This is a genomic window from Paenibacillus sp. 453mf, assembly GCF_900116105.1.
GTDB lineage: Bacteria > Bacillota > Bacilli > Paenibacillales > Paenibacillaceae > Paenibacillus > Paenibacillus provencensis.
The window spans coordinates 1-49,507 of the sequence record NZ_FPAC01000013.1; the positions used below are offsets into that span (position 1 = coordinate 1).

46 protein-coding genes, 1 tRNA gene, 3 rRNA genes, 1 other RNA gene and 1 riboswitch are annotated in these 49,507 nt (G+C 45.3%); of the genes, 11 read left to right on the forward strand and 40 right to left on the reverse strand.

The genetic code is table 11. From position 1 onward, the window contains the following. The 14 genes from BM415_RS23615 to rpoE all read right to left on the reverse strand — a co-directional run. Positions 1-210 (reverse strand): 16S ribosomal RNA (locus BM415_RS23615); the annotation flags it as partial. A gap of 425 nt (positions 211-635) precedes the next feature. Next, complete coding sequence (locus BM415_RS23620) at positions 636-902, reverse strand: pro-sigmaK processing inhibitor BofA family protein (protein ID WP_091161786.1); 267 nt, start codon at positions 900-902, stop codon at positions 636-638. Beyond that, positions 902-1,147: a DUF2508 family protein gene (locus BM415_RS23625; protein ID WP_348272337.1), complete on the reverse strand. Its 246-nt coding sequence runs from the start codon at positions 1,145-1,147 to the stop codon at positions 902-904. The genes BM415_RS23620 and BM415_RS23625 overlap by 1 nt, the downstream gene beginning before the upstream one ends. 350 nt (positions 1,148-1,497) lie before the next feature. Continuing rightward, the gene (gene recR / locus BM415_RS23630) at positions 1,498-2,097 is read right to left on the reverse strand and encodes a recombination mediator RecR (RefSeq protein ID WP_091161788.1); all 600 of its coding nucleotides are present in this window, start codon (positions 2,095-2,097) and stop codon (positions 1,498-1,500) included. 29 nt (positions 2,098-2,126) lie between these two features. Beyond that, positions 2,127-2,438, reverse strand: a complete 312-nt coding sequence (locus BM415_RS23635; protein ID WP_047914323.1) for a YbaB/EbfC family nucleoid-associated protein — start codon at positions 2,436-2,438, stop codon at positions 2,127-2,129. A 39-nt stretch (positions 2,439-2,477) separates the two neighbouring features. Next, positions 2,478-4,223, reverse strand: a complete 1,746-nt coding sequence (gene dnaX / locus BM415_RS23640) for a DNA polymerase III subunit gamma/tau (RefSeq protein ID WP_091161789.1) — start codon at positions 4,221-4,223, stop codon at positions 2,478-2,480. A 335-nt stretch (positions 4,224-4,558) separates the two neighbouring features. After that, positions 4,559-4,825, reverse strand: an RNA gene (gene ffs / locus BM415_RS23645) — signal recognition particle sRNA large type. 192 nt (positions 4,826-5,017) lie between these two features. After that, positions 5,018-5,215 (reverse strand): 50S ribosomal protein L31, encoded by a 198-nt coding sequence (rpmE, locus tag BM415_RS23650; RefSeq protein ID WP_047914325.1) that lies wholly within the window; start codon positions 5,213-5,215, stop codon positions 5,018-5,020. A gap of 139 nt (positions 5,216-5,354) precedes the next feature. Continuing rightward, positions 5,355-6,704 carry a transcription termination factor Rho gene (gene rho / locus BM415_RS23655; protein WP_091161791.1) on the reverse strand — a complete coding sequence of 450 codons (1,350 nt, stop codon included), beginning with the start codon at positions 6,702-6,704 and terminating at the stop codon, positions 5,355-5,357. A gap of 303 nt (positions 6,705-7,007) precedes the next feature. Beyond that, positions 7,008-8,261, reverse strand: coding sequence for a UDP-N-acetylglucosamine 1-carboxyvinyltransferase (locus BM415_RS23660; RefSeq protein WP_091161793.1), 1,254 nt, complete (start codon positions 8,259-8,261; stop codon positions 7,008-7,010). Positions 8,262-8,444: 183 nt separating this feature from the next. Next, positions 8,445-9,299: a class II fructose-1,6-bisphosphate aldolase gene (gene fba, locus BM415_RS23665; RefSeq protein WP_091161794.1), complete on the reverse strand. Its 855-nt coding sequence runs from the start codon at positions 9,297-9,299 to the stop codon at positions 8,445-8,447. A gap of 233 nt (positions 9,300-9,532) precedes the next feature. After that, positions 9,533-9,913 carry a response regulator gene (locus BM415_RS23670; RefSeq protein ID WP_091161796.1) on the reverse strand — a complete coding sequence of 127 codons (381 nt, stop codon included), beginning with the start codon at positions 9,911-9,913 and terminating at the stop codon, positions 9,533-9,535. Positions 9,914-10,119: 206 nt separating this feature from the next. Next, positions 10,120-11,730: a CTP synthase gene (locus BM415_RS23675; protein ID WP_091161798.1), complete on the reverse strand. Its 1,611-nt coding sequence runs from the start codon at positions 11,728-11,730 to the stop codon at positions 10,120-10,122. A 333-nt stretch (positions 11,731-12,063) separates the two neighbouring features. Further along, positions 12,064-12,609 (reverse strand): DNA-directed RNA polymerase subunit delta, encoded by a 546-nt coding sequence (gene rpoE / locus BM415_RS23680; RefSeq protein WP_091161799.1) that lies wholly within the window; start codon positions 12,607-12,609, stop codon positions 12,064-12,066. Between the two features lie 499 nt (positions 12,610-13,108). On the opposite strand from rpoE, the gene BM415_RS23685 reads away from it, so the two are divergent. Further along, positions 13,109-14,269: a S8 family peptidase gene (locus tag BM415_RS23685; protein ID WP_091161801.1), complete on the forward strand. Its 1,161-nt coding sequence runs from the start codon at positions 13,109-13,111 to the stop codon at positions 14,267-14,269. Between the two features lie 96 nt (positions 14,270-14,365). Here the strand turns inward: BM415_RS23685 and argS are convergent, their stop codons facing one another. The 10 genes from argS to BM415_RS23735 form a co-directional block, all read right to left on the reverse strand. Next, positions 14,366-16,045 carry an arginine--tRNA ligase gene (argS, locus tag BM415_RS23690; RefSeq protein WP_091161802.1) on the reverse strand — a complete coding sequence of 560 codons (1,680 nt, stop codon included), beginning with the start codon at positions 16,043-16,045 and terminating at the stop codon, positions 14,366-14,368. Between the two features lie 3 nt (positions 16,046-16,048). Then, positions 16,049-16,468, reverse strand: coding sequence for a YwiB family protein (locus BM415_RS23695; RefSeq protein ID WP_091161803.1), 420 nt, complete (start codon positions 16,466-16,468; stop codon positions 16,049-16,051). A gap of 232 nt (positions 16,469-16,700) precedes the next feature. Next, a complete protein-coding gene (speB, locus tag BM415_RS23700) occupies positions 16,701-17,570 on the reverse strand; it encodes an agmatinase (protein WP_091161805.1) in 870 nt (289 codons plus the stop codon). Between the two features lie 16 nt (positions 17,571-17,586). Beyond that, on the reverse strand, positions 17,587-18,414 hold the full coding sequence (gene speE, locus BM415_RS23705; protein WP_091161806.1) for a polyamine aminopropyltransferase: 828 nt from the start codon (positions 18,412-18,414) through the stop codon (positions 17,587-17,589). 197 nt (positions 18,415-18,611) lie between these two features. Further along, complete coding sequence (gene mnhG / locus BM415_RS23710; protein ID WP_244533712.1) at positions 18,612-19,040, reverse strand: monovalent cation/H(+) antiporter subunit G; 429 nt, start codon at positions 19,038-19,040, stop codon at positions 18,612-18,614. Then, the gene (locus BM415_RS23715) at positions 19,024-19,308 is read right to left on the reverse strand and encodes a Na(+)/H(+) antiporter subunit F1 (RefSeq protein WP_091161808.1); all 285 of its coding nucleotides are present in this window, start codon (positions 19,306-19,308) and stop codon (positions 19,024-19,026) included. Before BM415_RS23715 ends, mnhG begins: the two co-directional genes overlap by 17 nt. After that, positions 19,308-19,784, reverse strand: a complete 477-nt coding sequence (locus BM415_RS23720; protein ID WP_091161809.1) for a Na+/H+ antiporter subunit E — start codon at positions 19,782-19,784, stop codon at positions 19,308-19,310. The genes BM415_RS23715 and BM415_RS23720 overlap by 1 nt, the downstream gene beginning before the upstream one ends. Positions 19,785-19,788: 4 nt before the next feature. After that, positions 19,789-21,273: a Na+/H+ antiporter subunit D gene (locus BM415_RS23725; protein ID WP_091161811.1), complete on the reverse strand. Its 1,485-nt coding sequence runs from the start codon at positions 21,271-21,273 to the stop codon at positions 19,789-19,791. Further along, positions 21,266-21,604: a Na(+)/H(+) antiporter subunit C gene (locus BM415_RS23730; RefSeq protein ID WP_091161812.1), complete on the reverse strand. Its 339-nt coding sequence runs from the start codon at positions 21,602-21,604 to the stop codon at positions 21,266-21,268. Before BM415_RS23730 ends, BM415_RS23725 begins: the two co-directional genes overlap by 8 nt. A 2-nt stretch (positions 21,605-21,606) precedes the next feature. Beyond that, entirely contained in the window at positions 21,607-24,528 is a 2,922-nt protein-coding gene (locus BM415_RS23735; protein WP_091161814.1) for a Na+/H+ antiporter subunit A, read from the reverse strand. Positions 24,529-24,678: 150 nt separating this feature from the next. On the opposite strand from BM415_RS23735, the gene BM415_RS23740 reads away from it, so the two are divergent. After that, positions 24,679-26,736 carry a transglycosylase domain-containing protein gene (locus BM415_RS23740; RefSeq protein WP_244533714.1) on the forward strand — a complete coding sequence of 686 codons (2,058 nt, stop codon included), beginning with the start codon at positions 24,679-24,681 and terminating at the stop codon, positions 26,734-26,736. A gap of 131 nt (positions 26,737-26,867) precedes the next feature. On the opposite strand, the gene BM415_RS23745 is transcribed toward BM415_RS23740, so the two are convergent. Then, on the reverse strand, positions 26,868-27,383 hold the full coding sequence (locus tag BM415_RS23745; protein ID WP_091161818.1) for a YwhD family protein: 516 nt from the start codon (positions 27,381-27,383) through the stop codon (positions 26,868-26,870). 103 nt (positions 27,384-27,486) lie between these two features. Here BM415_RS23745 and BM415_RS23750 point away from each other — a divergent pair, with 103 nt between their 5' ends. The 5 genes from BM415_RS23750 (at position 27,487) to BM415_RS23770 (ending at position 32,433) form a co-directional block, all read left to right on the forward strand. Further along, positions 27,487-29,469 (forward strand): M1 family metallopeptidase, encoded by a 1,983-nt coding sequence (locus tag BM415_RS23750; protein WP_091161820.1) that lies wholly within the window; start codon positions 27,487-27,489, stop codon positions 29,467-29,469. A gap of 12 nt (positions 29,470-29,481) precedes the next feature. Further along, complete coding sequence (locus BM415_RS23755) at positions 29,482-30,303, forward strand: hypothetical protein (protein ID WP_091161822.1); 822 nt, start codon at positions 29,482-29,484, stop codon at positions 30,301-30,303. Between the two features lie 313 nt (positions 30,304-30,616). Beyond that, positions 30,617-30,758: riboswitch (cyclic di-AMP (ydaO/yuaA leader) on the forward strand. A gap of 6 nt (positions 30,759-30,764) precedes the next feature. After that, positions 30,765-31,232 (forward strand): C40 family peptidase, encoded by a 468-nt coding sequence (locus tag BM415_RS23760; RefSeq protein ID WP_091161823.1) that lies wholly within the window; start codon positions 30,765-30,767, stop codon positions 31,230-31,232. Positions 31,233-31,459: 227 nt separating this feature from the next. Continuing rightward, the gene (locus tag BM415_RS23765) at positions 31,460-31,957 is read left to right on the forward strand and encodes a GNAT family N-acetyltransferase (protein ID WP_091161825.1); all 498 of its coding nucleotides are present in this window, start codon (positions 31,460-31,462) and stop codon (positions 31,955-31,957) included. A 113-nt stretch (positions 31,958-32,070) separates the two neighbouring features. Then, positions 32,071-32,433, forward strand: a complete 363-nt coding sequence (locus BM415_RS23770) for a c-type cytochrome (protein WP_091161826.1) — start codon at positions 32,071-32,073, stop codon at positions 32,431-32,433. A 95-nt stretch (positions 32,434-32,528) separates the two neighbouring features. Here BM415_RS23770 and BM415_RS23775 read toward each other — a convergent pair whose 3' ends face one another. Further along, positions 32,529-32,825 carry a 4a-hydroxytetrahydrobiopterin dehydratase gene (locus tag BM415_RS23775; protein ID WP_047914350.1) on the reverse strand — a complete coding sequence of 99 codons (297 nt, stop codon included), beginning with the start codon at positions 32,823-32,825 and terminating at the stop codon, positions 32,529-32,531. A 238-nt stretch (positions 32,826-33,063) separates the two neighbouring features. Beyond that, positions 33,064-33,357 (reverse strand): hypothetical protein, encoded by a 294-nt coding sequence (locus BM415_RS23780; RefSeq protein WP_091161828.1) that lies wholly within the window; start codon positions 33,355-33,357, stop codon positions 33,064-33,066. A 146-nt stretch (positions 33,358-33,503) separates the two neighbouring features. Between BM415_RS23780 and motA the strand changes: the two genes are divergently transcribed. Both motA and motB read left to right on the forward strand, forming a co-directional pair. Further along, positions 33,504-34,304, forward strand: coding sequence for a flagellar motor stator protein MotA (gene motA / locus BM415_RS23785; RefSeq protein WP_091161829.1), 801 nt, complete (start codon positions 33,504-33,506; stop codon positions 34,302-34,304). Next, positions 34,291-35,085, forward strand: a complete 795-nt coding sequence (gene motB, locus BM415_RS23790; RefSeq protein ID WP_091161831.1) for a flagellar motor protein MotB — start codon at positions 34,291-34,293, stop codon at positions 35,083-35,085. Before motA ends, motB begins: the two co-directional genes overlap by 14 nt. Before the next feature lie 153 nt (positions 35,086-35,238). Here motB and BM415_RS23795 read toward each other — a convergent pair whose 3' ends face one another. Together BM415_RS23795 and BM415_RS23800 are read right to left on the reverse strand one after the other, a co-directional pair. Beyond that, on the reverse strand, positions 35,239-35,940 hold the full coding sequence (locus BM415_RS23795; RefSeq protein ID WP_091161833.1) for a pseudouridine synthase: 702 nt from the start codon (positions 35,938-35,940) through the stop codon (positions 35,239-35,241). Between the two features lie 35 nt (positions 35,941-35,975). Further along, positions 35,976-38,279 carry an ATP-binding protein gene (locus tag BM415_RS23800; protein ID WP_091161834.1) on the reverse strand — a complete coding sequence of 768 codons (2,304 nt, stop codon included), beginning with the start codon at positions 38,277-38,279 and terminating at the stop codon, positions 35,976-35,978. Positions 38,280-38,666: 387 nt separating this feature from the next. On the opposite strand from BM415_RS23800, the gene tadA reads away from it, so the two are divergent. Together tadA and BM415_RS23810 are read left to right on the forward strand one after the other, a co-directional pair. Beyond that, positions 38,667-39,182, forward strand: a complete 516-nt coding sequence (gene tadA, locus BM415_RS23805) for a tRNA adenosine(34) deaminase TadA (RefSeq protein ID WP_091161836.1) — start codon at positions 38,667-38,669, stop codon at positions 39,180-39,182. 3 nt (positions 39,183-39,185) lie between these two features. Next, entirely contained in the window at positions 39,186-39,749 is a 564-nt protein-coding gene (locus BM415_RS23810; RefSeq protein ID WP_091161838.1) for a GNAT family N-acetyltransferase, read from the forward strand. 125 nt (positions 39,750-39,874) lie between these two features. Here the strand turns inward: BM415_RS23810 and BM415_RS23815 are convergent, their stop codons facing one another. The 11 genes from BM415_RS23815 to BM415_RS23865 all read right to left on the reverse strand — a co-directional run. Then, positions 39,875-40,954, reverse strand: a complete 1,080-nt coding sequence (locus BM415_RS23815) for a hypothetical protein (protein ID WP_091161839.1) — start codon at positions 40,952-40,954, stop codon at positions 39,875-39,877. A gap of 309 nt (positions 40,955-41,263) precedes the next feature. After that, entirely contained in the window at positions 41,264-41,416 is a 153-nt protein-coding gene (locus tag BM415_RS23820) for a small acid-soluble spore protein P (RefSeq protein WP_091161841.1), read from the reverse strand. Between the two features lie 13 nt (positions 41,417-41,429). Further along, positions 41,430-41,771: a hypothetical protein gene (locus BM415_RS23825; protein ID WP_091161843.1), complete on the reverse strand. Its 342-nt coding sequence runs from the start codon at positions 41,769-41,771 to the stop codon at positions 41,430-41,432. Between the two features lie 129 nt (positions 41,772-41,900). Beyond that, positions 41,901-41,989, reverse strand: a tRNA-Ser gene (locus BM415_RS23830). A gap of 190 nt (positions 41,990-42,179) precedes the next feature. Beyond that, the gene (gene serS, locus BM415_RS23835; protein WP_091161844.1) at positions 42,180-43,463 is read right to left on the reverse strand and encodes a serine--tRNA ligase; all 1,284 of its coding nucleotides are present in this window, start codon (positions 43,461-43,463) and stop codon (positions 42,180-42,182) included. A gap of 135 nt (positions 43,464-43,598) precedes the next feature. Further along, positions 43,599-44,171 (reverse strand): pyridoxal 5'-phosphate synthase glutaminase subunit PdxT, encoded by a 573-nt coding sequence (gene pdxT / locus BM415_RS23840; RefSeq protein ID WP_091161846.1) that lies wholly within the window; start codon positions 44,169-44,171, stop codon positions 43,599-43,601. 17 nt (positions 44,172-44,188) lie between these two features. After that, a complete protein-coding gene (gene pdxS, locus BM415_RS23845) occupies positions 44,189-45,070 on the reverse strand; it encodes a pyridoxal 5'-phosphate synthase lyase subunit PdxS (RefSeq protein ID WP_047914362.1) in 882 nt (293 codons plus the stop codon). Positions 45,071-45,358: 288 nt separating this feature from the next. Further along, positions 45,359-46,759 carry a D-alanyl-D-alanine carboxypeptidase family protein gene (locus BM415_RS23850; protein ID WP_244533716.1) on the reverse strand — a complete coding sequence of 467 codons (1,401 nt, stop codon included), beginning with the start codon at positions 46,757-46,759 and terminating at the stop codon, positions 45,359-45,361. Positions 46,760-47,114: 355 nt separating this feature from the next. Then, a complete protein-coding gene (gene guaB, locus BM415_RS23855; RefSeq protein WP_091161847.1) occupies positions 47,115-48,578 on the reverse strand; it encodes an IMP dehydrogenase in 1,464 nt (487 codons plus the stop codon). Between the two features lie 339 nt (positions 48,579-48,917). After that, positions 48,918-49,034, reverse strand: a 5S ribosomal RNA gene (gene rrf, locus BM415_RS23860). Between the two features lie 168 nt (positions 49,035-49,202). Next, positions 49,203-49,507 (reverse strand): 23S ribosomal RNA (locus BM415_RS23865); the annotation flags it as partial.

Genomic DNA, 49,507 nt, shown 5'->3' on the forward strand with positions numbered 1-49,507 from the left:
CTTTCCTCTCCCATGCGAGAGAAGAACCTATCCGGTATTAGCTACCGTTTCCGGTAGTTATCCCAGTCTTATGGGCAGGTTACCTACGTGTTACTCACCCGTCCGCCGCTAAGTCTCAGAGAAGCAAGCTCCTCATTGACTCCGCTCGACTTGCATGTATTAGGCACGCCGCCAGCGTTCGTCCTGAGCCAGGATCAAACTCTCCAATAAAGATGTTGTCCAGCAACATCGACCCGTTAAGATTCGGTCCAACTCGTAAGAGCGGATGAATCTTAACGAATATTGAAAAGAGCGATAAGCTCATTTAGAAAAACTGACGAGAACATTATGTTCTCTTTATTTCGCTCCATCATTCATACGGTCTTGCGACGCGTACCGAATGATCTCGCTAAGCATTTTCAAAGAAAATGCCACTCACTCGTTGTTCAGTTTTCAAAGATCAAATTTCTTTTTTTGTTTCATCGCTTTGTTTCATCGCTTTGTTTCAGCGACCTTTATAATATATCATGTTTGGCGCCTTGTCGTCAAGAGTTTTTTTCAATTAATTTTTCGTGTGTTGTGTACACTTATTAATTTAGTTAGCTCTTAAAAGGGCCGAGATATAATGTACCACATTACTTCATTTAAAGTCAACACTAAAATAAAGAGATTTTTAATCCGTAAAGCAAAGCTACTCCTGGCAGTCCAAGCACCGTAACCGTACCTATCGTCGCAGGGTTTATGGGTATGTTCACCTCTCCAATTAGTCCGGAGTAGTTAACAACATATATACCCAGAGCTGCGAGCACTAAATGAACACCAAAAGAACTGATCCACTTAAAACCTATCTTTCTTCTAAATAGAATGACAAGAATAAGAATCAAGGATACGGAAAGCACTCCCCACAGAATAACACTCTTCACTATACCCCTCCTGCTTCTTTTGTCAGACTTATTGCGCTGATCTCTTTAATAGCATAATGGCTCTTCCCGTCCAAGCCAGCCTGTTTCGCTCTTTTTAATTGCATCTGGTATTTTCTCTCTGCAGCCTCAAGTGTAAAAATCGCGTAATCGATCTGATCCTGCCCTACAGCTTCTTCAAACATACGGTGTGCCTGCTTCCATTCTTCATGCGCAGTCTGGATGTCATCCAAAATTTCCGTACCCATTCGTTTCTCTTGTAATGCTGCATTGCTATCCTTTGCACCCCATGCTTTGATCCAACCCATCACCATTCTGCATCCCCTCCCGAGAAATTAGGCCTTAACCTTTTTTGAATCCAGAAAGAACAATTTGAAACAGCTGCTCATATTAAACAAGCATTTCAATGGCTTGCGGGGAAATCACAAGCGCAGGTGTCAACAAATCTTCAGCTCCTTCTGGATCTCCATCGGTCCGCAATTCTCTTAATGCGTTATTTCATACATATCGCGAGAGGGACAAACTTAGAACACATAAAAAAAGAAGCCCCAGAGACTCAGAGCTTCTTACATCTGTACAGTTCGCTTAATAAAATGATCTAGTTCAATTGCCGGCGGCCTTCCAGCGCCTTAGATAATGTTACTTCATCTGCATATTCGAGATCCCCGCCTACAGGCAGACCATGAGCAATCCGGCTCACAACAATCTCAAATGGTTTAACCAGTCTCGAGATATACATTGCCGTTGCTTCTCCTTCGATATTCGGGTTCGTCGCCAGGATAAGCTCCTTCACCCGCTCATCACTCAAGCGAGTAAGCAATTCCTTCAACCGGATATCATCCGGTCCAATCCCTTCCATAGGAGAAATCGCTCCTTGCAGAACATGATAATAACCGTTGAATTCTTTGGTTCGTTCCATAGCTACGAGGTCTTTAGGATCCTGTACAACGCAGATCACGGATGTATCCCTCGTCTTATCCTGACAAATGCGGCACGGATCCGTATCCGTAATATTACAGCACACCGAACAATAGTGAAGATTCCGTTTCACACTTACCAGCGCTTTGGCAAAATCAATCACATCATCTTCTTTCATGTTCAGTACATGGAAGGCAAGGCGAGCGGCCGTTTTGGGACCGATGCCGGGCAAACGTGTGAAAGCATCTATAAGCTTCGCAATCGGTTCCGGATAATACAAGTTAAGAATTCTCCTTCTGTTGGCTCAAATTAGAACAAGCCAGGGATTTTCATACCGTTCGTAAATTTGCCCATGTCCTGGTTAGCCAGTTCATCAGCTTTGCTCATCGCATCGTTCACTGCAGTCATAACAAGATCTTGCAGCATTTCAACATCTTCAGGATCTACCGCTTCAGGCTTGATTGTAATTGAGATCAGTTTCTTGTGACCATTCACTTCAGCCGTTACAACCCCGCCGCCAGAAGAACCTTCTACAGTCTTCGTGCCAAGCTCCTCTTGAGCCTTGAGCATTTGCTCCTGCATTTTTTTGACCTGCTTCATCATTTGATTCATATTGTTCATCTGTGTCATCTCCTTAAATTAATATCAAGTAATACACTCTTATTCCTTAATGATAACCAAATTCTCACCAAAAAGCTCGATTGCCTCATCAATCCAAGGCTCCTTCTGGTTCCCATCCTGCTCAGGCTCCAGCTTGAACTCCTCTTCCTTCTTCGTCTCCTGCGTACCTTCAATCGCAGTTAACCAATCCCGCTGAAGCATCGTCACCAGCCTTACCGGTCTGCCCAGCTGCTGCTCAAGCACACCTTCGATCACTTCTCTGTTCGCCGGCTTCTCCGTCGTTTCACGGTGAATATTGTTCTTAAAGGCGACGAGCACGGCATCCTCTAATGCAGATACAGGCTCTCCATCAACAAACCAGGCATGCACCGTTACTTTCTCTTCCTTGACTCGTTGCAGGATCTGTCCCCATTTGCTCGCAATATCGGTAAACTCCTTGCTGCCCTTCTGAGCGACGTACTGCTCCATGTTAGGAGGGAGCTTGGCAGGTCCCGATATTCTTGGCGCAGCTGTACGCTGATTCGATCGAGCAGAACCACTACCTGAGCCCTGTCCTGCACTCGCAGCTCCAACGCCGCCATTCTTCATCGCCTTCTCCAGCTTCTTCTCAAGCTCAGCAATTTGCCGCTTCATCGCAGCTATTTCTGAAGAATCCACGCTGGACTCCTGTCCCGCGGAAACCGATGCAGCAGCGCCACCCTGGGGGAGACTGCACAATTTGAGCAATGCGACTTCGAACAGCGTTTGGGGCTGAGCCGCGTATTTCATTTCACTTTGATATCGATTGAGCGTATCAATCACATAAAACAGCTGTTCTTTGGAAAAGGCATCTGCAATCGGCTTAAATGAGGCAGGATCAAGAACCCGATCCGTCATCCGATCTGCATTGGGCACCATCTTGATCAGGAGCAAATCCCGGAAATAGTACAGAAGGTTCTCCATACTCTTGTCCGCACTCTTGCCTTCCTGCATAAATTCTTCAACCGTCTGCAGAACATCACCGACTTCTCCTTTGAGGAGGAAACCAGCCAGCTTACCAAACTTCTCTGAGGGAAGCCCCCCTGTCATATCCAATGTCTGCTGATAGGAGACGTGTCCTCCTGTAAAGGAAGAGACTTGATCTAGAATGCTCAGCGCATCCCTCATACCCCCATCAGACAAACGCGCAATATATTGAAGAGCTTCATCTTCTGCTGTAATACCTTCTTCTTTACAAATCGCTGCAAGCCGCCCTGTCTGATCTTCCAGGGATACCCTGCGAAAATCAAACCGCTGACAGCGAGAAATAATCGTAGCAGGAAGCCGATGCGGCTCTGTAGTTGCAAGTATAAACATCACGTGCGGCGGCGGTTCTTCCAGTGTCTTCAGCAAGGCGTTAAACGCTTCTGTCGTCAGCATGTGTACTTCATCAATGATGTACACCTTATGACGGACCTCGGTAGGGGCATACTTTACTTTCTCGCGTAAATCACGAATCTCTTCTACCCCGCGATTGGATGCAGCATCGATCTCCTGCACATCCATAACCGATCCGGACGTAATACGCCGGCATGCTTCACACTCATTACAAGGCTCTACCCGAGGACCCCGTTCACAGTTGACAGCCTTCGCAAGTATTTTGGCTGCGCTTGTCTTCCCTGTTCCACGCGGACCACTGAACAGATACGCATGCGAGATCCGCCCTTCACGTATGGCATTCTGCAAAGTCTGAATGATATGTTGTTGCCCAACCATGTCTTGAAACGACTGAGGCCGCCAAGCACGGTACAACGCAATATGTTCCACTGTGCTTTACCCTCTTTCCACAATGTCTCATGACCTTTGTTTGTGGCTTCATTATACTATATTCCCTCTTGAATCAAAACTTTAAAAGTACATGAGGAGTATTTTCGTCAGTGCTGAATCAATTTCATAACTCATTAAAAAAGTTGAATTTGAAACTATATAGACAAACTAAAATCATTTTAATCTGTATGACTTTTGATTAAAGCAGCTAAAAGTATTACGAAATGGAATCGGTTTAAACGCAAAAAAAATCTTTGCATTTCTAATGCAAAGATACCTATATACTATCTTATATTATCTATTTGAACAATAGACATTTATATTCAAAGTAAGAACCGTGCACCTGTTATTGATAATTGCGATCCAAGCGGCACCCCAGCATAACAACTCGGGTTAGGCCACCCTCCGGCACAAGAGTGGTCTTGCTTATGGCTGCTTCCTTCCGGACCTGACCAGATTCACAAGTACTCATTGCGGAGGACCCAACCGTCAACATTGCATGCAGGGACCAGCCTCACATCGGCAAAACCTCTAACAGGAATTCAACCTCGCTATAGCGGATTGCGAGTTACAGGGCACCGCTACCTCCCCATCTAGCACGGTGAAAATAAGTATATCGCATGCAGTATCAAAATGCAACCGGACTGCAATACTTTCCAGCTGCACCTTTATAAGAAGACTCTTCTACTCGTTCTTGTATCGAAGAGCAGCCTGCACAAAAATAAAACCCTCTGCCGTTCAGGCAGAAGGTTAAAAACAAATGAAGCTGACGAAGGCCGTCAGCTTCATATAAATTACATTCCGTATTTTTTCTTAAATCTATCAACACGGCCACCAGCATCCAAGAATTTCTGTTTACCAGTGAAGAACGGGTGACATGCAGAGCATACCTCTACACGCAGAGATTCTTTAATAGAACCCGTTTCGAACGTGTTACCACATGCGCAAGTCGCAGTAGTTACGTGATATTTTGGTTGAATCGCTTCATTCATGACTTTCACCTCTTCTTGCCCTGAGCCGGCTAAAGGACCCAGAGTTATTAAGAACACAAAGTTGATTATAGCACGCTCTTCTACTCCACGCAATGCCTATGCAAATAAATGGTAGTTAAAGACTCGCTATGAGCTTCGATTAGGTTGTCGTTGCAGATGCCGCTGAAGCTCTGTTGGTGCGTCTTGCCGGCGCAGTGCTTGTGCCTGAACCAGAAGAGCTGCCGGGTTGTGCTTGACCACTATTGCCCGCCGTATCCAGTGATGCCAGGAACTCCGCGTTCGTCTTGGTATTGCGCAGCTTCTTAAGGAAGCCTTCCACAAAGTCATAACTTTCATTCATATTCTTGCGTACAGCCCAAATCGCATCGAGTTCATCCTTCGTAAGCAGCACTTCCTCACGGCGTGTACCGGAACGGCGAATATCGATAGCTGGGAAGATCCGGCGTTCAGCAAGCTTGCGATCAAGATGCAATTCCATGTTACCTGTACCCTTGAACTCCTCGTATATAATGTCGTCCATACGTGAGCCTGTGTCAATTAGTGCCGTAGCTAGAATAGTTAAACTGCCTCCCTCTTCCACATTCCGGGCAGAGCCAAAGAAACGCTTCGGACGATGGAATGCAGCCGGGTCAATACCACCGCTGAGTGTCCGTCCAGATGGCGGAATAACCAGGTTATAGGCACGCGCAAGACGCGTAATGCTGTCCAGCAAAATAACAACATCCTTCTTCGCCTCGACCAGACGAAGCGCACGCTCGAGAACAAGCTCAGCCACTTTAATATGATTTTCCGGAAGCTCATCAAATGTTGAGGCAACAACTTCCCCTTTAACAGAACGCTGCATATCCGTCACTTCCTCAGGACGTTCGTCAATCAGCAGTACAAACAATTCAATCTCCGGATTGTTGGTTGAAATGCTATTTGCTATCTCTTTCAGAAGGAGTGTCTTGCCCGCCTTGGGAGGTGCAACAATGAGTCCGCGCTGTCCCAATCCTACGGGAGCAAGCACATCCATAATACGGGTTGATAAATGCGTTGGGGATGTTTCAAGCACTAGCTTTTTCTGTGGGTATAGAGGAGTTAAGGCTGGAAAATGGAGTCTTTCGGCCGCAAGCTCAGGACTTTGACCATTGACGGCATTAACCTGAAGCAATCCGAAATATCTTTCATTCTCTTTAGGGGTACGGCACTTGCCGGATACGAGATCCCCAGTCCTTAAATCAAACTTACGAATTTGTGAGGAAGATATATAAATATCTTCTTTGCTCGGCAAATAGTTAATGGGGCGGAGAAAACCATAACCCTCTGGGAGGATTTCAAGTACACCTTCCATGAACATAAGGCCGCTTTGTTCTGCCTGCGCTCGAAGAATGGCGAAGATCAGTTCCTTCTTCTTCAGCTGGCCGTAATAAGGGATCTGGTACTTCTTCGCTAACTTGTATAAGTCAGTCAGCTTCATTTCTTCCAGATCGGAAATTTGTAGATCCATGCAATAACCACCTATTCAATTAATAAGTCCGTAAAATGGGAAGACTGACGGTCCAGTCGTATGTGTGCAAACTAAGTAATGATCATCTTCAATAACACTGCTTAGCATCCATTGTACGGAATTTACCTATCTGAATGCAAATAAGCAGCTTATTGGCGGTATAATTGCCATTGTTATGCAAGAAATCAGTATTAGAATAGGTTTACCCATTTTTCGAAGAGATATTCATATAAAATATAGATCGGATAACAAGGACTATTCTTGAATATGTTTATCTCTTCGAATTTAAATCCGGTTATATCTCTATAGTGTCTGACGCCAAACATCGGCACCCAGCTCGCGTAGATTGGATACTAAGTTGTCATACCCACGATCAATAAACTCTACACCGCCAACCTCGGTGACACCTTCCTCAACCGTTAATCCAGCAATGACAAGAGCAGCACCTGCCCGCAGGTCAGCCGCTTTCACTTTGGCTGCATTCAGTACATGACCTTCGATAATAGCAGATCTTCCTTCTACTCGAATCCTAGCACCCATTCGGATAAGCTCAGGTACATGCTTAAAGCGGTTGCTATACACAAAATCGCTCAATACACTCACTCCCTGTGCCTGGGTGAGCAGACTGGTCATTGGAGACTGCAGGTCGGTTGCAAAACCAGGATATACCAACGCTTTAACATCCACATGATCATAGCTTGGTTTGCCGATCACTCGAATGCTCTCATCAAGCTCCTCAATGCCAACACCCATTTCAATCAGCTTAGCCGTCAACGCCTCTAAATGCTTAGGGATGACATTATCAATGAGTACATTGCCACGAGTTGCAGCAGCCGCAATCATATATGTACCCGCTTGAATGCGATCAGGAATAATGGAATGTCTGCAGCCATGAAGCTCAGATTTGCCTTCAATACGAATCGTTTCAGTTCCCGCACCTTTAATCGATGCTCCCATGGAATTCAAAAGTGTTGCTACATCTATAATCTCAGGCTCTTTAGCCGCATTTTCAATAATTGTAGAGCCCTTGGCTCTTGTGGCCGCCAGCATAATGTTAATGGTTGCTCCCACACTGACAACATCCAGATAAATTTTTGCACCCTTGAGCTCTTTGGCATGAAGATGAATCGCGCCATGCTCATTCGTTACCGTTGCTCCCAGAGCTTCAAATCCTTTGATATGCTGATCAATGGGCCGAGGTTCAAAGTTGCAGCCCCCTGGTAATCCAATGGTTGCTTCTTTGAATCGCCCTAGCAAGGCACCCATCATATAATAAGACGCGCGAAGCTTCTTCACCGGCCCGTTAGGCATAGGCAGTGAAATAATATGAGAAGGGTCGATCTTCATCGAATTGCCATCCCAAGATACCGCAGCCCCGAGTTCCTCCAGAATTTCGGAATAAACAGCAACATCGCTGAGTAAAGGTAGATTATCAAGAATAACTTCCGACTCGGCAAGGATTGCCGCCGGAATGAGCGCTATGGCACTGTTCTTAGCTCCGCTAATGGTAACTGTGCCTTGGAGTGGCCTTCCACCACTGATCATTAATTTTTCCATAAGGTAAAGGGTCCTCCTAGAAATCACTTCTAGCCGAATTGAATAATTCTTATGGCAATGCAACACTGCGGATTATCATATAAATACATTAAACTTTAAAATACTTATTATGAAATGGAAAAACACCGACTATGCGGTGTGATTCCCATTTCATCTATTAAATTGAATCGTATGTCAAAGAACTTACGCTTGGTTGTTGGAACCAAACTCACGGATTTTGCCGATAACGGTTGCTTTGATTGCATCACGACCTGGAACGATATATTTACGTGGATCGTAAACATCTGGTTTAGCTGCAAGCACTTCACGAACTGTCTTCGTGAACGAGATTTGGTTCTCTGTGTTCACGTTAATCTTGGAAGTACCCAGGGAGATTGCTTTCTTGATGTCATGAGTCGGGATACCTGTACCGCCATGAAGGACAAGTGGAAGTGTAGTTGCGTTACGAATCTCTTCCATTTCAGCAAATCCAAGGTTAGGCTCGCCTTTGTAAGGACCATGTACGGAACCAAGAGCTGGAGCAAGTGTATCGATACCTGTTTCGTTAACGATACGAACACAGTCGTCAAGTTTAGCGTACATTACTTCACCGACAACATCATCCTCTTGCCCGCCTACGATACCAACTTCAGCTTCAACCGAAACACCTTTGGAATGTGCATACTCAACCACTTTTTTAGTGATTTCGATATTCTCGTCGATTGCATGGTGGGAACCGTCGATCATAACGGAAGTGAAGCCTGCATCAATTGCTTCTTTACATTTATCAAAGCTGGAACCATGATCAAGATGGATGGCTACAGGCACGGTAATTTTCATATCGTGGATGAGGCCTTCAACCATTTTTACTACAGTATAGAAGCCGCCCATGTGACGAGCTGCGCCTTCGGATACTCCAAGAATTACTGGAGATTTCTCTTCTTCTGCTGCAGCAAGAATAGCTTGAGTCCACTCAAGGTTGTTGATGTTGAATTGACCAACTGCATATTGACCTTTAAGCGCTTTGTTTAACATGTCTGTCATTGATACTAATGGCATGGTTTAAATCCTCCTAGTGTCTTTGTTTGTCTATGGTTATTAGCCGACATCACATACAGCCATTATTATACCACATCCGATGTTAAATACTAAACAAAGGTTTGAAAAATAAATAAGCTGTACAGACGCCCTGCCATTTTGACTTCTAGCAGAAGACAGGGCGCTGGCAAAGCGATGCGATTTACATGAAAACCACAAAAAATCCTGCCCGTTAAGACAGGACCCTATACATCCTATAATTCGTTCTTTACCCCGCCAAGCTGCATATTAACCGCTATGCGCATCTCATCAATGTCAAACGGTTTGGTGAAATGCATTAGTGCTCCAAGCTCGGTAGCTTCTTTAATCATGTCAAGCTCGCCATATGCGGTCATCATAATGACCTTGATTTCAGGGTTCATCTCTTTGATATGCTTCAGTATTTCCAGACCATCCATTCCTGGAATTTTCATATCCAGTAGAACCAGATCTGGGGAATGCTTTTGAACAATTTCCAGTGCAATTTTGCCATTAGCGGCCTGGTATGTTGTATACCCTTCGCTGCTAAACACTTCCATGAGCAAAATACGAATTCCATTCTGATCATCAACTATCAATACTTTTTTGTTATTCAAAGTCTTACCTCCCGCATCAATCTACGCAAGCCGTACATGATTATACCTAATCCAGCGATTTTTAGGTTGTTAAATATAAGATTCTACCTCGCTCAGTTAAATCCTGCTTGCTTGAACCATATTGCATATAAATGGAGCGGCATCCAAGCAGCATTATAAAAAAAAGATCCCGTATACGGGATCTTTAGGGTTATATAAATTCTATATTACATATTCTCGGAATGAGTAAGGGAAGCCTTCACAAATTCACGGAACAATGGTTGCGGACGGTTCGGACGGGAAATGAATTCCGGATGGAATTGAACAGACAGGAACCAAGGATGTCCTGGAAGTTCAACAATTTCCACCAAGCGTCCGTCTGGAGATGTACCAGAGATAAGCAGGCCCGCCTTCTCAATCACTTCACGGTACTCATTGTTAAATTCATACCGATGACGATGTCTCTCATAGACCAGCTCATCCTGATAGCACGCAGCTGCAAGGGAACCTTCCTGCAATTTGCAAGGATACAACCCAAGACGCATCGTACCGCCGAGATCCTCGATATCTTTTTGCTCTGGAAGCAGATCAATGACCGGATATTCTGTAGAAGGGTTAATCTCCGAGCTGTTAGCACCTGTCAGACCAACGACCGAACGAGCATACTCAATGACGGATACTTGCATACCAAGGCAAATACCGAAGAACGGAATGTTCTTCTCACGGGCATAGCGAATAGCTGAAACCTTACCTTCAATACCACGATCACCAAATCCACCCGGTACTAAGATTCCACCAATTCCATGAAGCAGCTCATCTACATTCTCATCTGTGATCTCCTCAGCATTTACCCAGCGAAGCTTTACGTCAGCGTTGGCAGCAAAACCTGCATGTGATAGGGATTCAACCACACTGAGGTAAGCATCATGTAGCGCCACATATTTACCGACAATCGCAATTTCCACGGATCTCTCAAGCTTGCTGATCCGGTCAACAAGCCCTTCCCATTCGGTCATATCCGGTGCAGGAGTTGTCAGCTTCAAATGATTCACTACAATCTCATCCAAGCCTTCATCACGAAGGTTCAATGGAACCTCATACAGCGTGCTAGCATCACGGCATTCTACCACAGCATGCGGATCAATATCACAGAACAGAGCCAGCTTAGCCTTCATATCAGCAGAGAGCTCTTGCTCTGTGCGGCACACGATCACATTCGGCTGGATACCAATTCCGCGCAATTCCTTAACACTGTGCTGCGTCGGCTTCGTTTTCACTTCACCTGCTGCTTTAATGTAAGGAATCAAAGTAACGTGAATGTACATCACATTATCCCGACCCACATCGCTCTTAATCTGACGAATAGCTTCAAGATATGGCAAGCTTTCAATATCGCCTACCGTACCACCGATCTCCGTAATAACGACATCAGACCCCGTTTCACGACCCGCACGGAATACACGTTCTTTGATTTCGTTCGTAATATGAGGAATAACCTGAACCGTACCGCCCAAATATTCTCCGCGGCGCTCTTTGCTGATTACCGTAGAATACACTTTACCTGTAGTCACATTGCTGTTTTTGGAAAGATTTATATCAATAAAACGCTCATAATGCCCAAGATCAAGGTCTGTTTCCGCTCCGTCATCTGTTACAAACACTTCACCATGCTGGTAAGGACTCATCGTTCCTGGATCCACATTAATGTATGGATCGAATTTCTGAATCGTCACCTTAAGCCCTCTGTTCTTAAGCAGTCTTCCCAGAGATGCAGCCGTAATCCCTTTTCCCAGGGAAGACACAACCCCGCCCGTCACGAAAATATACTTTGTTGTCACTTTATAATACCCTCCTACATAAAAGTCCGTAAAATTCAGGCGACATTATGATGTTATCCTAACCCATTTTTCAGGTTATCATCGTCAATAAAGGGAATAAGCAAAATTTGCTTGTCAAAAAAAACATCCCGCCTCACAAATCAAGGCGGTACATGTTATTTCTATCTATAGTTCCCTATAAAAAAGAAAAAAGCACACCCGAAAAAACGGGGCACTTTTTTATATAAAACACGTGTAATATTCATCGCTCAATCATAAGCCCAAGCAATAGTTTACCTGCTTGCATGATCTTTTGTCAAGGATGTTCATCGACTTTATACAACCAGTTTTGGACTAGACTTCCTCGTCCTCATCTTCGTCGTCTGACAGCTCATCGTCTTCGTCTTCTACGTCTTCTTCATCCTCATCGAGCTCTTCATCACCGATAATCTCTTCATCGACATCATCTTCGTCCTCGTCCGAGTCATCATCGAAGAGATCATCATCTTCGTCCTCATCACCAGCATGATCGAAATCTTCATCCTCGTGTTCTTCATCAATGTACTCTTCATCCTCATCATCGTCATCGTTAATGATTCTTGGACGCTTCATGCCAGTAACAGTATCTTCTGCTTTATCGATCGGATACCAGCGCTTGAGTCCCCACAGATTGGTTCCTACATAAGCAAACCGGCCGTCGATATTAATTTCAGTATATAGCTGTGCAATGACATCATTGGTCTCTTCGTCGCTGAGGCTGCGCAGCTTCGCTACTTCATTCATCAGGTCACGATAGTAATAAGGCGTGTTGGCAGCTTTAAGCACCATAAAAGCCAGATCGACCATCGGCATTTCACGGATCTTTTCTGGATCCAATTTCAGATTGAGTGAGGTACTCACTAACGGACACTTCCTCTCACACATTAATTCGCATAACGGTTATAGAATGACTATAACGCTTTAACTATAACTAACATATCCATTAACAAACCTAAGTAAAACCTATTTAGCCTCAAAATGCAAGTTTTATGTGCACTTAATATCGAGATTTAAGTTAAGCAGCAAAATACAATCTCTATCTATATAACTCATGATGGTGTCACTTTTCGATATGTATCCCATCTCCGGCAATAACTATTCAGATACGCCCCCGCTTTTTTGAATGAACAAAGACGGGGGTCCCTCCCCCGCCTTCTGACTGTATCCGCCCTGAAGGAATGTTCCTTCGCCGGGTCCCCGCAAGAGCCATGGGGCTCTCTATGTATATTATGAGTTTTCACCCAATTTGACACGATCTAACGGGCCTATTTGTAATAAAAAAGGGCTGGTTTCCCATGCGGCTTCTCAGGCACCTTCATACAATACCTCAAGCATGGCATCCAGAGGGGGACTGCCCAAAATGGATTACTCTGTATTCTTATCCTTGCTGAATGATGAGATGAATCAAGCTTCCCAGACATCCAGCGGACACCAAATCATTCGTTTTGCAAAACCGCAGCAGTATCATGAGTGTTTGCTTGCACTTGCCAAGCTCAAGCCTACACTGAAAAATCTCCGGCATGTCAGAGCATCCCGCCTGATCAGGGCACTAATCGTTCCTCTAACTCCATCTGCCAGGCTTCTCAGTCTGAGCGGGCCATCATTAACCATTGAGAACGACAGTAAAATAAAGGTTCACTCCACGATCAAGAACACCAAAACGATCCCTTCAGGAGGTCAAGGCATCCCATGGGGGGTGAAAAAAATTCGCGCCCATAAGGCTTGGTCCAATTCTACCGGTCATCGAATCAAAATTGCTGTGATCGATACAGGCGCTGATTATCAGCACCCCGACCTCCGTCATTCCCTCGCCAGAGGCATTAATCTTCTTAACCGAAACATGCTTCCCTTCGACGATAACGGACATGGCACCCATATCGCAGGCACCATAGCTGCGGCAAACAGTACGGAAGGCATTATTGGTGTTGCCCCTAGATCCATCATATATCCTGTAAAAGCATTCGATCATCAAGGATCGGCCTATGTCTCAGATATCATCCTTGGCATTGATTGGTGTGTCCGAAACCGGGTAGATATCATCAACATGAGCTTCGGCATGCGCACCAAGAGCAAAGCTCTTCTTGATTTAGTAAACAAAGCAAGCAGGGAAGGCATCGTCATTGTCGCTTCCTCAGGTAACGACGGAAAGCGTCGCAGCATTGATTATCCGGCCAGGTACTCCCAGACCATCTCCGTTGGTGCGACAGATGAGAACAGACGAATTGCCGAGTTCAGCAATCGGGGTCCCTATGTAGATGTATATGCTCCAGGCAAAAATATATACTCCTGTTGGACTCACGGGAAATATCACGTGATGAACGGTACCTCCATGGCTACTTCGCACGTCAGCGGTGCGATTGCACTACTGCTGTCAGAACGCCCCGGTCTATCCCCTGAGGAGATCAAAGCGCTGATCAAGAAAAGCGCAACCCCTCTTCGCTCCGGCAAGTCAACCCGTGCCAGCGATCAAGGCGGAGAGCTTCACGCACTTCGATTGCTGCAGGAAGGAACCAAGTCTTAGTTATTTGTTGTCAAAAAGCAATAGAAGCCTCTCCGGATCAACAAGGAGGCTTCTATTTATGAGTAAGCTGCTTCATTCCGGCAGCTGATAACAAAGTTACATTTTTTCTGGTGCGCTCACACCTACAAGTCGAAGGCTGGTAGCAATGACAATGCGAACAGCGCCAAGAAGAGCCAGTCTCGCTTGAGTCTGCTCCGCATCATCGGTAATGACGCGCTCTGCTTTATAGTAGCTGTGGAACAATGCCGACAGCTCATACACATAACGGATAATACGGTGCGGAGCATATCCATTCGCGGCTGCTGCAACCTCTTCAGGGAACTCGCCCAGCTTGCGCAAAATGTCATATTCATGTTCCGCTGTCAGCTTGGACAGGTTCACATCTCGTACAGGATAGATGACAATCCCCTGCTCTTCGGCCTGACGGTATACACTGCATACCCGGGCATGAGCATACTGTACGTAGAACACCGGGTTCTCGTTACTCGTAGAGATGGCAAGATCCATATCAAAATCAAGATGGGAATCCATGCTGCGCATGGTGAAGAAGTACCGAATAGCGTCCACGCCAACTTCGTCCATCAGGTCTTCCATCGTAATGGCTTTACCCGTACGTTTGGACATCTTCACCTTCTCGCCGTTTTGGAACAAGCTAACCATTTGGGCAATGAGAACAACCAGCTTGTCCGGATCGTTACCGAGCGCCTCCATGGCTGCCTTCATTCTTGGAATGTAACCGTGGTGGTCTGCACCCCAAATATTGATCATCGTATCGTAGCCGCGAGCATACTTATCGCGATGATAAGCAATATCCGGCGTCAGATAGGTATATGTGCCGTCATTTTTAATGAGAACACGGTCTTTATCGTCGCCATATTTCGAAGTGTTCAGCCAAGTTGCCCCGTCCTTCTCGAAGATCTCTTCCCTTTCCCGCAGCTCGTCAAGCGCGTTCAGTACCGCACCGTTATCATAAAGTGATGTTTCGCTGAACCAGTTGTCAAATTCAACGCGGAAGCGTCCAAGGTCTCGCTTGATCTTATTGAGCTCTTTCTCAAGACCATAATCTCTAAAGAACGCTGCACGGTCACCAGGATTCAGGTCAAGCAGGGAGTTTCCTTTTTCGGCAACCAATTCTTTGGCAAAGCCGCGAATATCCTCGCCATGATAACCATCCTCCGGCATCTCCACTTCTTGTCCCAGCTCCTGAAGATAACGAGCCTCAATGGATTTGCTCAGATTAAACACTTGATTGCCGGCATCATTAATATAGTACTCACGCGTGACTTCATATCCTGCAAAATCAAGCACATTGCATAGTGCATCCCCAACAGCAGCTCCCCGGGCATGTCCAAGATGAAGGCTTCCGGTCGGGTTCGCGCTGACGAACTCCATCTGGATTTTGCGCCCTTCGCCCATGTTCACACGTCCGTAGTCATCACCCTGCTCGTGAATGAGTTCAATTACAGGATACAGATAGCTCTTGCTGAGTCGGAAATTAATAAAGCCCGGACCTGCAATCTCAGCAGACTCAATGCCGGCCTTCGATAAATCGAGGTGGTTGATGATTTGTTCAGCAATCATGCGCGGATTTTTTTTGGCAATACGAGTCAGCTGCATCGCAGCATTCGTTGCAAGATCCCCGTGACTCTTATCCTTCGGCACTTCCAGCACGATAGCCGGTATCTCGTCCTCAGCCACAATACCTGCTGATATTACAGCTTCTTTAATTGCTGCAGTAACTTGCTCATTTATAAGCTCTAGTGGATTGCGTGTCATGAATTAAAGTTCCTCCTGTATTTCCATACTGATATCAAAATGTCCTGATTTCTCTTCAAACATATATAGATCATAGCGAAAAGCAAGCTTGGCCGACATTCCTGCCGTGCTGATCTCAAGCTTCTTCGTATCTGTAGACAAAGCAAACGAAGTATAGGGTGATTTATAGAAGCCGGGCAGCCTTTGACCCAGCTCAAAATTCTGCTCCGATTCTACTCCGCCATGGCGAATCAGCTTCAAGCTGTGTTCCGTTACCTTAATGGTATTTCGAGTCTTGCTCCCCCCGGGAACCTGCTCTTCTTCTTCATATCGTACATAGAGGGCGCTGCCTTTCCTGATCGCCTCTCCGGTAAATGTCTGTATAACCTTCTCGCCGTCAGCCATACTGTAAATATGAACCTTGACGGGATTCCATCCTGACATGATTCTATCGTCCCCTATCTACCTTAAAAAAGCGTTCCTTTCGCTTCTTTCCTTAGTTCATTCTATAGATTTTGGTCTTATTGTTCAAATCAAAATCCTGCCTGTCTATCTAAATGATGCCGTAAAACTATAACTCGCATACAAAAGCACCCCAACAGCCCTAATCGTATCTTCTTCGATCAGGGGATGAAAGGGTGCTTCACAAACCTCAATTTGTGTAATATTGTACAGACTACTTGACGAAGCCAAGCAGCATTTCACGGATCAGTTTGGATGCAACGATTGGCGTCTGCTGCGTTGGGTCATAGATCGGCGCCACTTCCACGACATCAAATCCCACGACATTGACACTCGATCTCGCAATCGCATGAACCGCTTCAAGCAGTTCCTTGGACGTAATTCCGCCGGCCTCTGCCGTTCCTGTACCTGGAGCTGCCGAAGGGTCAAGCACGTCGATATCAATCGTCACGTAAACCGGACGACTTCCCATAGACGGCAATGCTTCCTTCATTGGAGCTGCCACTTCAAATGGATAGAAGTTGATATTCTCACGTGCATAGGCAAACTCTTCTCTTGAACCGGAGCGGATGCCGAATTGATAAATGTTCTTGCCTCCCATCAATTCCGCTGCTTTGCGAATTGGAGTAGAGTGGGACAGCGGCTCGCCTTCATAATGCTCACGAAGATCCGCATGGGCATCGATATGAATAATCGCAAGATCAGGATATTTCTTATACATTGCTTCAAGTACAGGCCAAGTAACCAGATGCTCTCCACCAAGACCAACCGGGATTTTGCCGTCTGTCAGGAGACCTTCGACATACTCCCGGATGATATCCAAGCTGCGGCTTGCATTACCGAAAGGCAGCAGCAAATCTCCTGCATCAAAATATTTCAGATCTACGATGCTTCTGTCAAGGTAAGGGCTGTACTCTTCAAGTCCTACGGAAGCCTGGCGAATGTGCGCCGGACCGAAACGTGAACCTGGGCGGAAGCTGACAGTGTAGTCCATCGGCATGCCGTAGATAACGGCTTTGGAATTTTCATAATCTTCGGAACTGCAAATAAACACATTTCCAGAGTACGCTTGATCGATTTTCATGTTAAGCTAATTCTCCTTATTTAATCAGATCTTCCACGAATTTTGGCAGCACAAACGCTGCCTTGTGAAGACGCGGAGTATAATATTTAGTATCGATTTCTGGGATCGCAGACTCGTCGACTTCGAGCGGATCATACTTCTTGCTTCCCATTGTAAAAGTCCACAGACCGCTTGGGTAGGTTGGAATATTCGCTCCATATACACGAACGATCGGGAACACTTCCTTCACGTCTTTGTTCACGCTCTGTATCAGATCAGCCTTAAACCAAGGGTTGTCCGTCTGAGCAACAAAGATGCCGTCTTCCTTTAATGCCTCGTAAATTCCTTGGTAGAAGCCGCGTGTGAACAGATTGGCTGCAGGGCCTACCGGCTCCGTGGAATCTACCATAATGACATCATAAGCATCTTTGTGATCGTGAATGTGCATAAAGCCGTCACCTATGAGCACTTCGACACGGGCATCTTCCAGCTTGCCAGCAATGCTTGGCAAATAGGTTTTGGAATACTCAATTACTTTGCCGTCGATATCAACCAGAACCGCCTTTTTCACTTGAGGATGCTTGAGCACTTCACGGATGACTCCACCGTCACCACCGCCAACCACAAGAACATATTTAGGGTTAGGATGCGTATATAGAACCGGATGCGCAACCATCTCATGGTATACGAATTCGTCTTTTTCTGTCGTCATTACCATACCGTCAAGGAGCAGCATGTTGCCAAACTCCTCGGTTTTGACCATAGCCAGATCTTGAAATTCCGTCTTCTCATTCACATAAGTTTCGTGAATCTTCATTGTAATGCCGAAATTTTTGGTTTGTTTCTCCGTAAACCACAATTCCATCGTTATTACCTTCTCTCGATTAGAATAAGTGTTCAGCCGGCAGCCTTCACCTGGATTTCTATCCAACAGCATATACAAGCGAATAGGAGCTACGGATTTCCCGTCTATGTTGTACAAAACCCATGCACTTTTGCATTATACGTTAAATCTGAAATCGCTGTAAAGATACTGCTATATTGCGTTATTTTCAGGGGAGTTCACTCATGCTTTGTCTGATTTCTGTTCGGCTCCGGCTCAAGTGAATCCACAGAAATTTCCTCGTTCTCGAGGAGCTGTCGTTTCTTCCCTTTAAGGGCCTTTGCCAGTTCATCAAGCGTGCTTCCCTTCCATAACGGAACATCGGTACGATAGGCAGCGCGACCATTCAAATGCCCTGCAACAGGAGCTGTCAAAAAGACAAACAGAATGCCCAGCAGCAGCCTTGCACTCACATAGCCGTCATAGACTATAAAGAACAAAAATCCGCCGGATAAGATACACAAAATACCAAGTGTATTACTTTTTGTTGCTGCGTGCGCACGAAGGTATACATCCGGGAGCCGGATGAGTCCGTAGGTGCTCAGCACACTCAAAACTGCTCCAAACAAGACCAAGAGACCAACGATTACGCTAAAGATCATCGTCATTTTCGAGTACAAGCCCCCTTTCAATAAACCTGGCAAAGGCTACAGTACTGATGAACGCCAGGATACCAATTAAGAGGATGATATCCACATAGGCCTGGGTATGAAACAGCATAGACAGCACCGCAACACTTCCGATCAAGTGAATACCAATCGTATCGAGTGCCGTGATGCGGTCGGCCATGGAAGGCCCCTTCAGAACACGATACAGACACCCGAGAATGGCGACACCCAGCAGCAACAGTGAAATGCTAAGAACAATGGTCAGCATTATCTCGTCACCTCCATGATCGCTTTCTCAAACGTATTCTTAATGTCCTCTGCAATCTTCCCTTCGTCCGGGATATGGAACGCATGAATGTAAATGGTTCTCTTGTTTCTGGAAATCTCAAGCGGCATCGTGCCTGGCGTCAGTGAAATGAACAGAAACAGCAGCATAATCTCGAATTCGGAGCGAAGGTCTGTTTCATATTTGAAGGTGCCTGGCGAAATGTCCAGTTTCGGCTTCACGATATGAGAAATGACTTCAAACGAGGAACGAAACAGCTCTACAATAAGCAGCTTGATCAGCTTTAAGGCGGCCCATAGTTTTTTTAAATAGAAGGGCTCAGGAAAGAATCGCCGAAATGCAAAAATGATCAATAAACCAAGCGTGTACCCTACAAAGAAGCTTGCACCGCTCCAAGAATGATTCAGCATCATCCAGAGCAAAGTGATGAGTAGATTGAGAATAATCTGCCTGGACATCCAATCACCACCCCTTCAGTACCTTATTGACATACAGGCTAGGATCAATCAATACATGAGCCGCCGTCGAAAAGGATGGATACAGTGCCTCTGCAAACAGCCCCATCCCGATCACAATAATAAACAGCCCCCCTGCCGGAATGAGCATCCGGTTGATGGAGTAATGAGGCTCATCCGAATGGATGGTCTGCCCCTTTCCCCAGAAAGCATAGATGAAGATTCGCAGAAGCGAGTACAGCATCAGGAAGCTCGCGATAACCGCAATCGTGGTCAACCCGTACAGCCCGGCAGCAATGCCCCCTTCAAAAAGCATCAGCTTGCCTGGGAATCCGCTTAACGGAGGCACACCAGCCAGGGCAAGCGCGGCCACAAAGAACATCCAGCCAAGCAGCGGGTAGCTGCGGATGAGCCCGCCCATATTGTTAAGACTTGACGTTCCGGCAGCAGCAATTAAGGCTCCACCCAGCAAGAACAACAGGGTTTTGATGATCATGTCGTGCAATAAATAGAACATAAGCCCTTCGAGCGCGAGCTTGTTATCTGCTGCCATCCCAAAGGCCACAAAACCTACCCCTGCAACGACGTTGTACACCAGAATCTTATTTACATTCTTATAGGCAATCGCTCCGATAACCCCCAGTATCATTGTGGCACCTGCCATCCAGCCAATGATCTGACGAGTAAACTCGGGATCGTGATAGAACACAAGCGTAAACATCCGCACAATGGCGTATAAACCTACCTTTGTCAGAAGGCCTGCAAACAGTGCAGTTACGATAGCCGGCGGAGCAGCATAGGATCCGGATAGCCAAAAGAACAAGAATAATCCGGCTTTTATGCTGAAAATAAGCAGGAATAGGACGGCGATAACTCCCAAAATACCATCTTGCCCTACCTCAGCCACCCTCACCGATAAATGAGCCAAGTTTATGGTTCCTACAACGGAATACAGATAACCAATGCCAACAACAAAGAAGGAGGAGGATACCATATTGATAAGCACATATTTTAATGACTCCATCAGCTGCCTTTCCGTATTCCCCAGCACCAGCAGCGCATAGGAAGAAATCAGCATGAGCTCAAAGCAGACGAATAGATTGAATAGATCTCCGGTTAAGAAGGAACCGTTGACGCCAGCCATCAGAAATTGAAAGAACACGTAAAAGTGGTATTTCTCTCTCTCCTGAGTGACACTTTTGAATGCATAGAATATACAAGCCACCGCAATAATGGAGGCTACGAGTACAAGAAGAGAGGCGAGGGTGTCAGCTACAAACACAATGCCATAAGGCGCTGCCCATCCCCCCATGTTGAGCAGCTGGAGACCTGAAACGGATACTTGCGTGAACAACAGGATCGCGATGCCAAGAGCGATGACGGTACTAATCCCGCTGATCCAGCGCTGTATTCTTACCGACTTCATAAACAGAATGAGAAGAATCCCTGTTAGAACAGGGATGAAGATCGGCAGAACCACAAGATTATTCATATTTCGGCCCCCTTACTTCCTCCATATCGTCGGTCTTCAGTTTGAGATACGAACGATAGGCAAGAACAAAGAAGAAGGACAGCAGTCCAAAGTTAATAACAATGGAAGTCAGGATCAGTGCCTGTGGAAGAGGGTCCACATAATTCTCGGCATGCTCTCCCAGCAGCGGAGGTGCTCCTGTCTTCAGACGAGCCATTGTCATGAGCAATAGATGAACCCCATGTGATAGGATGGATATTCCCAGCACAAGCCTCAGCAAGCTTCGAGACAGTATCAGGTACACGCCTACTGCAAATAGAATACCTACCGTAACGCTCATTATAATTTCCATAGTCATCGGTCCTCCCCAATTTGCAAAATGATGGTCATCGTAACACCGACCACGGCCATGAATACTCCTGCCTCAAAGATCAGAGCTGTCGTAAGTTCGACCTCACCCAATATCGGTATATCAAAATAATCAAATGTCTGGCTCATAAACGGAACACCAAACAGAAAAGATCCAGCAGCGGTTGCCAGCGATATAAGAAGACCCCATGCAATGACATAGCGGTAGTCTACAGGAAGTATTCGCCGCAGCGTATCCGTGTTGAACGCGATCGCCATAAGAACAAGCGAGGCAGAGGTTACAAGTCCACTGATAAATCCGCCCCCCGGCTGATGATGTCCGGCAAAGAAGAGATATAGGGCGAATACTAGGATGATAAACACAATGATCTTTGTACTCATCTGCAAGAATACATCGTTGCTTCGCAAAGGAACGGTGTTCCAATTATCTGGCTTGACCGTTAGGCTCTTATCCTTCGCTTGATCCTCCTCTTCCTTTTCCTTCTTCGGTAACGCTTGGTGCTTCGACCCAAGATCTCTGCCCGTCAGATTAAGATTGATCATCGAATAGATCGCAAGCGCAGCAACACCGAGTACCATAATCTCCAGCAGCGTATCAAAGCCGCGGAAATCAACCAGAAGCACGTTGACGATGTTTTTGCCGCCTGCAAGGTTATAGCTCTCCCTCGTAAAGAACTCGGAAATGGAAGCTAGCTGAGGCGTTCCGCTTGCTGCCAGGGCGATTAAGGTAACCATGACACCTACACCTATAGCAATAACCAGGTTTAAAGCCTGATATTTCCTGCTTGATTTGGGTGTTAGTTCAGGAAGGTGATAGAAGCAGAGCAGGAAAAGTGCAACCGACACCGTTTCGACCACCATTTGAGTCAGCGCCAGATCCGGCGCTCTGAAGAGCACAAAAAACAAGGTTACAAGATAACCCACGGCCCCTGTCAGGATGACCGCAGATAACCTGTGTTTGGCTATCGGAATGCATAACGCCGTAATAATTAATCCCGCGAGCAAAATATTTTCATAAGTCATAAACGATTCATATCCGCTGAAATTCCACTGTATATCGCTGGCACGCCAGAATGCATAGAAGATCAGGATCAGCATAAAGCCAAAGATGTAAATTAAATAGTTACGCAGCGATCCATTCATGTAGGTCTGTGTCCATCGCTTCGCAAATCGATGAAGTCCTCTGAAAGCAGTTGAATAAAATCGGTTGACGGTATATCTTGGGATGTATTCCTCGTATTGAGTCTTCCATCTGGGCAGGAACTTGTAGATAACTCCTCCAAGAATAACAACGCCTAAGGTCATCCACAGCTCGGATGTAATCCCATGCCATAGATACAGATGCACATCGAAACGTTCTCCTTCAGCCAGCAGCGGAGACAGAACAGAAGCCATAGCCGGTTCGATCAGCCCACCAGATAACAGATCCGGATATACCCCTGTAATCAGCACCATAAGTGCAAGAACAACGGGTGGAATTAACATTCCTATAGGCGCTTCATGAAGCTTATGTACAGGAATTTCGGTTTTGTTCGTTCCAAGGAATGTCCGAAACACGATAACCAGGGAATATATAAAGGTCATCACGCTGGCAATCCAGGCGAGGATGGGAAATATTAATCCCCAGGCTTCGAGATTGAATATATTCAGCTCTGTAATTTCAAGCGTTGCCTTAAAGAACATCTCCTTACTAACGAATCCGTTGAATGGCGGCAGACCTGCCATGGAGAATGTGCCGATCAGAGCAATCGAGAAGGTCACCGGCATGACTGCCATAAGTCCGCCAAGCTTTCTAATATCCCGGGTGCCTGTCTCATGGTCCACAATCCCTGCCATCATAAATAGCGATCCCTTGAACAGCGCATGGTTGAACAAATGTAATATGCCTGCCGTTGTTGCTGTTGTATATAATAAGGATTCCGACCCGTATCCAAAGTATAGAGCTGCCGAGCCCAACCCGAACAATGACATGATGAGCCCAAGCTGGGATATGGTTGAATACGCTAGAATGGCTTTGAGATCCGTCTTCTTGATTGCAATTAGCGAACCGTAAGCCATCGTTAGGATTCCTGTAAGGGAGACAAGCCAGAACCATACGGCCTCTCCGCCGAAGACCGGTGTATACCGGGCGACAATATAAATACCTGCTTTGACCATAGTGGCTGAATGCAAGTATGCACTCACTGGCGTCGGCGCTTCCATCGCGTCCGGCAGCCAAATATGAAAAGGGAACTGTGCGGATTTGGTAAAGGCACCGATCAGAATCAGAATAAGCGCAGGGATAAAGAGTGAATGATCGTCTATATAGGAGATAGACTCAATCGTTTCTCTTATGCTGTATGAGCCGCTGATCAAATACAGCATAATGAACCCTGTCAGCATCGCAAATCCGCCGAAGACCGTTACAAGAAACGACTTCTGTGCACCGCGGATCGACTCTTCCTTACTATGATGAAATGCAATCAAGAGGAAAGAGGCAATACTCGTCAGCTCCCAAAAACCGTATAGCACCATCATGTTGTCTGAGAGCACGACTCCAAGCATAGCTCCCATAAACAGGAGCAGATACAAATAGAACCGATGCAATGCCTGACCACGTTCCATATAGTAGACAGAGTATAGAACAACCAGAGTGCCTATCCCTGTAATGAGCAGTGACAGCAATAGACTTAATCCATCTAAATAGACTGTAAAATAAATGCCAAGGGATGGAATCCACGGAATGGATTCATAGAATACGGAGTAATCCCGCACATCAGGAATCATGCTCAGAAAATAGGCAAACAGAATCAACGGTACGATCAGAACCGCCCATCCCAGGTGAAAACGGTGTGACAAACCTTTCATAAATGCAATCCCAATCCCTGCTGCAATGGGAAGAAGAATAGAAATATGAAGCAGATACACAAGTACACCCCCTAGTAGCACGAATTAGAGTTTATGTTAACCTTTACCCGTATCTGCTATGCACAGAATCTTTATTGCTATGAATAATGAATAGGACCTAGTCCCATACTGGTACATGAGGTTATTTTTGGAATGAAGGGAGGGCTCCATTTGTCAGAATCTAAAGAATCAACGAAAAAGAAGACACGCCGCACCATAAAGGTTCTGAAAGTACTAGGCATCCTGGCGCTCACGGGCATTGTGCTAACCACAGTGCTTGTCATTTATCTATACGCTACGAGCCTCCCTCTTGCAGATAATGACCGAAATTCAAGGCTGTTTGATATCAACGGCGAGGTCATCGCCACATTCTCCTCCAGCGGGAAGGATTCGACTCCTGTGAAGCTGGATCAAATCGCTCCTGAGCTTAAAGAGGCTACAATTGCAGTCGAGGACCGCAAATTCTATGAGCATCACGGCTTTGACATTGTCGGCGTGGGAAGAGCCATACTCGTGAACATCAAGGAAATGAGCATGGCACAAGGCGCAAGTACGCTGACACAGCAGCTTGCCAGAAATCTGTATCTCACGCATGAGAAGACCTGGTCGCGAAAAATAAAAGAGGCTGTCTATACAGCCCAGCTTGAAATGAATTTTACAAAAGACGAAATTCTTCAAATGTATCTTAATGAAATTTACTATGGTCACGGGGCATATGGAATCGAAGCCGCATCTCAGCTGTATTTTGGCAAGTCGGCTTCAGATCTTACGCTCGCAGAAAGTGCACTTCTCGCCGGTGTTCCCAAAGGACCCACTTATTACTCGCCGTATAATAATATGAAGAAAGCAAAGGATCGGCAGAAGATTGTTCTCAGTGCTATGGTTGATACTGGCAATATTACACAGGCCGAGGCTGACAAGGCATATAATGAAATGCTGGAGATCAAGCCGCAAAGTGAACGGAAAACAAATGAAGAGGCACCATATTTCCGTGATTATATCCGTAATGTGGTGATTAATGAGCTGGGCATTGATTCCTCGCGCCTGGATCACGGAGGACTTAATATTTACTCGACCCTTGATATGCGAATGCAAAAAGCGGCTGAAGAAACGGTGGCCAGCATTATGGACCCGGAGAGCAAACTTCAAGTGGGCCTTGTCTCCATTGATCCGCGTGATGGGCATGTGAAGGCAATGGTAGGCGGCACCAATTATCTGACCAGTCAGTATAATCATGCGCTGGCCGGTAATCGCCAGCCGGCATCCTCCTTCAAACCGATCATGTATCTAACGGCCATTGAATCGAAGCAGCTGACTAGTGTTTCTCTATTCGAGAGCAAGCCAACCGTGTTTCACTACGATAATAACCGGAAGACCTATGAGCCCAGCAATTTCGGCGAGAAATATCTCGGATGGATTGATATGCGCAGGGCCATTGCCGTTTCAGATAATATTTATGCAGTAAGTACACTGATGCAAATCGGATATGAGCCTGTCATCGCCATGGCCCATAAATTAGGGATAACCAGCTCGCTCAGCGGAGTACCTTCGCTTGCCCTCGGCACCTCGCCTGTGAGCGTGTTTGAAATGGCTTCGGCATACAGCGTGCTTGCCAATGAAGGACAGCGAAATGCACCTGTCGCCGTGCTTAAAATTACCGATGCAGCTGATCGAATCGTCTATAAAGTTCCGGACCAGGTTCCCGAACAGGTCGTTGATCCGGCATCGGCGTATGTGATGACCAACCTGCTGGAGAGCGTATTTGATACGGGAGGCACAGCTCACCGGGTAGCTAACAAGCTCGCAAGGCCTGTCGCGGGCAAGACAGGGACCACGAGCTCAGATGCCTGGATGGTTGGATATACGCCTGAATTAGCAACAGCCGTGTGGGTTGGCTACGATGAAGGGAAAGAGATTACGACTACAGAGAGCCGCAGGGCTGCTCCTATCTTCGCAGAATACACAGAGAAGGCGCTTGAGAATGTGCCTCCAAAAGTATTTCCTGTGCCAGAAGGAGTGGCCAGTGTATATATCGATCCTACAACGGGCAAGCTTGCCGGTAATTATTGTGAAAATCGCAGGCTCGAAGTATTCCTTCGCGGCACGGAGCCGACGGAATATTGTACTGAGCATTATGCTGAGCCAGAACAAGACTCAACTGAGCAGGATATCGAGAGAGAACGTGATAATTCTTGGTGGGATCACTTTAAAAATTGGTGGACCAAATAACCTTTGAACCCAGGCTTCATACGTTCTGAGTTGACTCCGTGCCTGTGGCAAAGGTATATATAACAACAAAAGAGCCGCAGAGCTGATGATCTACAGCTCTGCGGCTCTTTTCTTTTGTGTGAACGACAATGTCAGCTATCCAGCGCTTGCTTCAGTTCTTCCGGAGAAGCATTCCACCAGTCCTCATTATGAGCCATAAGCAGCTTCTTCAATGCCGCTTTCTCTTCGGCTCCCATCTCATCCAGCATGATCCGACGCTTCATTGCATAATCCATCTTGTTAACATGATCCGCAAGAATCTTCCAGCCTCGTCTCGCTTCCGTATCAATCCACATTTCGCATGCAGTTGCGCCTGCATACAGCTGCCCTTCCGGAGTACGGTCCACTGCCACCCATACTAGCCATACCTGGCGGCCGTTCGGCACAGCTGTCTTATCCGCAGAGAATTTGATTCCCCGCTCCACTTTGCTCTTCGCATGCATCGCACCAATATCGATCTTTGCCTCTCCAGCATCAATAATGACAGGAGATACGTTATTCAGATCAATGGATCCTGCACCGAATCCCTTATGCTTGCTCTTGCTGCTTACAATATTCAAGGCAATTTGTTTCTTGCCGCTTTGTCCACTTTGTCCGTTTTGTTCCATTGATTATGGCCTCCAAAAGTTGATACCAATATTTTAACTAATATTTGTCCCATTGCAAACATATATATGCCTTAGATGCTTGTCAACGGGAGGTATATAATGTATGACCCCAGTTCGCGCGAAAGTTATTCTATCTTCTATTATTGCTGTTTGTGTCCTAGGCGGCACACTACTACTCAGTCTAAACGGCTCACCGGATGCTCTACCTGCTCTCGTACCAAATACGGCCAAGCCTGGGGCTGCTCCAGCACCTGCACCGGTACAGGAAAGCGTCCAAACTCCTCGAGCTGAGGTGCTGAGCGACCGCATTGTCGAATATCACATTGATGTGCAGCTGACCGAAGAGAACACCTTAAAAGGTACCTCCATCATGACCTGGACTCATCCGGGAACCAAAACCGTAAATGAATTATATTTTCATCTATATCCTAATGCTTTCTCATCCGATCAGACAACCTTTATGAAGGAGTCCGGCGGAAAGCTTCGAGGTGATGCTATGCCGAAGGATGGCTATGGCTCCATGAAGCTTACCGAGATCAAAACGACAGAAGGATTATCCTTATTGCATCGCATCCAGTATGTCCAGCCGGACGATGGTAATATGAACGACCGCAGCCTTGTGAAGGTTCGTCTGCCCAAGCCTGTCAAAGGGGGCGAAAGCATCACATTAAACATAGCATTTGAAGTGGAGCTCCCTAAAATTTTTGCTCGGATGGGTACAGCAGATGAATTTGTCATGGCAGGTCAGTGGTTTCCTAAAATAAGTGTCTATGAACCTGTAGGCAGACGAAATCGAACAACGGAAGGATGGAACCTCCACCAGTATCATGGAAACTCAGAATTTTATTCAGACTTTGGAATTTACAGTGTGCGGATAAAGGTCCCTGAGGATTATATCGTGGCTGCTACCGGATTCCCGACCAGGCCTTATACTAAGCAGGATGGCCAGAGAATTTACCAGTTCTATGCCGATGATGTCCATGATTTTGCCTGGGCTGCTTCACCGAATTTTATCGTAGCTGAGGAGCCGTTCTCCTCACCCAATGTTCCAGGAGTACGCATCAAGCTGTATCTTGATCCGGCTCATGCCGATCTGAAGGATCGATACTTTTACGCAGCCAAGTCTGCACTGTCCAATTATAGCGAATGGTATGGCAGATACCCTTATTCTACCCTGTCCATCGTTGTTCCGCCTATCGAAGCGAACGGTGCGGGAGGAATGGAGTATCCGACTCTGATTACTGCTTTTGGCGCGAATGACACCTCCCCTGGTTATGAACTAGAGAGAACGGTCATTCACGAGATTGGTCATCAATACTTCTATGGCATGATCGCGAGCAACGAATTTGAAGAAGCATGGCTGGATGAAGCATTCACTTCCTATGCAGAAGATCGCCTCATGGAGCAGGAGTATGGACTAACCCCCAACCTTCCGCTGCAATCTGCTTCGATGAGCTCACCTGCACCGCTTACGCAGGAATCGTGGAAGTTTAACTCTCATAATCACTATGCAGAGAATGTATACACAAGAGGCAAACTGGTCCTCCTCGGAATAGAACAGCAGGTTGGCACCAAGAAGATGGACCAGATTATGGCTACCTATGCTGCCAAGTATCGGTTCAAGCACCCGACCACCGCTCAATTCCAAAAGGTTGTGGAGCAGGTTACCCGCAGATCCTGGGACACTTATTTTGACCAATATATTTACGGTAACCAAATGGCTGATTTCTCTGTAGATTCCATCTCCATCAAGGAACAGGGAACACCAGAAGAGCCGAGCTACATTTCCTCGATCAGAGTTGCAAAGAATGCAGCGGATTACTCAGAGATTCCTATCGTATTCACTTTTGAAGATGGGCATATGATCCGCAAGGAATGGGACGGAAAAGGTGGAGAGATCATCTACAACCTAACTTATAAGTCTCCTCTGGTTTGGGCAATGGTCGATCCAGAGTACTCCATTACACTTGAGAATAAGCATATGAACAACTACTTAAAAGCTGAAGGGGATGAAGCATTGGAGACCCGGTTTAACATTAGTATTACCAAAGTATTGGAGCTCTTGCTCGGAAGTCTGTCATGGTGAGGTGTATAGCGGATGAAATCTTATCTCTCCGAAGGTTTTAAGTTGGTCAAGCGTCATTTCCTAATCGTTATATTCCTGTTTCTGTACCAACTGCTGTGGGGTGCTCTTCTGTATAAGATGGTGTCCTCTGCGGTCATCCCTTTGCTAATGCGCTACCCGAATCCCCCGCCACATGAGCTTAGCCAGATCTTATTCTGGTTAGAGGGGCAGATCAGCTTGAGTACCAGCTCCACAGTCCATGATTATGTTTGGCTGCTTGTCCTCATGTTTATTTTAAGGATGCTCATCACTCCGCTGATTCGGGCGGGCTTGTTTCACAGTCTTCATGAAGATGAAAGCACCAGGGGCTTCTCCTTCTTTCGCGGGACCCTTAAGCACTGGAAAAAGACATCACTGCTCTATCTCATCGAGATTGTACTGCTGCTGCTGCCTGCCTACTGGATCATCCCGAAGGTGCTTCCACTCCTCCTAAATGCGGTCTACAACCAGAATATCCTTCTACAGGCAGCTCCTTACGTTATCTTATGGATCATTTACGCCTACATTATCAAGCAGCTGCTCTTATATGTACAGTTTGGACTTACAGGCAATCGAAGCGGCTTTAGTGCAGTATGGGTCTGCATCCGCCATGCGCTTCCTGTCACTGGAGTTGCCCTGACACTTAGTGCACTTGCCTTCATACTGTTCAGTGCTTTCACTGCCGTATCGCTCATTTGGACAGGACTTTTAGCCCTGATTCTCCAGCAGTCTTATCATCTAATACGATCGCTCATAAATGTATGGAAGATAAGTTCCCAGTTCAGTATTTGGCAATCCAAAAGCGATGATGCCTAAATTTATTGTCTTGTCTCCTCTCATCAAAAACCGCACCCAGCGCGAATATAACGCTTTCAACGTAGAAATAAAGTCAATCCGCCTGTTTATTTATCGCACCTAACGTCAAAAAACTTTATAAGTCTCGCTCTTCTCCTAGAGCGAGACTTATTTTTTGTAATATTTTCTCTAAAAAACGATTGCCAAATTTACACAACCTCTGTTACAATAGGCCCAGAACTTCTAGTAACAACTTTGTAATAATTGTTGTAACTTTTACCATTTAACTAAGTACATAGTCTTACAAGAGTGAGCGACTTTCACAGATGCACATCTTAAGAAACAGCCAAATTCCTGGCATCTGGGAAGCGGGGGAACCACTTTTATGGGTGAATTGATCTCGCAACGTAAGTGATCATAGGGGAACCTTCTACCGAATCCTTAAGCTAACCTCGCAGGCATTGGAAGGGGATTATTTTTTCTTGAAAAAGTCACTAACTGCTGCAGCACTGAGTCTTGCTATTGCATTCTCCATCGGAACAGGAAGTGCATTCGCCGATTCCAAAATGGACAAGGTCATTGATAGCGCTAAAGGAACCGAATATAAATATGGCGGTACTACTTTAAACGGATTTGATTGCTCTGGTTTTACCATGTATGTATTTGACAAACTCGGCATCGATCTGCCTCATCAATCTGGATCTCAATACAAAATGGGCAAGTCTGTATCCCGTTCTGAAATGAGACCTGGCGACCTCGTATTTTTTAACACAAGCGGAAAAGGTGTATCCCATGTCGGCATCTTCGTAGGTGAAGGTAAATTTGCACATGCTTCCTCTTCTAAAGGAGTTATTATCAGCAAGCTGGACGAGAGCTACTATGAAAAACGTTACATTGGTGCAAAACGAATTATGAGTACGGAAGAATACGAAACAGCTGCATTAGATTAAGGAACACTGTGCTGGAACAAACCTCATAGCCCGAAGATTTGATTACTAAATAGTAATCCATCTTCGGGCTTTTTATATTATATTAGGGTGAATCAATTTGATAATACCTTTAGCTGCTTAAATCAAGGGTATATATAGATCAAAGTTCACCTTTTTAATGATTTATGAAATTGATTCGGGTTGTTCTTGAACTATATGGAGTCTACATCTATAAAGGAGACGATGACATGACGCAGAAAGGAACTACCTTTCATGCCCTTCCTATGAGTGAAGAGCATGCAGCTGAGATCTGCACTTGGCAGTACGAACCTCCTTATAACATATATGGCTGGCTGCCCTGGGAGCAGATGAAGGCGCTTGAGATTGAATTTGGCGACCCTGAACTTCGAGCCACGCAGTATTTATCTATTGTAAATGATGCAGGTGAGTTATACGGATTCGCTCAATTATTTCCTTTAACCGGTGTGACCCGGCTTGGTCTCGGAATGAGACCCGATCTTTGCGGACAGGGAATGGGGACTTCCTTTGTCAACTCGATTGTACAGGAAGCTGCAGTCCGGAACCCGCAGAACGATATTGATCTTGAGGTTCTAACCTGGAATAAAAGAGCGATTCGCACTTATGAAAAAGCGGGATTTGCCATTCATGATACCTATGAGCGCCTTACGCCGGAGGGCCCTAAGCTGTTCTTCTGTATGGTGTTTGAAGGAGCAAAGCTTAAATAGACATGATTGTCTCTCCTAACTTTTGTTTAAATATTTACCATAAAATACTATGAAGCAAGTTCATGATCCTTTATAATAAATGAAGGATTGTACATAGTAGGAGGACACAACGAATGAAGAAATGGATCATGAGTGGGTTATTTTTCTTCGCTTGCGCTTTTGCCCTCGTGTTAATGTTTACGGTTCCAGGAAGAGAACATGTGACTGAGGAAGAGCAGCCACGGGCAATGCCTGAGGTAACTCTAGATGCTGCTGCTGCTGAGGAGAAGGCGAAGGCAAGCTGTATTACTTGTCACGGTAATCAACTGGAAGGCGGAATGGGACCGTCACTGCAAACCATTGGTGCAAAACATGACGCCAATAAACTGTACCAGATTATTAGTGAAGGCACAGGCGGCGGCATGCCGGCGTTTGAAGGTCAGCTTACTGAAGAAGAGATTGCGAACCTTGCTCTATGGCTGTCCGAGAAGAAGTAAAGCAGTATAACCTTAAATAAAACACGCCTGCAAAGAGTTGGTATCTGTCATCAGAACCCACTCTTACAGGCGTGTTTTGTTACTTTCATCGTTACTTAATTTTGCATCATTCTATCGTAAGCTTCATTATATTGTTGTGCTTCTTTAATATCGATCGCGGTTATTCCTCCATCATCCCATGAAGTGAGCCGCAGCGTCACCACTTTATGATCGATGGTAATAAAAGGGTGATGATTGAATGCCTCCGAAATTAATCCGACTTCATCAACAAAGGCAATCCCTTTCATGAAGCTGGTGAACGTGAATTTGCGGACAATCCAGCGACCCTCTTCGTACTCCCAGCCCTCTAGTTTATCAAGATGAGCTTCTACTTCCTCTTGTGTAAAGACCATCGTTTCAATCCAACCTCCTTGATAAGACGTACTTACATTCAGCAGACCCGGTGCCTCACGTAAATACAGGTACTGCACTATGCAGTAAAAGAATGCTAAGCATATCAGCAAGCTTAGGTGCAATTCTGTCTCTATATTTACTGATATCTTACAATAAGGAACCGTTTGCTAGTGGTAAACGGCTTATCGTGTTCCATCTTATCATGTAAGCGATCCTAATTCCAACTCCCCAAAAGCCCTAAATCAGGGCTACAAAATCCAGTTCATCCTCGCCTATTAATATATTCAGACGATGGTTCTCCTTATCATGAATAACGACTCCACAGCCTACAGTAATCATGGATTCGCCTCCCAGCGCGTAGAACAAATCTTCTGCAAGCGCTTCATCCACCTCGCCTCTATCTGCAGCTCCAAGCCGCTCCCAGTCCTCTTCTTCCATCTCGAAGAAAGTGTATCGATCCGGAATTTTGGCAATTGCCTTAATCAAATCCTCTAATATGTCACTATACTCGCGTCCATGTTTTACACCCATTCGTGTGTTCACTCCATTTTTAATATCGTGTTTCTATTATACCGGAAATTAACCCTTCACAAAAATGAATAACGTGTCGATAAATATTATAAATCAAAGGGATATCTTGAAAGGATTCAGATTAAATCTCATGGATGAGGTGTATGATGGAAATTTCAACAATTATTGGACTGATACTAGGGTTAGTCTCCCTAGTTTTAGGTATGATCTTTAAGGGTGCGCCACTCATTAATTTGGTGAACAACCCTGCAGCTTACCTGATTATTTTCGGTGGTACGATGGCTACCATTTTTATGGCCTTCCCCATGTCAGAGGTCAAAAAGATACCCCAACTGTTTAGAGTCGTCTTCGTGAAGCAGAAGATGATTGACAAAGTTTCACTGATCAGCATGTTCTCCGAGTGGGCATCCATTACCCGTCGTGAAGGGCTCCTCGCACTTGAGGCAAAGGTAGACGAGATCGACGATGTTTTCCTGCGCAGCGGAATGCGGATGATTATAGACGGTAATGATCAGGAATTTGTCAGTGATGTTTTGATGGAAGATATTCACGCAACTGAGGAACGACACAAGACAGGGGCATTGATCTTTTCTCAAATGGGCATGTACGCTCCTACACTTGGTGTTCTTGGCGCGGTTGTCGGCCTTATCGCTGCTCTCGGTGATCTAAGTGATATGGACAAGCTGGCTCATGCCATCGCTGCTGCATTTATTGCTACCCTGTTAGGTATATTTACAGGATATGTGCTCTGGCATCCTATTGCGAATAAGCTCAAGCGTATTTCCAAAAAAGAAACCGAGCTTAAGTTAATGATGGTCGAAGGCCTGTTGTCCATCCAATCCGGTGTATCCACCATTGCGATCAATCAGAAGTTGTCCGTATTCCTGACCCCGAGCGAACGTGCAGAGCTTGCAAGCAAGGAGGGAAGCACAGGTGAAAAAGACTAAGAAAAGACATGAAGATCATGAAGAGCATGTAGACGAAAGCTGGCTGCTGCCTTATTCCGACCTGATGACATTGCTTCTGGCCCTATTCATCACTCTGTTCTCCATGAGCTCCATCGATGCTCAGAAGTTTGAACAAATGGCAGGTGCTTTAAGCAGTGCGCTCAACGGTGGTACAGGCGTTCTGGATAACAAATCTGCCTTTCCCACCGATCCTAGCATGGACTTAGGCAGCGAAACAACTCCGCCAAAGAATCCTGAGACTTCCCAAGAGGCCCAGCTCGCGAAGCAAGAGCAGGAAGAGCTGGAGAAGCTGAAGAAGCAGCTTGATCAATATATCAGCGAGAATCGGCTGACCGATCAGCTGGATACGAAGCTAAATCAATCACAGCTCATGATCACCATAGCAGACAATGCCGTCTTTGCTTCAGGGCAAGCGACAGTGAAGCCTGAGGCAAGAGTTATGGCTAAGAACATATCCCGCATGCTGCAGCAATTTCCTGACTATGATGTCATTGTTACCGGTCACACGGATAATATGCCTATTAACAATGCACAATACAATGATAACTGGGACCTGAGCAGCGACCGTGCCTTGAATTTCTTGAAAATTATGCTGCTAAATACGAATCTGGATCCTTCAAAATTTACACCTAGCGGTTATGGTGAATATCACCCTGTCGCCTCTAATGATACGCCTGAAGGGCGAGCTCAGAATCGGCGTGTCGAAATTTCGATTATTCGTAAATACACAAGCAGCTCTAGCACGATGAGTGTTGAGTAGTTGAGTAGCGCTAGCTCAACGGATATGATATGTACTAACAAAGCCTCCATTCCCGTCTTAGGTTGGGTTGGAGGCTTTATTATATGGTTATTTTCAGCTTGCTTAGTGTGAATTTTATGCTGACGCTATGAAATAACGCCTTATCTTGAGCTTTTAGAGCAGCTTGTAATTCAATAGGTTCCCTAATTCCGATTTCTCCTGCTCGCTTAATTCTCGCCAAGTACCTATTGCCTGGGATCCGAGATGAATGTTCATAATACGAATACGCTTCAGTTTGCGCACTTCATATCCAAACGCACTACACATTCGTCGAATTTGCCGATTCTTCCCTTCGGTCAAAATGATGCGAAAGGTCTTGTCCGAGATGCGAGTCACCGTACAAGGCAGTGTTCTTTCACCAAGAATCTTCACACCGCTTGCCATACCTCTCAGGAAAGATTCTGTCACCGGCCTGTTTACGGTCACGATATATTCCTTCTCATGCTTTCCTTCAGCGCGCAGTATTTTATTTACGATGTCTCCATCATTCGTCATTAAGATCAGGCCCTCCGAATCCTTATCCAGCCGCCCAATCGGGAAGATGCGTTCCTTGTGACCCACAAAATCCACGATGTTTCCTTCAATGTGCTGCTCTGTCGTACTGGTAATGCCGACAGGCTTATTCAATGCAATATATACCGTGTTACCTTTGGCACGAAGAGGCTTCCCATCAACCAGCACTTCGTCCCCTTCCTCCGCCTGACTGCCAAGCACAGCCACAACTCCGTTGATTGTTACTTTCCCGCTGTCGACCAGCTTGTCTGCCTCTCTTCGGGAACAATAGCCTGTCTCACTAATAAATTTGTTGATTCGCATTCATTCACTCACCTAACATTAAAAAATCTGGATGCTTACATTTCAACATCAGAAGGATCGGTGTCACCATCTACGACCTCGGGTAAAAGAATCGTGACCGTTGTCCCTTTACCTTTTTCACTTTCAATTTCCATCGTACCTTTATGAGCCTGGATTAGTCGCTGACAGACCATGAGTCCGAGCCCAGTCCCTGTTTCCTTATTCGTAAAGAACGGCTCCCCAAGCTTGTGCATGATCTCCTCCGGAATACCGATGCCTTGGTCTATTATTTGGATTCGGATCTGCTCATCCGGAGTCTTGGAGATCGTAATATGGATGGTTCCGCCATCAGGCATTGCCTCCATCCCGTTCTTTAATATGTTGATGAATACCTGCTTTAATTGATTCTCACCACAATGCACGATCGACGTCCCCTCTGCCTCAATGTTGAATTCGATACCATGCATATGAGCCTGGCTGTCGAGCAGAGAAATGACATCTCCCATAATAAAGCGAATGTCTTTCTGCTGGAAATTAACTGCCTGAGGCTTAGCTAATATGAGAAATTCGCCGACAATCAAATTAATCCGGTCCAGCTCTGACAGCATAAGGTCGATATGCCTTGGATTCAGCTTCTTGGTCTGCTGCTGCAGCTGAATGAAGCCCCGAAGCGTCGTCAGAGGATTACGTATTTCATGGGCTACGCCTGCTGCAAGCTGTCCCACGGTCGTCAGCTTCTCTGACCTGCGTAGCACTTCCTCCATCCGCTTACGACCTGTAATGTCTCTAGAAATACTAATAAATCCAGTAATTTCGCCTTCATTATCCCTGATCGGTGCAGTACTTACACTGACTTCAATTCTACTGCCATCTTTGGCTAAACGGTAAGATTCAATATAAGGAACTGTCTTGCCCTCATGAAGCTTCTGCATCCGCTCTTTTTCTTCGACTATTAATTCATCAGGTACATTACTAAGTGGCCTTCCAACAATCTCTTGACTGGTCCAGCCATATAATAGTTCAAAAGCCCGATTTACCTGAATGACATTGCTGTCTTCATCTGTAATATGAATGGCATCTGCTGTCTGGTTAATAACCGATTCAAGATGCTCCTTCACTGCTCGATTTTCCTCATACATCTGCTTGAGACGATTCGTGTAATGACCGAGATTGCGAATCATCGCATTAATCCCGTTAGACAGTTGACCGAACTCATCATGACGTTTCAGCTGCAATCCAATATTGAAGTGTCCGTCTGCCACTTCATTCACCTTAGAAAGTACAATTTGGATAGGTTTTGTATATGCAGAAGCCAATAAATAACTGCCAAAAATGACGATCTCCAATAAAACGAGAGAAACTGCAATATGACTAACCAGTTGTTCTGTAATAACGCCCTGGATCTCCTGATAATCGGTAATAATGCTAATGATGTAGGATCCGCCTTCAGGATTCGGTATCGGAATCATGTTCTTTAATACTTTTTTATTATCCACATTCGCTACATAAGACACATTATTTCCGGTTTCAATCGCTTTATGAATGGCAGTGCTATCTTCCTTGATCTGTCCATAATCGTACGCGCCGAACATAATCGGCCTGGTTCCAAATTTATAGTTGAGCTCATCGGTCCCATCCGGTGCCATAGATGGCTGTCCGAAAGTAGATGGATTAATGCCTGCAATGGACAGAATTGAAGGATTGACATCCTTCACCTTCTCTATCATTCCATCCGGACTTGAGAACACAACATAGTCTTCCACCTCAGATGCATTCAGAAAAGGGTTGATGATGTAATTTCGTTCTCCGTCGTGATAATATCCCCAAATATTGATGTTATCTGGGTCTGAGGTGGCATACTCAAACCCGTCAGACCAATAGTGATCATAAGCGACTCCCTGAGGAATCGTTACTTGATTAAAGGCAAACAACTGTTTAAAAGCCTCATACCAATATGTCATTTTCTTGGTGGATAAGCCAATCTCATTCGGGTCAGAGGATTTACTTACGATAATATCGTCCTCTGTTTGAATCATCAAAGAAATATCTGTAACTCCAATTTCTTCACTGAGCTCTTCCAGCTGCTCTGTCGTCACGTTTTTGATATCGGAATCTAGTCTATCCGCTGCTATAATGGAAGCCAGCCATATATTTTTGGAGATCTGCTTCTTAATGGACTTCGTGCTATTCTGATTCTGCTCGACAGCAAGTGCAATCTGTTTGGCAGCCGAAACCGCCCGCTTCTCACTATCCTGCTGTAAATTCTCCTGGGTTGTGTAATAGCTTAAAGCAATGTTGAGCCCGAGTATAATGAGTACCGAGAATGACATTACTAAAGATAATTTAATTTTAATGGACAAGACTTCAGCTCACCTCTTGGCTCGTATGCTGGCGAAATGTGACTTTATTTACTCCTTCTTAGGACTTTATGTATTTATAAAACCATCATACCTTTTAGTGGTGTATTTGAAAAGGAATCTGATTCGTAACTATGCAGTATTTTATAGCAATTCTTCTCTTCATTGGTTTGATATATCCCTATGTTAAATCTACAATTAATTAGATAGACCATCACTCGATATGAAAAACAATACACATATTTGTGCACAAATCCACAGGCCTTTGGATAATATGTGTACAAACTTGTTAGCAACTACAAAGTTATCCACAAAGTTATGCACATCATGTTAACAATAGAATGTCTGTTCGTTGTATAATTGGAGTAATGAAAGGCGGGAACCGCATAAATGAACGAATTTCAGTCCCATACCAGTAAAGACGCAAATTTTTTATACACAGATGAATATTGGATGAGAGAAGCCATAAGTGAAGCAATGAAGGCAGAGACACTCGGCGAGGTACCGATTGGAGCGATCGTAGTCAAAGACAATGAGATCATTGGCCGGGGATACAATCTAAGGGAGATTCATTATGATGCGACAGCACATGCTGAGATCATTGCTATTAAACAAGCAAGCGAGCACTTGAAGGCATGGAGATTGCTGGATTGCAAATTGTATGTCACGCTCGAGCCATGCCCTATGTGTGCTGGTGCCATCGTACAATCTAGAATTCCTCATGTTGTATATGGAACAACCGATCCGAAGGCCGGCTGCGCCGGTACACTCATGAATCTGCTTCAGGAATCTCGATTTAACCATCAGACCGAAATTACAAGCGGAGTCTTACAGGAGGAATGCGCTGCGATGCTTACGTCCTTCTTTAGAAAACTTCGCCGCAAACCACGCACGGAGGGAGAATAACAAGTGCATAGGGTCCTTCATGATACACAACACGGCCTCTATATCAGGCCATACGTAATAGAAGACACGGAAGCGTTACAAGCCTTGTATGTGGCCAGCAAGCAGCATCACGCACCCTTTGAACCCATTAGAGGGGATGAGTTCTACACTATTGAAGCCCTGAGAAACAGAATCCTATCCAGGCAGCAGGAATCTGATCAGGATCAGGGCTATTATTTTGGGGTTTTTGAGGATAATACCGACGAGCTTGTTGGACAAGTCAGTCTGACCAATATCGCACGCGGAGTGGCTCAATATGCAGATTTAGGTTATTTTGCGCATGTTGATCATATGGGCAAAGGCTATATGAGCGCAGCGGTGAAGCTGATCATCTTATTCGCCTTTCGTTCACTTGGGCTTCACCGTATACAGGCATCCATTCTTCTTCATAATCAGGCATCTCGCCGTGTTCTCGAGAAGAACGGATTTATGGCAGAAGGCATTGCTAGGGGCTACCTGCTGATCGCCGGCCACTGGCAGGATCACCAAATTTATTCACTGTTAAACCCAAATTACGGAAAAGATTAATACCTCTGCTGACTACACCACTTAAAACATAAAAACCCGTCAAAATGACGGGTTTTCTTGTTTATACGCCGATAAACCTCAATGAATTATTCATTGTGTATGATGGCAATTTCAACACTTCGAAATTAGTAGCTGTAATACTCATTCAATATTTCTTCAAACTCTTCCATGGTTACAACATCATATCCCGCAGGGATACCAATTACGAATTCAGGCGTTTCGTTAATTTTTGAATAATGATTTGTGCCTGTCAGCGCAAGGTTAATAACCTCTTCTGTTTCTGGATCGTTAATAACGATATCCACAATGGCTTCTTGGTACACAGGAATATGATCTTTGTTAATCGCGGTATTGACATTGAATGTGTTGATCGTCAAATAATTCTTCAGCTCTTCCAAATCTGCTGCCATTTGGCTTTGATCTGTTGCTGTAAGAGATTCCTTCGCTTCTGCAATATCCTCATCTGTCAGCTGTAGCATCTCTTTATATTCATCCTTGGCGATAATATCTAGTACTTTAGGCAGAGCATTGTTTACCAAGATTGTAATGGCTTCCTTCACATTATCATTTGTAATCGCAAATTGTACGATCTGTTTAGCCTCTACATCCTCAGGAAGTGTAACTGCATCCGCCTCCAGGTTCTTGAAATACGTATCCTGGTCGTATTCTGCAAGGACTGCCTCGCTAATTTCATTCGTCAGCGCTTGCGATTTAGCAACATCCATTGATCCTGGAGTCCACGCTACGCCTTCTTCCTCAGCAAGCTTTTTCATATCCAGCTCAATGTATTTATCGATCAGTGCTTCTGGCATTGGAAGCATAGGAATGTTCGGTACCTTAACGAACACCTTCTCCGTAGTCATAACCATTGGGATGTTATAAGTCATCTCCATATCGCCCTTGATTGCAATGCCTAGCGTAAACTCCGCCTGCATCGGATCATTTTGAAACACTCCGTCAACCGTAAGCTCTGCATCCTTCAGCATGGACATAAACATTGCCATGTCTTCGGAATTTTCTGCAGAGCTAAAGCTTAGGTTATCAATTTTCACTTTGCTCGTCATTGCGTAAGAGGTCATTTCTGCCGCTTTTGTCGCCGCAGTTTGTACCGCCTCTTTCGGTTCTTGCTTGCTTCCACAGCCTGCTAGAATTAACACTATAGACAGCATTAGTGCAAACAAGCCTTTCGTGAATCCTTTTTTCATTTTTTGTTTTTCCCCTTTCCAAAGCAAAGCAACCATCTTCATAAATCACACCATAACATAATAAACCATTATCTCATAAGTATAAACACTTTTGGTCATTTTTGGTGCTATAGATTTATAAAAATCAAATTTAATTAATTTCGTCTTTTTTCGACACTTTTTTATAAGCGTTTTCATATTGGAAATTGAAACGATTTTTCTTGCCATGACGCGGATTTTCATTAGTATGCAAAATAAAAAAGCCTCTGCTATAGGAGCATGGCCTTTTCACAAAAATGCATTTACCCATCACACACAAGTCGTTATCAACTAACCTTCCGGATTGTTATGGTCCACATGATTGCGGTTCTTTACCTTCTTGGAGCCTGACAACGGCGCGGGACCCGATGCATGATCACGCTTTTCTTTGACTCCTTGCGAAGCCTGTGCTTCAGGGACAGGAACTGCTCTTGGCTTACCCATTCATGAATTCCTCCTAAGGATTGGTTAATTGCTGTACCGCTTGGGCACATTCATGGATATGACGAGTGTAATCTTCCGTCATCTGCTGTATTGCATCGGTGCGTTCATCAATATGAAGCCCGTCTTTTTCTACATCAATGAGATCTACCTTCACTTCACGGTTGTCCACATAAGCACAGCGAAAATCAAAAGAGTACAATTGACGTCCTGCTGCATCAATATGAATACGAATGGCTTGTTGATCTGCCTCGTCGGCATGCACCTGAGCTTGATCTCCCTGATTCAGTATAACAGGCAGTCTTTCTTGCCAGGCATGAACAAGCTGATTTTGATCGATATCAAAACTTTGGCTCATTTATATTAGCACCTCCACACCTTATAAAATGCGAAATACAGCCGCTTTTTATGCATTGCCCAGTGTCATAAAACCATGTAAACAAAAAAGCCATCTCTATAATAGAGAATGGCTTGATTATGCTATGTATGGCGGAGAGGATGGGATTCGAACCCATGTGGAGTTGCCCCCTAACGGTTTTCAAGACCGCCCCGTTATGACCGCTTCGGTACCTCTCCAGGATAAAATAATGCTTATTTGGCGTTAACACTTAATATAACGCGTAACAAAAATTATTTTATCACAGCTTGTACATCATTGCAAGTTATTTTTTAATTTTTCATCAGCTTCTGCTGAATCCTGATCTTACTTCATGAACTGTCTGCTCGTTGCGGGTGCTCATCCATATGAGCACATCTAAATAGAGCGCTACTTCTTAGAAGTGATCTTTTCTACTCCGCCCATATAAGGAACGAGTACTTTTGGAATGATGACACTACCATCTTCCTGCTGATAATTCTCCAGTATTGCGGCTACCGTTCTGCCTACCGCTAATCCAGATCCATTCAGCGTGTGCAAAAATTCAGGTTTGGCCTTGGCTTCTCTACGGAAACGAATATTCGCCCGTCTAGCCTGGAAATCTTCACAATTCGAGCAAGAAGATATCTCTCTGTACATCCCGCTCTCAGGAAGCCATACTTCAAGGTCATACGTCTTCGCTGACGTAAAGCCCATATCTGCCGTACACAGCGCCATAACCCGGTAAGGAAGCTCCAGAAGCTGCAGAACACGTTCTGCGTTGCGAGTCATCTCTTCGAGCTCTTCATAAGAGTTCTCAGGCAGCGAGAATTTCAGCATCTCTACTTTGTTGAATTGGTGCTGTCTAATCAAACCTCTTGTATCCCGCCCTGCCGATCCGGCTTCAGAACGGAAGCAGGAGCTATAAGCCACAAATTTCTGAGGCAGTTCTTCTGCAGGGATGATCTCCTCACGGTGATAGTTCGTTACCGGTACTTCTGCAGTTGGAATCAAGTAGTACTCGGTATCCTTGATCTTGAACAGATCCTCTTCGAATTTAGGCAGCTGTCCTGTACCATACAGGCTGTCCTGATTAACAATCATCGGCGGCAGAATCTCTTCATAACCATGATCATTACTATGGAGATCCATCATAAAGTTAATCAATGCTCGCTCAAGACGTGCACCTAGACCTTTATAAAAAGTAAATCTAGAGCCTGTAACTTTAGCAGCAGCTTCAAAATCAAGTATTCCGAGCTCCCCAGCTACATCCCAGTGCGCTTTTGGAGCGAAGCTGAACTCTCTTGCTTCAGACCAGCGGCGAACCTCTACATTGTCATCCTCAGAAGCTCCCACTGGAACACTCTCATGAGGCAGGTTAGGGATCGCCATCGTCAATTCATTGATATCGGATTCAAGCGTACGGATCTCTTCATCCATTTGCTTAATACGATCCGAAACTTCACGCATTTCCAGAATCAGCTCTTCTGCATCCTCTTTGTTCTTCTTGCGCTTGGCCACTTCACCAGATACCGTATTCCGGCGATTCTTTAGTAGTTCTACCTCTTGCAGCAATTCGCGGCGACGCATATCCAACTTGGGGAAATCCGCAATAAGCTCCACTGATTTGCCTCGGTTCTGGAGTGCCTGTTCTACTTGACCGAAGTCATTTCGCAATATTTTAACATCTAACACGAATAATCCCTCCTACAAAAACAACCTTGCCTGAAAAAGAGGAAAAGCTTCTCCCGCAAAGCTTAAGTAAGCCTATGGGAGAAGATTCCGTGCCTTACCAGGGCAAGATCGTTATAAGTACATTAATCTCAAAGTTTACAGGCTGCTCTCCACCATCTGCACAAAGTACTGATGTAATCGATAGTCATCAGTGAGCTCCGGATGGAAGGAACATGCGAGCAAATGCCCTTGACGGGCTGTCACAATTTCGTCTTGGTAGGTAGATAGAACCGTAACCTCGTCTCCTATCGATTGAATGAGCGGGGCACGAATAAACACCGCACGCACCGTCTCTTCGATACCAACCATCTGCAAATCGGTCTCAAAGCTTTCACGCTGACGGCCAAAAGCATTTCTCGAAACCGTCATGTTCATTAGTCCGAGATGCGCTTCTTCACCGCCGGCAATACGATCAGCCAGCACAATCAAACCAGCACAAGTGCCAAATATGGGCTTGCCAGCAGCTGAAAATTGCCGAATTGCATCAATGAAGTTATACTTTCTCATCAACTTACCGATGGTTGTACTCTCTCCACCTGGAATAATCAAACCGTCTATTTCGTTTAATTGCTCCACTTTCTTAACAGAGATGCCAACACCACCAGCAAGCTCTATGCTTCGAATATGTTCAGCTACTGCACCCTGTAGAGCCAATACACCAATCTTCAACTCGGTTCCCTTCTCTCTTACCAACCGCGATCGGACATGCGTTCTGCTGCAGTCAATTTGGAAATTTCAATCCCTTTCATAGGGGCTCCTAAGTTCTTGGAAACTTCGGCAATCAATTTATAATCGGTATAATGAGTAGTTGCTTCGACGATTGCACGAGCGAATTTCTCAGGGTTGTCCGATTTGAAGATACCGGATCCTACGAACACGCCATCCGCCCCCAAGTGCATCATCAGTGCTGCATCTGCTGGAGTCGCTACACCGCCAGCTGCAAAGTTGACGACAGGAAGCTTGCCATTCTCATGCACTTCACGCAGAAGCTCATAAGTCACGCCCAGATTCTTCGCTTCCGCATACAGCTCATCCTTCGACATGTTCTGTACTTTGCGAATTTGGCTGTTGATGAAACGCATATGACGAACGGCTTCAACAATGTTACCTGTTCCCGGCTCGCCTTTTGTACGAATCATGGACGCCCCTTCACCGATACGTCTTAGAGCCTCACCCAGATCCTTTGCTCCACAAACAAATGGTACAGTAAACTCATGCTTATCAATATGGAACACTTCATCCGCAGGCGTAAGCACTTCACTCTCATCAAGATAATCCACACCCAGGGACTCCAGTACTTTCGCTTCAACGTAATGACCGATACGCGCCTTAGCCATAACCGGAATAGAGACAACCTTCATAACCTCTTCAACGATTGTTGGATCAGCCATGCGGGCCACACCACCGGCCGCACGAATATCAGAAGGTACCCGCTCAAGAGCCATAACCGCAGTTGCACCTGATGCTTCCGCAATTTTTGCCTGCTCTGCGTTCATGACGTCCATGATGACGCCGCCTTTTTGCATTTCTGCCATGCCTCTTTTAACACGAGATGTTCCTGTTTCCATATCCTTTACGCCCCCCATAATATACAACAATTCTTCCACTCAGGTCCCTATAAATAAGGTTTGTATCCTTAGAAAAACATATTATATTTATCGACCATAAAATAGAATTCTAACTTGATATTTTACCGTATACATCCTTATTATACAACAATTTTACTGGATTTGACGTACTATCCGATGATCACCTGGGCATTAAGCAGGAGCCTAGAATAGATTAAGTTCTGAAGACCTGCCTAGTTGTCATTATTTCCGGTGTATACGATTTTAATTGGCTTTAGAGCTCGTCACTCAGAACAAATTTTTGATACTGTCGAACATATCCCCGAAGAAATCTCCAATCGCGCGGAACATCAGGCTGAACCAGCCGGCTTTGTCTACAGGCTCTGAGGTTACGAGGTTCACCGTCTGTACCTGTTCACTTGCCATTCCCTCGATTTTGTAAGTGTACGTAATGGTACCTGCTTTGGCTCCGGCTTCTACAGGCGCAGTGAGTCCTTCTCCTTCAAAGCTTGTCTCAAAAGTTGGTGTCGGATTCTCTGTCCCTTTAGGCACAAGAAAGTTGACAGCCTGTTCAGTTACAACGGGCGCTTCTGTCTCCTTACCTTTTACAACTGGAGCTGTCTCTACACCTGGAACGGCACTTTTGGCAGCTACTACCTGCTTGACTTCAAAATTCTCAAAGCCGTAATCGAGTACCTTCTTCGTTTCTGTAAATCGACTGGCATTTGTTTCGGCACCCATAACGACACTAATCAGTCGCATACCATCTCGTTCAGCCGTACCTGCAAAACAATTGCCTGCGCTTTTCGTATGACCTGTCTTTAGTCCATCCAAGCCTTCGTAAGCGAATTGTTTGAAATTGGTGACACCCTTGTTCGCTTCAAGCATCCAGTTCCAGTTGACCATTGGATCCGCATCCGTCTCACGGAATTTGTAGGAGGGAATCGCTGTATAATTTGCAAAATCCGGGTGATCTGTAATGATATACTTCGCCAATATTGCTGCGTCCATGGCAGACATTAAAGTTTCCCGATCTTCCTCAGGCCGGAATTCCTCAGGCATATCCGCACGGTCAAGACCTGTCGAATTGATGAAATGTGTTTTGGTTAATCCCATCCGCTTAGCTTCTTCATTCATCATCTTAACAAACTCTTGCTCCGAACCAGCGACATATTCTGCAAGTGCCACAGTTGCATCATTGGCAGATCCTACAGCCATCGCTATGTAAAGCTCTTCTACCGAATGAGTATCACCTTCAGCGAGATAAATCCGAGAGCCAACACTGCTGGCTGCATTTTTTTGCACCGTTACTTCGGTATCCCAGGAAAGCTCGCCTTTTTTGACCTTATCAGCAACAATATACTCCGTCATCATCTTGGTCATACTTGCCGGCGCATAAGCCTCGTCCGCATTAATGGACAAGAGTACCTCACCCGTGGTTGGTTCAATCAATACGGCAGATCTTACGTTTAAATTGAGGGTGTCTGGAGATGGAACTTTAGCTGTTGTCGCCGCAGTATCTGTATTTGTCGTCGTTGCTGAAGCAACAGGAATGGAAGCCCCAAACACAGCTGCAGGAAGAACTGCCATAGAGAGCATGTTCACGACCATAACCGTAGCGATCCGTTTCTTAATTTTCGCCTTCTTTCCTTTAGTGGAATGCTCTGATGAATGTTTGTATTTCTTCAATGGAATAAATCCTCCTCTAAATTTCTCAATCAATGTTGTGTAATAACCTAATGATAAAATCGTGTTTACTGCGTATGCATGAATTCATTCGTGCCGAGATATTAAGAATCTATAATCTATGCCGTATCACCCCGAATTAAAGGATTACAGCAGCGTATTGTAGGCAGATTCAAAATACTGTTGAAACCATTTCAAATAAGTGTCTCACAGTTATTCATTAGCGGAATAAGCACTGTTTCATTTTAACACACGATATTGTGCAAAAAAAGACAGGTCAGGTTAATTTCAACCTGCCTGTCTGTAATCATGAGATTCTATATGATTAAGGAATCATCAGAATAGAGAAAATCATATTCTACAAAGCGTAGTTTGGCGCTTCCTTCGTAATTTGCACGTCATGCGGATGACTCTCACGCAAGCCTGCATTCGTAATACGAATAAATTGAGTGTCGTTACGCAGCTGATCGATGGTTTGCGTTCCGCAATAACCCATACCTGCACGAAGTCCGCCCATAAGCTGATGAACGGTGTCGCTTAGTGGACCTTTGTAAGCAACTCGACCCTCAATTCCTTCGGGCACAAGCTTCTTGCTCTGATCATTATCTTGGAAGTAACGATCTGCACTGCCTTTTTTCATTGCACTGATCGAGCCCATACCACGGTATCCTTTGAAGCGGCGGCCTTGGTAGATTTCGAACTCACCAGGGCTTTCTTCAGTACCCGCGAACAAGCTTCCCAGCATAACGGCATGTGCGCCAGCAGCAAGGGCCTTCGTAATTTCTCCGGAGTATTTAATTCCTCCGTCAGCAATGATAGGAACGTTGTATTCCCGTGCAACAGAAGCACAATCGTAAATTGCAGTAACTTGAGGTACACCAATACCCGCTACGACACGAGTCGTACAGATCGAACCAGGACCGATGCCGACCTTAACTACGGATGCGCCCGCTTCAATGAGCTCACGAGTCGCTTCACCTGTTGCAACGTTACCTGCAATTATCGTCAGTTCCGGATATAGACTGCGCAGTTTGCGAACTGCATCGATGATATTTTTACTGTGTCCATGTGCTGAGTCAATGGAGATCAAGTCTACTCCGGCTTTAACCAGCGCTTCTGTACGCTCATACAGATCTTGTGAGATACCAACCGCTGCACCAACCACAAGACGTCCTTGTGCATCTTTAGCCGCGTGAGGGAATTGAATTGCTTTTTCAATATCTTTAATCGTAATAAGACCTTTGAGTGTGTTTGTTTCGTCAACCAAAGGAAGCTTCTCAATCTTATGCTTTTGAAGGATCTCTTCAGCTTGCTCCAAAGTTGTACCCACCGGTGCAGTAACCAAGTTCTCGCTTGTCATCACTTCGGAAATTTTGATGTTGTAATCATGGATGAAACGCAAATCACGGTTAGTAAGGATACCAACAAGCTTTTGTTGATCATCGACGATAGGTACACCAGAAATACGGAATTTGGCCATAACTCCTTCGGCATCGGAAACCAAATGATCTCTAGTCAAAGAAAAAGGATTCGTGATGACACCACTTTCGGAACGCTTAACTCGATCCACTTCCTCTGCTTGCTGCTCAGCTGTCATATTTTTATGAATAATACCAATACCGCCTTCTCTTGCGATGGCAATAGCCAAAGGGGCCTCTGTAACTGTATCCATTGCAGCACTAATCAGTGGAATGTTAAGCTTGATATTCTCGCTCAGACGAACTGATACATCTACTTGTTTAGGCAAAACCTCAGATTTACGAGGTACTAACAATACATCATCAAACGTTAAACCTTCTTTACCGAACTTATCTTCCCACACCAGGATGTTCCTCCTTTATTTATATAGCCTTAAAGATCCGAAAATCAGCCCCATTTGAGAACTTTCGACCGTTTTCTGAAAATATATTATTGCCATCTTAGCAAAGGCCCATTTGGACTGTCAAGGAAAAGTAACCTGCTATGAAAGAGTGTATTGCACTAGAAAAACAAGTGTATCTGACATGCGGACATATCCTATTTTAATCCAGTAATGGCACGATATTTTTGGAGAATCTGTTTTGCTGGACTCACATCATCTATGACATAGAATGCTTCTTTTTCAAGTAATTTATCGCTGTAAAAATAAAAAAACCACCGTCGTCATCGACAGTGGTTCTTTGCTTGGCAACGTCCTACTCTCCCAGGACCCTTCGGTCCAAGTACCATCGGCGCTGGAGGGCTTAACGGTCGTGTTCGGGATGGGTACGTGTGGAACCCCTCCGCTATCGCCACCAAACAGGATTTTTCGAAGCCTTCGCTTCTTGAAAAATCATCTGAAAAATCCATTCTTCACGTTAGAATCGGTACATCACATAAGTGTGTATGATTCTATAAGTGTGAACTTTTCAATCCAAGGATTTACTCCCTGAAAACTAGATACGAAACAATTTTGGATTTAATATCTTTGGATAAGCCCTCGACCGATTAGTACTGGTCAGCTCCATGCATTGCTGCACTTCCACCCCCAGCCTATCTACCTCGTCGTCTTCAAGGGGTCTTACTAATTGGGAAATCTCATCTTGAGGGGGGCTTCACGCTTAGATGCTTTCAGCGCTTATCCCGTCCGTACATAGCTACCCAGCGGTGCTCCTGGCGGAACAACTGGTACACCAGCGGTACGTCCATCCCGGTCCTCTCGTACTAAGGACAGCTCCTCTCAAATTTCCTGCGCCCACGACAGATAGGGACCGAACTGTCTCACGACGTTCT

Coding starts and splice junctions, on each gene's coding strand:
- BM415_RS23625 (WP_348272337.1), bottom strand. CDS start 1,147: ATGGGTACGGAAATTTTGGATGACATCCAGACTGCGCATGAAGAATGG.
- BM415_RS23635 (WP_047914323.1), bottom strand. CDS start 2,438: ATGAACAATATGAATCAAATGATGAAGCAGGTCAAAAAAATGCAGGAG.
- rpmE (WP_047914325.1), bottom strand. CDS start 5,215: ATGAATGAAGCGATTCAACCAAAATATCACGTAACTACTGCGACTTGC.
- rho (WP_091161791.1), bottom strand. CDS start 6,704: ATGGATCTACAAATTTCCGATCTGGAAGAAATGAAGCTGACTGACTTA.
- BM415_RS23660 (WP_091161793.1), bottom strand. CDS start 8,261: ATGGAAAAATTAATGATCAGTGGTGGAAGGCCACTCCAAGGCACAGTT.
- fba (WP_091161794.1), bottom strand. CDS start 9,299: ATGCCATTAGTATCAATGACAGACATGTTAAACAAAGCGCTTAAAGGT.
- BM415_RS23685 (WP_091161801.1), top strand. CDS start 13,109: ATGGATTACTCTGTATTCTTATCCTTGCTGAATGATGAGATGAATCAA.
- argS (WP_091161802.1), bottom strand. CDS start 16,045: ATGACACGCAATCCACTAGAGCTTATAAATGAGCAAGTTACTGCAGCA.
- BM415_RS23695 (WP_091161803.1), bottom strand. CDS start 16,468: ATGTCAGGATGGAATCCCGTCAAGGTTCATATTTACAGTATGGCTGAC.
- speB (WP_091161805.1), bottom strand. CDS start 17,570: ATGAAAATCGATCAAGCGTACTCTGGAAATGTGTTTATTTGCAGTTCC.
- speE (WP_091161806.1), bottom strand. CDS start 18,414: ATGGAATTGTGGTTTACGGAGAAACAAACCAAAAATTTCGGCATTACA.
- mnhG (WP_244533712.1), bottom strand. CDS start 19,040: ATGACGATGATCTTTAGCGTAATCGTTGGTCTCTTGGTCTTGTTTGGA.
- BM415_RS23715 (WP_091161808.1), bottom strand. CDS start 19,308: ATGCTGACCATTGTTCTTAGCATTTCACTGTTGCTGCTGGGTGTCGCC.
- BM415_RS23720 (WP_091161809.1), bottom strand. CDS start 19,784: ATGTCCAGGCAGATTATTCTCAATCTACTCATCACTTTGCTCTGGATG.
- BM415_RS23725 (WP_091161811.1), bottom strand. CDS start 21,273: ATGAATAATCTTGTGGTTCTGCCGATCTTCATCCCTGTTCTAACAGGG.
- BM415_RS23730 (WP_091161812.1), bottom strand. CDS start 21,604: ATGGAAATTATAATGAGCGTTACGGTAGGTATTCTATTTGCAGTAGGC.
- BM415_RS23745 (WP_091161818.1), bottom strand. CDS start 27,383: ATGGAACAAAACGGACAAAGTGGACAAAGCGGCAAGAAACAAATTGCC.
- BM415_RS23750 (WP_091161820.1), top strand. CDS start 27,487: ATGACCCCAGTTCGCGCGAAAGTTATTCTATCTTCTATTATTGCTGTT.
- BM415_RS23755 (WP_091161822.1), top strand. CDS start 29,482: ATGAAATCTTATCTCTCCGAAGGTTTTAAGTTGGTCAAGCGTCATTTC.
- BM415_RS23765 (WP_091161825.1), top strand. CDS start 31,460: ATGACGCAGAAAGGAACTACCTTTCATGCCCTTCCTATGAGTGAAGAG.
- BM415_RS23770 (WP_091161826.1), top strand. CDS start 32,071: ATGAAGAAATGGATCATGAGTGGGTTATTTTTCTTCGCTTGCGCTTTT.
- BM415_RS23775 (WP_047914350.1), bottom strand. CDS start 32,825: ATGGTCTTTACACAAGAGGAAGTAGAAGCTCATCTTGATAAACTAGAG.
- BM415_RS23780 (WP_091161828.1), bottom strand. CDS start 33,357: ATGGGTGTAAAACATGGACGCGAGTATAGTGACATATTAGAGGATTTG.
- motA (WP_091161829.1), top strand. CDS start 33,504: ATGGAAATTTCAACAATTATTGGACTGATACTAGGGTTAGTCTCCCTA.
- BM415_RS23795 (WP_091161833.1), bottom strand. CDS start 35,940: ATGCGAATCAACAAATTTATTAGTGAGACAGGCTATTGTTCCCGAAGA.
- tadA (WP_091161836.1), top strand. CDS start 38,667: ATGAACGAATTTCAGTCCCATACCAGTAAAGACGCAAATTTTTTATAC.
- BM415_RS23815 (WP_091161839.1), bottom strand. CDS start 40,954: ATGAAAAAAGGATTCACGAAAGGCTTGTTTGCACTAATGCTGTCTATA.
- BM415_RS23820 (WP_091161841.1), bottom strand. CDS start 41,416: ATGGGTAAGCCAAGAGCAGTTCCTGTCCCTGAAGCACAGGCTTCGCAA.
- BM415_RS23825 (WP_091161843.1), bottom strand. CDS start 41,771: ATGAGCCAAAGTTTTGATATCGATCAAAATCAGCTTGTTCATGCCTGG.
- pdxS (WP_047914362.1), bottom strand. CDS start 45,070: ATGGAAACAGGAACATCTCGTGTTAAAAGAGGCATGGCAGAAATGCAA.